The following is a 42,705-nucleotide window of genomic DNA, read 5'->3' as shown; positions in this document are numbered from 1 at the left end:
GGACACTAGGACCTTTTCGGCCGCCCGCGTCAATGGGTGATAGCGGTAGTGGAACGCCTCCATCACCACCCGATCGGAAGCGTTCGCCAGCTCGGCGATCTCGCGCGCCTCGGCGGCATTCGCGGTGAACGGCTTCTCGCACAGCACGTGCTTGCCGACCGCCAGCGCGGCGCGGATCCAGCGCCCGTGCAGGCCGTTGGGCAGCGGGATGTAGACCGCGTCGAGGTCGGGTGCGGCGACCAGTTCCTCGTAGCCGCCGTACACCCGCTCGATGCCGTGCCTGCGGGCGAACTCCTCGGCCCGCGCCCGATCGCGCGCCGCGACCGCGGCCACCACCACCTCCGGACTGCGCCGGGCCGGTCCGATCAGCGCGTTCGGCGCGATATTCGCCGCGCCGAGGATTCCGATCCGAAGCTGTGCGGTGTCACTCATCTTCCGACCCTAACAGCGTCCGGTCGATTCCGAATGCGCTTGCTTCGCAGCGGATTCCGGTTCGGGTGGCGCGCCGTCCGCACGGGCGGCGGGCTGCGTGCTCAGGCGGCCGGGCGGGCGGCCGGGTCCGGGCGGTGGTGGGCGTCGATCAGCTCGAGCAGGCCCTCGATGGCGGCCAGTGAGGACCACTCATTGCGGCACACCAGTCCGGGATATCGGTCGGACCGTGCGATATACGCGGCGTCGGGCAGTGAAAAGTGAACCTCGACGCCGGACAGGGTGTCGTCCCGGTCGGCGGTGCGCATCTGCTGTGCCTCTCTTCACCAGTTCCATTTCGGAATCTCGATTGAACCCGACCGGTCGCGCGGGACCGCCGGTCTTTACGGTCCTCGTACGCGCCGGACGACAGTTCTTACGGGCTCGCCGCTCGCGCGCTGACCGCCGCGGGCGTCGGCGGCAGGTGCTCGGCGAATGCTGTGTTGTACTCGTGGGATCCGACTCGCAAAGGGAGGCCCGACCGGGATGCTCGAACGAACTCTGCCACTACGACTGGCGGTGGCATGCGCCGTCCCGGTGTTCCTGACCGCCGGGTGCGGCGCGGACTCTCCGCCCAAGGCCGAGGGCGAAGTATCGGCGGCCGAGGTCAAGGCCGTCACCGATACCTTCGAGCGATTCTTCGACAGCTCCATCTCCGTCGACCAGAAAACGGCGCTGCTCGAGAACGGCCAGGCCTTCACCGAAACCCTGGAGCATCAGGCGCATTCGGCCGTCGCGGGCGGCGCGACGGCGAGCGTGTCCGCGGTGGCGGGCGACGGCCCCCAGCGCGCGGCCGTCACCTTCACCATCAAGAAGCACGGAATCCCGCTGCTCCCCAACCGCCACGGCACCGCACTCGAGCTCGGCGGCAGCTGGAAGGTGGCCGCCGCAACCTTCTGCGACCTGCTCCGCATCGAGGGCGGCGTCCCGGCGGCCTGCGATGCGGCGGCCGCCACGGCACCGCAGTCCACCGGCTCGCCCCAGCCCACCGGCTAGCCCCCCGCCACGTCACCGCAGTCCGCCACGCGTCCGCAGTCCACCGCGCCACCACACCTCACTGGCTCGCTGTCGCACCGCGATCCGCTGTGGTGCTTCGGTTCGCCGCGTCGCCACGGACAGCCGCCGCCGCGGCTTACCGGGCCGATCCGCGCGTGAGCGGGCGTCGAAGTGTCGTAGCCGCGCTACGGGTGGGGTTGGTTATCGTGGTCGGATGCTTACGGGGGCTGATGGGGTTGCCGTTCGTGAAGATACGGCCCAGTTGGACGGTCGCGCGGTCGAACCGCGCGTGACCGATCGCATGCTGTTCGTGGGTGGGCTGCTCGCGGTCGTGGCGCTGGGTGGCGCTGGTGTGGCACGTGTATGCGATACCCGTGGGGAATCCGTACTACGGACTGTTCAGCAATGGACTCGACCTCGAGGTCTATCGCGCGGGCGGGCAGGCCGTGCGCGGTGGGACCGGTCTCGACGAGGGGCCGGTCGTGTTCGGGATGGAATTCACCTACACGCCGTTCGCGGCCCTCCTCTTCCTGCCGCTGACGGTGCTCTCCCTGGTCAAGGCCAAAGCGCTGTGGGGGCTGGCGACCATGCTGGCGCTGGTCGCGCTCACCGGGCGCTGCCTGCTCGTCCTGAAATACCGGAACACGGTGCGCACGTGGCTGTTCGCCGCGCTGTTGGCGGTGCTGTGCAGTGTCCTCGAACCGGTCCGCACCACCATCTGGCTCGGGCAGATCAATGTGTTCCTGGTCCTGCTCATCGTCTGGGATCTCACCCGCCCGCCGAGCGCGCGACTGCGCGGGGTGGGAGTCGGCATCGCCGCGGGCATCAAGCTGACGCCCGCGTTCTTTCTCCTCTATCTCGCCTGCACCCGGCAGTGGCGCAGCCTGGGGATCGCGACCGGGGCTTTCGCGGCGACCATCGCGGCCGGTTTCGCGATCGGCCCGCACAATGCCTACTCGTATTGGCGTGGACAGGTCACCGCGGCGGGCCGGGTCGGGGCGGTCGATTCCCCGGGCAATCAGTCCGTCAACGGCTTCCTCGCGCAGCTGCTGCGCTTCCTCGACATCCGCCGCTTCAGCTCGGATGCCTCCGGTATGACCGTCTTCGCGCCGCCGACCTGGATGTGGCTGGCCGTGTTGCTGCCGATCGTCGCGCTCGGCCTGACCGCCGCGACCCTGGCCCACCGGACCGGCCGCGAGTTGCTGGCCATCACCGTGACCGGCATGACCGCCGCGTGCACGTCCCCGTTCTCCTGGGGTCATCATTGGGTGTGGTTCGTGCCCTTGGTGATTCTGGCCTGGCAGCACGCTCGCACCGCCGCGACCCGGTGGGCGTGGCCGGCCCCGGCGGCCGTCGCCCTGATCGCCTTCAGCTGGTGGTGGACCTTCTCCGACCGCCCGCCCATGGAGGGTTCGCCGCACCCGATCGGCATCGGGCTGGTCATGATGCCGCGCCCCGACAACTCGGTGTGGTTCGCCTACTTCACGGTCCCGGCCTACGCGGGCTGCTTCATCGCGGTGCAGGTGGCCACGAGTTGCTACGCGATCCGCCGGTACGGACGCGGACCGGGTACCGCATGAGGGGGCCGCGGGTGTCGCCGGGATACATTTGCCCGGTACGAACTCCTCCTCGAAAGGCTCACCACCATGTCGATTGCCGCTGACAAGGTCGTTTCCATCGAATACACCTTGACCGACGACGACGGCGAGGTCCTGGACACGTCGGTCGGCGACGAGCCGCTCATCTACCTGCACGGGGCGGAGAACATCGTCGACGGCCTGGAACGGGCCCTCGAGGGCAAGAACCCCGGCGACGAGCTCACCGTCGTGGTCGAACCCGAGGACGGCTACGGCGAATACCTGGCCGAGCTGGTCCAGACCGTCGACCGCGACGCCTTCGAGGGCGTCGACGAGCTCGAGGTCGGCATGGAGTTCGAGGCCGAGGCTCCGGACGGCGAATCCCAGATCGTCGTGGTCCGCGACGTCGACGGCGACGCGGTCACCATCGACGCCAACCACCCCCTGGCCGGGCTGCGGCTGACCTTCCAGGTCAAGGTCATCGACATCCGCGACGCCACCGAGGACGAACTGGCCCACGGCCACCCGCACGGCGACGACGACCACGAACACTGAGCCGACCGATCGGGTCTACCCCGAGTAGGCCCAGCCCCGGATCGACTCGACCTCGATCCGGATCAGTGGTCCGGTCGGGGGCGTCGCTCGGTATTGCGGGTACTTCTCGCTCAGCCATGCCAGCGGAGCGTCGAGTTCGGCAGGGGCGGTCAGGATTTCGGCGACGCCGTCCAGGCGCGCCCACCACAGCCGCGTCCAGTCCTCGTCGTAGTGGTCGGCGAGCAGTGAAACCCGGGGATTGGCCGCGATATTGCGCAGGCGGCGCAGGTCCGTCGTCGACTTGGGTTTGTGATCGATGGCGATGACTACGAAAAGCGGTGTGGCGGAGGGGGATACGGCGAAGGTGACGGGCACCAGGTGCGGTTGCCCGGTGGCGTCGGCGGTGGCCAGGCGGGCCACCCGCGCGGCACGGAACCTGGACAGGGCGGTGTCTGCGTCCGATCGCACCGGATAAACGCTAGACCGCCGGTGGCGTGCGGCCACCGGCGGTCCGATCAGCGGGGGTTTCAGCGACGGGTTGCGAATTCCTGCTGCACCTTGCCCGGGTCGGTGATGCCGTTGGCCAGCAAGAGCTGCACCAGCACTCGCGACTTGGCCGGGTTCAGGAAGAGTGACGACGAGGTGCCCAGGTCGTCATCGTTGAGCTCGGCATTGCGGACCGTCTCGCCCGAACCGACGCGGCTGGAACGGACCACGACCACACCGCTCTTGGCCGCCTTCGACAGCGCGTCGACCACCGGCTTGGCGGTATTGCCGTCGCCCACACCCGCGAGCACGATGCCCTTCGCGCCGTGGCCGAGGGCGTCGTTCACCTGATCGGCATTCATCCCGGCGTGCGAGTAGACGATGTCGACGCGGGGGAGCGGGGCGCTGCCGGGCACCGGGAAGTGCGAATGCCGCTGCGGCGCAGCGGGTTGCGCGAAGGTGACCGCCGCCGCGTCCACATAGCCGACAGGGCCGGTATTGGGCGACTTGAAGGTCTGCACGCTGGTGGTATTGGTCTTGGTGACATCCCCGGCGCCGTGAATGGTGTCGTTGAGCACGACCATCGCACCACGGCCGCGGGCGTCGGGGGAGGCCGCGACCTGAACCGCCGAGCGCAGGTTCGCCGGGCCGTCGGCGCTCAACGCGGTGGACGGTCGCATGGAACCGACGAGCACGACGGGCTTGTCGCTGGAGATGACATTGTCGAGGAAGAACGCGGTCTCCTCGATGGTGTCGGTGCCGTGGGTGACCACCGCACCGTCGATCTCGTTCTTGGCGAACAGGTCGTTGATTCGGTTGGCCAGCTTCACCCAGACCTCGTCGTTCATGTCCTGGCTGCCGATATTGGAGATCTGCTCGGCGCTCAGCTTCGCGATCTTGTCGATGCCGGGGACCGCGTCGATCAGATCCCGCGCGGTGGCCTCACCGGCGGTGTAGCCGACCGCGGAATTGGCATTGGCCTTGCCCGCGATGGTGCCGCCGGTGGCCAGAATCGCGATGCGCGGCTGGGTTCCGGGAGCCGGGGCCGGGGCATCGTCGGTCTTGCCGGTGGCGGCCTGCGAGGTGGCGTCCATAGTGGATTCGGCGGAATCGCCGGAGGTACTGCCGCAGCCGGTGACCACGACCGCCGCGCCGACGATCAGACCGGCGAAACGGAGAAGGGATTTTCGCGCCATTGCGATGTCCTTTCGGGTCCTGTCGCGGGCGCGCAGGAGCCTCCCTGATGGATGTTTCCGCCAACCGATGGTTCCCGAAAAGCCATCTAGCAACCCAGAGGCAAATGTCCTGCTATCAAGATCGTAAGGGGCGGTTCAGGGGCGGGCGGCGAGGCCGTCCAGCAGTATCCGAAGGTTGCGCTGCCACTGGTCCGCGGCGGCGGTCAGGCCGATGGTGTGATCGTCGGTGGTCACCCCGGCCAATAGAAAAGCCACGTCCTGCCAGGTGGTGTCGGACCGCATCGAGCCGTTTTCCTGTGCCCGGCCGACCAATTCGCGCAGCCGCTCGCGGATATCGCCGAGGCAGCGCTCGAGATCGCAGCTGCCCGCGCCGCCCAGGGCCTCGTTCACACCGCAGCTTTCTTTTCGCAAACCCACGTAGGCGGAAGCGAATTCGGTGAATCCCCGCCACGGATCCGGATTCCCGAGCGTGCGATCGGCGGCGGCCACGCCTTCGTCGAGCACCTCCTCCAGGACCGCCTGCAACAACGTCTCGAGCGAGGGCACCCGCCGGTAGAAGGTGCCCTTGCCGACGCCCGCGCGCTGCGCGACCTCCTGCGCGGTGACGCGCACCCCCACCTCCGCGACAGCCGAGCGCGCGGCGGTGACCAGCCGTTCGAGATTGCGCCGCGCGTCGGCGCGCGGGGTCGGCTCGGAGTCCCGGGTGAGCAGGCGATCGACGGCGGTCATGCCCAGCACTCTAGCAAAAGTGGACTTTCTGAGTCCGCTTAGCTAGCGTCGAAAACGGACCGCATGGGTCCGCTTAGTGAAGGAGAAGTCATGTCCGACACCATCCGCGTGGGCATCATCGGTGCGAGCCCGGACCGCGGCTGGGCCTCCCGCGCCCACATCCCCGCCCTGCGCGCGCTGCCCGGCTTCGAACTGACCGCGGTCGGCACCAGCCGCCGCGAGAGCGCCGACGAGGCGGCCCGCATCTTCGGCGCGGCGCACGCCTTCACCAGCGCCAGCGAACTCGCCGAGCACCCCGACGTCGACCTGGTCGCCATCACCGTCAAGGTCCCCGCCCACGCCGAACTCATCAGCGCCGCCTTGGCCGCGGGCAAACACGTCTACTCCGAATGGCCGCTCACCCGAACCACTTCCGAGGCCGAGGCCATCGTCGCCGCGGCCGCTTCCGCCCCCGGCCACCACGCTGTCGGCCTCCAGGCCCGCTTCGCCCCGGCGGTGCTTCGCGCCCGCGAGTTGCTTGCCGAAGGCTTTGTGGGCGAACCGGTTTCGGCCACCGTCTACTCTTCGCGCGGCAAGGGAGCGGGCGGTGCGATCCCGCAGTGGGCGGCCTACACCCTCGATCGTGAGAATGCCGCCGGACTACTCGAGGTCGCGGGCGGCCACACCCTCGACCCGCTCCAATTCCTCCTCGGCGAACTCACCGAGCTGTCGGCGGACCTCGCGATCCGCAACACCTTCAACACCGTGGTCGAAACGGGTGAGCGGGTACGCATCACCAGCCCCGACCATCTGCTGCTGACCGCCCGCGCGGCCGGGAACGTCGTGGTGTCGGCCCATCTGCACGACGCCAAACTCACCAATGCCCACACCCGCATCGAAATCTCCGGCACCGACGGCGACCTGGTGCTGGCCAACGACACCGCCTCGGGCGCGCCCGGCCTGCACGCGGGCGGCATCCAGATGAGCGACCTGAACCTGCTCGCCTCCCGAGGTGCGGGCGGCACCTGGCAGGACCTCACCCCCGCCGACCCGGAGCCGATCGCCGGCCTCCCGGTCGAATCCCGCAATGTGGCAAGGCTTTACACCCGCCTGGCCGAAGACATCCGCACCGGCGAGCACACCGTCCCGTCCTTCGAAACCGGCCTGCGCATGCACCGCCTCCTCGACGCCATCCACCGCAGCGCCGAATCCGGCCTCCGTCAACCCATCCCGGCCTGACCGGGATATGCGAAAGCCCCACCCGCCCAGCCGGATGGGGCTTCGATAGCCGCGTAGCTCAGGACACGAACGCGCCCATGGTCGGCAGCCACTCCGCGATGCTCTTGTCCTCGAGCAGGCCCTCGCGGTTGAACGGGTCGTCCTCGAACAGCTTGGTCACCGACTCCAGGTCCTCGGACTTGACCAGGATCAGCGCGCCCGAGCCGTCGGCGTAGGGGCCGCTGGTGAGCACGGTGCCCTCGTCGACGAGGGCGTTCAGCCACGCGCGGTGGGCGGGGCGGTGGATGTCCCGGGCGGGGACGGTGGCGTCGGAGTAGACGTAGTGCACGGCGAAGACGGCCATGGGCGGTTGCTCCCTGATCGAATGTGTTTGTACGGAAGTGTCAGAGCGTCAACAGCATTCGGGTATTCCCGAGCGTGTTGGGCTTGACGTAGGACAGATCCAGGAATTCGGCGACACCGGTGTCGTAGGACCGGCACATCTCGGCGTAGACCTCGGCGGTCACCGGCGTGCCCTCGATCTCCACGAAGCCGTGCCGGGCGAAGAAATCCACCTCGAAGGTCAGCACGAACAGCCGCCGCAGTTCCAGCTCCCGCGCCTCGGCGATGAGCTGCTCGACCAGCAGCCGCCCCGCGCCCGTGCCCTTGATATCCGGATGCACCGCGACCGTGCGCACCTCGCCGAGGTCGGCCCACAGCACGTGCAGCGCGCCGCAGCCCAGAATGACCCCGTCGCGTTCGGCCACCCAGAATTCCTGCACCGCCTCGTACAGCGTCACCAGGTTCTTCGCGAGCAGGATCCGCCCGGCGTAGATGTCGATGAGTCGTTTGATCTCGGGCACATCAGAGGTTCGCGCTCGACGGACGACCGGCGCGATCGCCGCCTGCCCGTCGAGGGAACCACTGTCACTTGCCCGTGTTGTCATGGGGTGCACAGTAGTCGGCCCACCTACCGATAGGCTTGTCGGTGTGTCGCACATCCAGTCCCCCCGCATACCGGCATGGTCCGGAAACCATGGCCGCGTCGACGGCCGGTGGGGGCGCTGGTGACCGTGCAGCCTGACGAGATCGAAGGTCGCTGGGCCGATGCCGGTCCCGCGGCGAGCCCGGGGTTCGTTTCCGCCCCGCGCCCGGAGCCGGTGGTGGAGCCCGCGGCCGTGCCGCTGATGAACATCGCCAATGTGCTGACCGTGCTGCGCATCCTGATCGTGCCGATCTTCCTGCTGGCGTTGTTCGCCGCCGGCGGGCACGAGACCACCTGGCGCTGGATCGCGGCCGCGCTGTTCGGCGTCGCCGCCATCACCGACCGCATCGACGGGCAGCTGGCCCGCAAATACGGCCTGGTCACCGACTTCGGCAAGCTCGCCGACCCGATCGCGGACAAGGCGCTCATCGGTTCCGCGCTGATCGGGCTGTCGATGCTGCACGATCTGCCGTGGTGGATCACCCTGGTCATCGTGGCCCGCGAGCTCGGCATCACCCTGCTGCGGCTGGCCGTGGTCCGGCGCGGCGTGATCCCCGCGGGCCGCGGCGGCAAGCTCAAGACGCTGGTCCAGTCCGTCGCCATTGCCGTGTTGTTGCTGCCGCTTTCCGGCGGATTCGCTTCGGCCGGAATGGACTTGATGTACGTGGCGGTGGTGCTGACGGTGGTCACCGGATTGGATTACGTCGTGCAAGCGGCCCGCCTGTGGTTCGGTTCGCCGGGCGGCAGCCGTGCCGCGTAGGGTCCGGCCCGATATCGAGGCCGCGCTCTCGCGCGTGGCGACCGCGCCGCCCGTCCCGGCCGACCTCGCCACCGAGGTGCCCGCCGCCGAACTGGTCGCGGCCCTGATCGCGGCCGGGCAGACCGTGGCCACCGCGGAATCGCTGACCGCCGGACTGCTCAGCGCCACCATCGCGGGAATTCCGGGCGCGAGCGCGGTGTTGCGGGGTGGACTGATCGTCTACGCCACCGACCTCAAACACTCGCTCGCGGGTGTGAGTGCGGACACGCTGGCCACCGATGGTCCCGTGGCCGCGAGCACCGCCGAACAGCTCGCCGTCGGGGCCCGCCGCCGCTGCGAATCGGACTGGGGCATCGGGCTCACCGGCGTCGCCGGGCCCGAACCGCAGGACGGCCGCCCGGTCGGCACGGTATTCATTGGTATAGCGGGTCCACGGTCCACCGAGGTACTGCGGTTGAAGTTGTCGGGGGACCGGTGGACGATCAGGGTGGGCGCGGTCCGCGCCGCGGTCACCGAACTCGTCCGCTCGGTCAGGGGCGAGTGAGGGAGCCGGGAACGCGCGGCCGACGCCGGACGTTGTCCAGTCAAACGCTGGGTCCGGCGAGACGAGTGTGAGGAGAACGAGATGACGCTGCTGCGAGAAGCGATCGGGGAAAGCCTGCGGCGTGCTCGGGTCGCCCAGAGCCGGACACTGCGTGAGGTCTCCACCTCCGCGCGCGTGAGCCTGGGGTACCTGTCCGAGGTGGAACGGGGTCGCAAGGAGGCCTCCAGCGAACTGCTGGCCGCCATCTGCCAGGCCCTGGATGTGCCGCTGTCGCAGGTGCTTTTCGATGTGAGCGCGGCCATGGCCGACGCCGACAAGGCCACCGCGCTGGCCAACGAGAAGGCCACCGCGAAGCTGGGCACCGGCAAGGTCGCCGCCAAGACCAGGCTTGCGAAGGGCGGCGACGGCGAGATGGTGATGGCCGCCGACGGTACCTTCGGCCCCCGCATTGTGATTCCGGCCCCGAAGTCGGACCGTCTGGTGCTGGTGGCCGCCAAGTGATCAGCTCGGCCGCGCAGAGAGAAGACTGTGCTCTGGGGCCGAAAGGGATAAATTCTCTGTAGGCTTCGTGCCGGAGGCATCGTGCTGTGGACGGAATCTCCGGAACGACCGTTGCACAGTGGAGATAGGGACAACAGGGGTGCGCGACGGTCGCGCACTACTGTCGCGCTAAGGGGCGCGGCACGTCATATGGAGGCGGGATCAATCGATGGCTAATCCGTTCGTGAAGGCCTGGAAGTACCTGATGGCCCTCTTCGACTCGAAGATCGAGGAGCATGCGGATCCGAAGGTTCAGATCCAGCAGGCCATCGAGGAAGCCCAGCGCCAGCATCAGGCCCTGTCGCAGCAGGCCGCGTCGGTGATCGGCAACCAGCGCCAGCTGGAGATGAAGCTGAACCGCCAGCTGGACGAGGTCGAGAAGCTCAATGCCAATGCGCGCCAGGCGGTTATGCTCGCCGACCAGGCCAGCGGCGCGGGTGACACCGAGAAGGCGATCCAGTACACCAATGCCGCAGAGGCTTTCGCCGCGCAGCTGGTGACCGCCGAGCAGTCCGTCGAGGATCTGAAGGTGCTGCACGACCAGTCGCTGCAGGCCGCCGCGCAGGCCAAGAAGGCCGTCGAGCAGAACGCCATGCTGCTGCAGCAGAAGGTCGCCGAGCGCACCAAGCTGCTTTCCCAGCTGGAGCAGGCCAAGATGCAGGAGCAGGTCTCGGCCTCGCTGCAGCAGATGGATTCCACGCTGTCCGCGCCCGGTGCGGTCCCCAGCCTGGACGCGGTACGCGAGAAGATCGAGCGCCGCTACGCCAACGCCCTGGGTGCCGCCGAGCTGGCGGGCAACTCGGTGCAGGGCCGCATGCTCGAGGTCCAGCAGGCCAGCGTCCAGATGGCCGGCCACAACCGCCTCGAGCAGATCCGCGCCTCCATGCGCGGCGACGCCCTCCCCGCCGGTGGCGCCGCCCAGCCGCAGATCCAGCAGGGCCAGCCCGCCCAGCCCGCCGCCCAGCCCAACTTCAACAAGGGCCAGGCCGCCCAGCAGTAACTGCTGCGCGAAAGGTAGTACGACGATGGGGAGATCGCGGGCCGACCACAGTCCCGCCACCTCCCCTGCCCGTTTCCTGCGCAGAACCCGCACCGAAACCCCCGACCACCTCCCGGGCTTCCCTTCCCCCTTCGGCCCGCCCGCTAACCCCCAGCCGCCGGCGCCGATCCCCGAATCAGCCCCGCCTCCAGCATCTTCCGCACCCGCCGACCAGGTGCTTCCGCACGGATACACCGTGCCGACCGCGCCACCTCCGCCGTCATCGGCCTTCGATGTGCAGCACGGGGCACACCAGAGTCTCGGCAACCCTGGATACTCAGGGCCGCAATCGGCCTGTTCCGGTCCGCAATCAGCGCAGCCGTGGACGACGGCGAGTCGGGCTTCCGGTGCCGAGGTGCCTTCCCGGCCGATGGCAGACCCGGGTAACGGGTTGTTTGTCGGTGGCTCGCCGTACGGTGCGGGTATGCAACCTCCGCAGTCGGCGCGGCCCGATCCTCGGGGCGGTGGCGAGACCGCCACATCGAAGGGGCGCGGGAAACGTAAGCGGGGGAAGCGGGAGCGGGCTGCCGAGGCGGTGCGAGAGGTGTTGGCTCCCACCGGGTTCGAGCCCGAGAAGTTGGCGCAGCGACTGCCGGATACCTTGCGCGGGGTGGGGGAGCAGGCGTTGGTGGCCGTGCGGAAGTGGGCCGACCCCCGCGAGCGGGAGTTGCGGAAGCGGCGGCGCGCCAGGCGGCGTAGTTTCCGGCTGGGCACGGCTTCCGGTTTGACGACGGCGGGAACCGTTGGGTTGGTGCTGATTTCGGCGCCGGCGTGGGCGGTGGTCGTGGTCGGCGGCGGCGCGGTAGCCCTGGTCACCGGGACCGCGGTGACAGCCAAGCGCTATTTGGAGATGCGCAGGGAGCCGTTGCCACAAGCGGCGTTCGTGCCGCGCAAGCTGCCGCCGATCCGTTCGGCGGCACGGGCATCCATTGCCCGGCTGGTCCGTGCGGAGCGGGCGCTGCACGGGCTGCACTCGCAGATCGCGCGCTCGGGCAGACTCCCCGAGGACGATCTCAACGACACCCTCGAAACCGCCGCCTCGGGCGCGGCCGCCCTGCACGCGCTGGCACAGGATGTGGTCGCGATGGAGCGGGCCTCGGGTGCGCTGGGCGTGAATTCGCCACTGGGCGAGCACGTCCGAGCCGTTTCGGTTCGCCTGGACGGCGGTGTGATCGAGTACGAGGGCATGGTGGCGGCGGCCGCGCGCGTGCTCGCCGTGCCCGAGTCCGCCGCCGTGGCCGATGACCTCGGCTGGGCCATGGTCAGCCTCCGCGACGCCGCCGACCGCCTCGACGGCTGGGCGCAGGCCCTCACCGATCTCGCCGACCAGCGTTTTCGCGCGAACCCCTGAGCGATCGGGCCGGCGGTCCGGTCCGGGACTCGGGGTGAACCCTGATTCTGTCCCGGATATCGGTGTTGACCTGGTGATTTTCTCAGGCCGACGACGCAGTATGGATGGTGACGGATCGCGTCGACGGCGGTTCGGAGTCTAGGGAGGCATGGAATGTTTTGGAAGATCCTCGGCGTCGTCGTCCTGGTTTGGATCGCGTTCGCGATTCTGGGCGCGCTCATCAAGGCGCTGTTCCCGATCCTGATGGTGACCGCGGTCATCTTCGGCCTGTACGTGCTGTACAAGGCGTTGTCGGGTTCGAAGAACAAGTCGCCGCTCGGCAAGTTCTGACGGCGCGCAAGGCGAGGACCGTTCATCCCGGATAGCCGGGGCGGACGGTCCTTTTCCGTATCATCGCGACATGGCTACTGCTGTCGTTGCCGCCGCATACGGTGGACCGGAAGTTTTGTCGCTCATCGAGATCGAGGTGCCCGAGCCGGGGCCTGGAGAGGTCACCGTCGCGGTGCGCGCGGCCGGGGTGAATCCCTTCGACTACAAGGTTTACAGCGGTGCGTTCGGCACCGATCCGGGCAAGCTGCCGATGCGGCTGGGTCTTGAGGTGTCGGGTGTGGTCACCGCGGTCGGGTCCGATGCGGTGGGCCCCGCCGGCCCGATCGCCGTCGGCGACGAGGTGATCGCGCCGGTGAGCGGGGGTTACGCGACGGCCGTGAACGCGCGGGCCGCGGTGGTCGTGCCCAAACCGGCCGATGTGGAGTGGAAGCAGGCCGCGGGTGTGCTCTCGGTCGGTGGCACCGCGGTGCACCTGCTGACCGCGACCGGCGTCGGCCCGGGGGACACGGTGCTCGTGCACGGGGCCGCGGGCAGTGTGGGCGCGCTGGCCGCGCAACTGGCGGTCGCACGGGGTGCGCGGGTGATCGGTACCGCGTCGGCGAGCCGCCACGAGCGGTTGCGCGCCTACGGGGTGGAGCCGGTCGAATACGGGCCGGGGTTGGCGGATCGCGTGAAGGCCTTGGCGCCCAACGGTATCGATGCCGCCCTCGACACGGTCGGCACCGACGAGGCGGTGGACGTCTCGCTGGAGCTGGTGGCCGACCGCAGCCGGATCGCGTCCATCGTGGCGTTCGGGCGGGCGGCCGCGGACGGGTTCAAGGTGCTCGGCATGGGCCCCGGCGCGGATCCGGGCACCGAGATTCGCGGCAATACCTGGCGGGAGCTGTTGCCGCTGCTGTCGGCGGGCAAGCTGGATCTGGCCATTGCCAAGACGTTTCCGCTAGCCGAGGTTGCTGCCGCGCACGACTTCGTGCGGGACGGGCACGCGGGCGGGAAGGTGATCCTGCTGCCCTGAACCGGGGGCGATCGATTTGGCGAAACGTCCCATATGAGTGACCCGCACGGCATATGTTGTTGCCCACAACATATGCCGTGTGTGCGCGGTCACACCCAGTGACCGCCGCTTACGGTGTCCTTGGAAAGAAGGTCACCCTGATGAGGACGAAAAGCGCGCTCCCGCCGAAGAAGTCCGGACGCCGACGGGGATACGCCGCTGCCGCGCTGGCACTATCCGGTCTGTTGACCCTCACCGCCTGCGGATCCAACTCCAGCAGCGGTTCCTCCTCCTCGAGCGCGCCGTCGGGCGGCGGCGCCAATGGCACGGTCGGGGTCATCCTCCCCGAGACCGCCACCTCGGCCCGCTGGGAAGCCTTCGACAAGCCGCTGCTGAAGAAGGCGCTGAGCGAGGCCGGTTTCGACGCCGACGTGCAGAACGCGCAGGGCGACGTCCAGAAGTTCTCCACCCTCGCCGACGGCATGATCGCCAAGGGCGTGAAGGTGCTGCTCATCGCCTCCATCAACGGCGAGGTCGGCGGCGCGGTCGCGGCCAAGGCCAAGAAGGCCGACATCCCGACCATCGACTACGACCGGCTCAATCTCGGCGGATCCTCGGACTACTACGTGTCTTTCGACAATGTGAAGGTCGGCGCGCTGCAGGGCCAGGGCCTGGCCACCGCGCTCAAGGACAAGCCGGGCGCGCAGGTCGTCGAGATCGAGGGCGCGCCGACCGACAACAACGCGACGCTGTTCCACCAGGGCCAGGAGTCGGTGCTGCAACCCCTCTATGACTCGGGCGCTTTGAAATTGGTGCGCAGCCAGCCCATCGACGACTGGAACAACCAGAAGGGCGGCACCACCTTCGAGCAGATCCTCACCGGCAACGGCGGCAAGGTCGACGGCGTGGTCGCGGCCAACGACGGCCTGGCCGGCGCGGTGATCACGGTGCTGAAGAAGAACGGCCTCAATGGCAAGGTGCCGGTGACCGGTCAGGACGCCACCGTGGACGGGCTCAAGGCGGTGCTGCGCGGCGACCAGTACATGACCGTGTTCAAGCCCATCAAGGACGAGGCCGAGAGCGCCGCGAAACTCGCTGTGGCACTGGCCAAGGGCGACAAGGCCGCCGCGGATGCGCTGGCGGTGGGCGTGAGTCAGGACCCCAAGGGCAAGCGCGACGTGAAATCGGTGCTGCTGCAACCGCAGTTGATCACCAAGTCCGAGGTCAAGCAGGTGGTGGATGCCGGTTTCGTGAAGGCCGCCGACGTCTGCTCCGGTGACGTGAAGTCCGCCTGCGCCGAACTCGGCATTGCCTGAGGAAACAGACATGAGCGAGCCGCTGCTCCAGATAACCGGACTGAACAAGAGTTTCGGGCCGGTGCACGTGCTGCACGACGTGGACCTCACCGTGCCGGCGGGAGAGGTCACCGCACTCGTCGGCGACAATGGCGCGGGCAAATCCACGCTGGTGAAATGTGTTGCCGGAATCCACGCCGCCGACTCCGGCGAAGTGCGCTTCCGGCGTGAACCCGTGCACCTGCGTGGCCCCAAGGACGCGGCGGCGCTCGGCATCGAGGTCGTCTACCAGGACCTGGCCCTGGCCGACAATCTCGACATCGTGGCCAACATGTTCCTCGGCCGGGAGCGCGGCAAGCCGTGGCTGCTGGACGAGGCGAGCATGGAGGAGGCGGCGCGGCGCACCCTGGCCTCGTTGGGGGTGCGCACCGTGAAGTCGGTGCGCACCCCGGTCGCAGCCCTGTCCGGTGGGCAGCGCCAGACCGTGGCGATCGCGAAAGCGGTGCTGTGGAACAGCAATCTGGTGCTGTTGGACGAGCCGACCGCGGCGCTGGGCGTGGCGCAGACCCGGCAGGTGCTGGATCTGGTGCGGTGGCTGGCCGAAAAGGGACTCGGGGTGGTGCTGATCAGCCACAACCTGGCCGATGTGTTCGAGGTCGCGGACCGGATCGCGGTGCTGTACCTGGGCCGGATGGCGGCGCAGGTGCGGACCGCGGATGTCACCACCGGCCAGGTGGTGGAGTTGATCACCGCGGGACGCTCGGGTGATCTCGGGTTGGCGCGGCCCGAAGCGGTGGCGCTGTGAACGAGAGTGGTGGGGCTGTCAACGAGAAAGCCGCTGAGATGACCAATGTTTCGGAATCGGCGGACACCGAGACCGTCATCACCGATTTCGAGATCGACACCACGACGCTGTCCACCCGGGAAGCCCTGCGCGACTACGTGTCCCGGCTCCGGGGCGGTGAAATCGGTTCACTACCGGCGATTCTCGGGTTGATCGCCTTGGTCGTGCTGTTCTCGCTGATGTCGGATGTGTTCTTCTCGCTCAACAACATCGCGAACCTGCTGGCGCAGGGCGCGGGCCAGACCATCATCGCCATCGGAATCGTGTTCGTGCTGCTGATCGGCGAGATCGATCTGTCGGCGGGCACCGCCTCCGGTGTCGCGGCCGCGGTGCTGGCCATGCACTACGTGGACAACGGAAACCTGTTGACCGGCATGGGATCCACGGTGTTCTTCGTGTTCAACGCCATGCTGCTGCTGGCGGCGATCCTCGCGGGACTGCTGCGGATCTGGCCGGGCGTGGCGTTCTCGCTGCTCGGCATGCTGCTGACGGTCCTCGGCCTGCAGGCGAATCCGTGGATCGAGATGCTGCTCGCGGTGTGCGTGGGCGCGGCCATCGGCTCCATCGCCGGGTTCCTGATCGCCAAGATCGGCATGCCGTCGTTCGTGGTGACGCTGGCTCTGTTCCTGGCGTGGCAGGGCGTGATCCTGCAGCTCATCGGCGAGGGCGGGGTGCTGGGGATCAGCTCCTTGCACGTGCTCAACGAGGTGGCCAACGGGAATCTGTCGACGGCGGGCAGTTGGGTGCTGTGTGTGGTGGCGGCGGGCGGGTACGCCGGTGTCACGCTCGGCGGGCACTTCCTGCGCAGGCGAAGGGGATTGGTGACCTCGCCGACTCCGCTGGTGGCGGCGAAGGTTTCGGCGCTGGTCGGGTTCGCGATCGCGGTGACGGCGCTGCTCACCGTCAACCGCTCGCCCAGCAAGCTGATCGTCATCTCCGGTGTGCCGTACGTGGTTCCGATCGTGCTGGTGCTGCTGGTGGCGGGCACCTACGCGCTCACCCGCACCACCTACGGCCGCCACATCTACGCGGTCGGCGGCAATGTCGAGGCCGCGCGGCGCGCGGGCATCAATGTGACCCAGTTGCGGGCAAGCGTTTTCGTCATCAGTTCCTCGTGCGCGGCGGTCGGGGCGATCGTCTACTCGTCGAAGGTCGGCTCGGTCGATCCGCAGGCGGGCGGGCTCAATACCCTGCTGTTCGCGGTGGGCGCGGCGGTGATCGGCGGCACCTCGCTGTTCGGCGGCAGGGGCCGGGTGGCCGACGCGGTGATCGGCGGCGCGGTGCTGGCGGTGGTGTCGAACGGTCTCGGCCTGCTGCGGCAGCCGGCGGCGGTGGTGTCCATCGTGACCGGGCTGGTGCTGCTGCTCGCCGCGACCGTGGACGCGTTGTCGCGCCGCCGCGCGGCGACCGCGGGCCGGTGAGGCCCGGCGGACACCGGCCGGTGCGGCGTGGCGGACACCGGCCGGTGCGGCGTGGCGGGCACCGGCTTTCGGGCCGTGGTGATATCGGATCATCGGGCCGCGCAATGGTAGAAACCGGTCCATGACCGTCGCCCGACCGGACGAGGTGCGCCGGTTCAACCGGTCCAGCCTCCTGCGGCTCCTGCACACCGGAGGCCCCGCCACCCGTGCGGCGCTGGCGACCGCGCTCGGGCTCAATCGTTCCACCATCAAGATGCTCGTCGACGGCCTGACCGAGGACGGGGTGGTGGAGGAGAAGGTGCCGCGTATGGCGCGCGGGGCCGGGCGGCCCTCGCTGCTGGTGCTGCCGCAACCGCAGGCGGCGGTGGTGCTCGCGGTGGACGTGCAGGTCGAGCACGCGGGGATCGCACTGGTGGGTTTCGGCGGGCAGATCCTGGGGCGCAACAGCTGGAATCTGCGTGGGCGGCAACGGGAACCGGACGAGGTGATCACCCACGTCGCGGAGTCGGCCGCCATGCTGGCCCAGGACCTGGGGTTACGGCCGGTGGCGGCGGGGGTGTGCGTGCCCGGGGTGGTGCGGCGCGCCGACGGGCTGGTGCACACCGCGGCCAACCTGTGCTGGGGCGAGGTGGCGCTGGGGCAGCGGCTGCGCACGGTGCTCGACCTGCCCGTCGTGGTCGGCAACGACGCCGAATTCGGTGCGCTCGCAGAGCATGTCAGGGGTGCGGGGCGCGGGGCGGCCGACGCGGTGTTCGTCTCCGCCGATGTCGGCGTGGGCGGCGGGCTGATCGCGCAGGGCGCGCTGCTGCGCGGCTCCGCCGGATATCTCGGCGAGATCGGCCACATGACCGTGCGCCCCGGCGGCCGAATCTGCCACTGCGGCAACGAGGGCTGCTGGGAGACCGAGGTCGGCGAGGCCGCGCTGTGCCGCGCTCTCGGTATGCCCGAGCACGGCCCGCGCGGCGCGATCGTCGCCGAACTGCTTGAGCTGCACGGCGATTGGGAAACCCACCTGCGCGAATATCTGGACTGGCTGACCCTCGGCCTGGTCAATGTGGTGAACATCCTCGGCCCCGAACTCGTCGTGCTGGGCGATCTCTTCACCGCGCTGCCCGACGGCGCCGTCGCCCGCGTGGGCGAGCAGGTGCGCCGCCGCAGCATGGTCAGCCGCGCCCTGGGCGGTGTCCGTATCGAAAAGTCCAGGCTGGGAGCCGATCTGAAGCTGCTGGGCGCGGCCGAGGCCGCGTTCGAGGGCGTGCTCGCGATGTTGTGAACGCCCGCGCCCGGGCGGTGGGCCGGACGGCGTGCGGGCCGTGCGGCTGAGGTTGAATGGGGGCATGGAACAGCTTCCCGAGGACTGGCAGCGCGGGATCGTCATCGTCGCGCATCCCGATGACATCGAGTACGGTGCGGCGTCGGCCGTCGCGCGATGGACGCGGCAGGGCAAGGACATTCGGTACGTGCTGGTCAGCAGCGGCGAGGCCGGGATCGCGGGGTTGCCGCCCGCCGAGTCGGGCCCGCTGCGCGAGGACGAGGAGCGCGCCTCCGCCAAGGTCGTCGGCGTCTCCGAGGTGGAATTCCTCGGCCACCCCGACGGCCGTATCGAGGAATCCCTGACCCTGCGTCGCGATCTCGCCGCCGCCATCCGCCGCCACCGCCCGGAAATGGTGGTGCTGTTCAACTTCGGCGGCACCTGGGCCCGCGGCTACGCCAACTCCGCCGACCATCGCGCCGTCGGCCGCGCCGCCCTCGACGCCGTCTCCGACGCCGGCAACGAATGGATCCACCCCGACCTCGCCGACCTCCCGGCCTGGTCTCCCCGCTGGGCCGCCGTCTGCGGTGTCACCGACGGCAGCCACGCCGTGGACGTCACCGAAACCTTCGAGGTCGGCGTGGAATCCCTCATCGCCCATCGCCGCTACCTCGAGGCCCTGAGCCCCGACCCCGTCGAAACCCAGGCCCGCGCCGTCCTGGAGATGACCACCGGCCCCAAGGAAGGCTTCCCCGCCGCCCGCGCTGTCGCGTTCGAGCTCTACAACTTCGCGGGCTGAACCCGACCACCTCCACTCGCCACCCCGTGTGCAGATTCCGTCGCCCAACGAGCCGGATCTCGACCGGCCGGTGAGCCGAATCGTGGTCGGCCGGTGGGCCGAGTCCCATTCGATCGGCCGACGAGCTGGTTTTCCGGCGGCGGGCGAGTCTCGGTCTGCCAGTGGGATGGATCGCTGTCGTCTCGGCGTGTGGTCCGTGCTGATGGCGACATCACGGTTGGCAGGTGCGGGCGGCGTCGGTGGGGTGTGGCAGTCTGTCGGCGTGCGAGTAGCGGTGGTGGCCGGGCCGGATCCGGGGCATGCGTTTCCGGCGATTGCGTTGTGTGAGCGATTGCTGGCGGCGGGGGATGAGCCGGTGTTGTTCACCAGTCCGCGGTGGTTCGATGCGGCGCGGGACGCGGGGATCGGGGTGCGGCGGCTGAAAGGGCTGGCACCGCGCGCCGAGGATGACGATGACGACGCGGGCTCGAAGATTCATCAACGGGCCGCGCATATTTCGACGGAGATCCTGCCGGATCTGAGCGCCATGCTGCCGGAACTGGTGGTGTCGGATGTGCTGACCGCCGGGGGCGGAATGGCCGCCGAGCGGTTGAGGCTGCCGTGGGTGGAGCTGTCGCCGCATCCGCTGTATCTGCCGTCGAAGGGCTTGCCGCCCATCGGAAGTGGGCTCGCGGTGGGGGAGGGCGTGCGCGGGCGCGCCCGGGACTCGGTGCTGCGCGGCCTGACCTCGCGGGCGATCCGCCGAGGGGAGTCGCAGCGTGAGCAGGCGCGCGCGAGTATCGGCCTGCCGCCACAGGACCCGGGCCCCACCGCGCGGCTCGTCGCCACCTTGCCCGCCCTCGAGGTCCCCCGCCCGGATTGGCCCGACAACGCCCACCTGGTCGGCCCCCTGCTGTGGGAGCCCACCGATCACATTCTCGACCTTCCGCCCGGCGACGAGCCGCTGGTCATGGTCGCCCCCTCGACCGCCCAGACCGGCACCGCGGGCCTGGCGGAACTCGCCCTGGAAGCCCTCGAGGGCGCGGGCGTCCGAGTGGCCGTCTCCATGCTCGACACCCCGCCCGCCGACCTGCCCGCCTGGGCCACAGCCGGTTTGGGCCGCCAGGACGCCCTGCTGCGCCACGCCTCGGTGGTGATCGGCGGCGGCGGTCACGGCCTGCTCGCCAAAACCCTCCTCGCGGGTGTCCCCATCGTCACCGTCCCCGGCGGCGGCGATCAGTGGGAACTGGCCAATCGCGCTGCCCGCCAAGGCAGTTCGATCCTCGTTCGCCCCGCCACCCCCGAATCCCTGCGAGACGCGGTCAAACGCATCCTCGACGACCCCGCCTACACCGCCGCCGCCCACTCCGCCGCCACCGGCATCTCGGTAGTCTCCGACCCCGTCGAAATCTGCCACGCCGCCACCCGATGAGCAGCGGGTGGGGGCGGTGGGGGCGGCGTGTAGGGTTGCGGCCGTGCGATTGACGGAGTTCCAGGAGTTGTTGCATACCGAGTTCGGGACCGCGCGGGGGGACGTGCTGTTGACCGATCATGTGCTGCTGTCCATGGGGCGGACGGGGGCGCAGGCCATCGAGGCGGGGGTCGATCCCCGGGATGTGTGGCGGGCGCTGTGCGCGGAATTCGATGTGCCGAAGTCGCGGTGGTGAATCGCTAGTTCGGCGGGATCTTCTTCGCGTAGTGGCGGGTGGCTTTGGCGCGGTTGCCGCAGGCTGCCATCGAATGCCAGCGGCGGGTGCCGTTTTTCGAGGTGTCCAGGAAATAGAGGACGCAGTTGGGGTGGGCGCATTTCTTGATGCGGTCGGGGGTGGCGGCCAGCAGGTGTAGCAGGTTGTCGGCGGCCAGCCAGGCGGGGAGCCAGGCCGGGTTGGCGACTTCGGGGAGTGCGGCGGGGCCGTCGGGGGTGAGGGCGCGGCGGATGCGGCCGCGGGTCAGGACGGCGTTGAGGTCGTCGGCGGAATCGCCCTTGACGGTGTGCAGGATGGCTTCGCGGGCGGTGAGCAGGGCCTGACGGGTCGGCTCGTCGGCGGGGAGATCGAGGTCGTTGTCGGCCAGCCATTGCGCCACGCCGGGCACATCGGTGAGCAGGTCCTGGTGCCCTTCCGCGTCTATCCAGCGGGTATTGAGCAGGTCCAGGGCGAGTGGTTCACCGAGGTGGGGGCGCGGATTGGGCACGTCTGAGGGTAACCGTCGCGCTGCTGTCATCTGGTCGGCCACACCTTTCTAACCGGTAACACTCACTTCAGGGGTTGACGGTGGGATGGATCGTCGTTTAGTTTCTAACCAGTTATACAACAGACACTGGTTAGATGATCCGAAAGGGTTCCCATGACTTCCCCAGCGCTCGCCACCGGACACATCGGCCTCAATGTCACCGATCTCGACCGGTCGGTTGCCTTCTATCGGCGGGCCCTCGGCTTCGAACAGCTCGGCGCGGGCGGCGCGGGCTCGCAGCGCTTCGCCTTCCTCGGCAGTGACGGCAAGCTCCAGGTGACGCTGTGGCAGCAGAGCGACGGCGAGTTCTCGGTGAGAACGCCCGGCCTGCATCACCTTTCGTTCCAGGTGGACAGCATCGATCAGGTGCGGGAGGTGGAATCGGTGCTGAAGGAGCTGAACGTGGCCTTCGCGCACGAGGGCGTGGTCGCCCACGGTGAGGGCGCGGCCTCGGGCGGCATCTTCTTCATCGACCCCGACGGCATCCGGCTCGAGGTCTACGCGCCCACCGGCGCGCAGGACGCGCCCGCGCCGAGCGGGGCCGCGCCCACCTGCGGCTTCTTCTGATCTGAAAGCACGCTGTTCGCAGCGCAATTCGAGACAGCGAGCCGCCCGGTCGGTGGCCCGCCGACGGGAGGCATCGTGACGACCATCTATCACCCCGGCGAGTTGGCCGTACAGGAACGGATGGGGCAGACCGCCATCGCCGAGCGGGTCGGTCGGATGATCCGGCCCTACATCGTCCCGGCGGCGGCGGAGTTCCTCGCCGACCAGCCGATGGTCGTGGTGGCGGCGACCGATGCGGAGTCCCGGGTGTGGGCGAGCCCGCTGGTCGGCCCGCCGGGGTTCGCCCGTGCCACGGGCGAGCGGACCATCGCCGTGGACGCGCTGCCGGCCGCCGGTGATCCGCTCGCCGAAACCCTGCGCGCGCCGGGTCATCTCGGCATGATCGCGCTGCAACCGCAGCTGCGGCGGCGCATGCGCGTCAACGGCACCTCGGTACCGACCGAGCGGGGACTGCTGATCGCGACCGACCAGGTGTACTCCAACTGCCCGAAGTCCATCTCCCGCCGCGAGCTCGAATACCGGTCGGACCCGGGTGTCACCGCGGTGCGGCGCACCGCCGCGCTCGACCCGGACCAGCGGTCGGCCCTGTCGGCGGCCGACACCTTCTTCGTCGCCTCCGCCGACCTCGACGGCAATGCCGACGCCTCACACCGCGGCGGCAATCCCGGCTTCCTGCAGGTGCTTTCCCCGACCCGCTTGCGCTGGCCCGACTACCGTGGCAACTCCATGTTCATGACCCTGGGCAATATCGCCGCCAACCCCCGCTGCGGACTGCTGGTGCCAGACTGGCGGACCGGCTCGACCTTGCAGCTCACCGGCGCCGCCGGAATAACCTGGGACGAAACGACCTTCACCACCGGTGCGCAGTGTTCGATCGACTTCGAGATCACCGAAGTGGTGCAGATCTCGCAGGCCACGCCGCTGCACTGGGGCGAACCCGAACTCTCCCCGGTCAAACCCTGACAACCCCGAAAGGTTCACCCATGCGTCCACCGCTTCCGCCCTTCGACCTGGAATCGGCGAAGAAGAAGGTCCTCGCCGCCGAGAATGCTTGGAACACGCGCGATCCCGAGACCGTCGCGCAGGCGTACACCGAGGATTCGGTCTGGCGCAATCGCGACGAGTTCCTCACCGGCCGCCCCGAGATCGTCGACTTCCTGAAACGCAAGTGGGCCAAGGAGAACGGCTACGCGCTGCGCAAGGAACTCTGGTCCTACACCGACGACCGCATCGCCGTCCGCTTCCAATACGAGTGGCACGACGACAACGGCCAGTGGCACCGCAGCTACGGCAACGAACTCTGGGAATTCGCCCCCGACGGCCGCATGTCCCGCCGCGAGGCCAGCATCAACGACGTCCCCATCCCCGAGGCCGAGCGCCGCATCTTCGGCCCCCGCACCCCCGAAGAATCCTCCGTCTCGCTTCCCCTGCGTTAGCAACAAGATCAGGGAGCTCTCACCGAGGCTATTCGGACCAAATCCCTCGGTGAGAGCTCCCTGATCTTGGTCAGGTGGTGGAGCCGCGCCAGGTGAGCTCCAGCAGCGCGGGTGGGGGATTGCCAGGTGTGGTCGCCGTCGAAGCTGGAGTACCAGATCTCGTCGCCGGTCGCGGATTTCCATGCCAGGTGCAGTGTTCCCGCGTGGGCGGCGAGAGCGGGGGCCAGGTCGGAGTAGGCGTCGGCGGGGTTGGCGCGTGCGGTCCGGGTGATGGCGTTGGTGGAGCTCCACAGGCGGATCCACTTGTCGTTGTCCAGTGGGGCCTCGGTGCCGCGGTTGGCGAGATAGAGGATGCCGTCGAGGACCGCCACCGCGGGCGTGTCGGACGAGGCGATGCCGGGCAGGACGACCGGGGCGGTCCAGCCGGTATTGGTGCGCGCCGACATGTAGACGCTCTGGTTCGAGGTCAGCAGGGTGTCGGAGCCGCGCCAGAAGATATGCGGCACACCGTGAAACGAGACCATGGCGGGGGCGCACGCGGTTTCCGCGCCGCCCAGCATCTGCTGGTCCTCCCACTTCTGGCCGTCGGCGGAGGTCGACCACCAGATGTTCTGATCGCGGCCCGCGCCCTTCCAGGCCAGGTAGAGGGTCTCGTCGCCGATTCCGGCGGCCGTCAGGGCCGGGTGCTCGGAGGTGCCGACATTCGGGGTGTTCCACGGCCCGGACCAGCTCTGCCCGTCGGGGCTGCTGGACAGCCAGATGGAATCGGAACTGTCCTCGGCGCGCCAGGCCAGATACGGGTTGTCCTGGAATGTCGCCGATCCCGGCCCGCGCGGGGAGGTGGCGTTGGGAACCGGTGTCTGCGTGGTCCATTGACCGCCCTGGGCGGCGGCCGCGGACCGGAGCCGGGTATCGGGGCGAGGGAGTGTCGACATGATATTCACCGCGGCTTTCTGCGCGAGAACGGTGGAATCGCAGGGGAATTGGGGGCGGACCGCACGGTGCGCCGACGGGCCCAGTCCAGTGCGGTCGCCCCGGTGATCATTCGAAAACTGATCTGGCGGAACGTATTTCGATCCCTCTTCGACTTGCCGGTCGGTTCGTGATGGCACGCACCGTCAGCCGACCGGCACGGGAGCGGGGACGGGTTCCGCCGCTCGCTCGTGGGCGCGGAACAACGCGAAGACCACGGCACCGCAGGCGATTCCGACGGCGGCCGCGACCGCGACCGCCGAGTCGAGCCCGGTCGCGAAGTGTGACGGCGTGAGCCGCTCACCGGCGGCGCCGCGGAAGACCGTGCCCAGCACCGCCACTCCGCGTGCGAGCCCCAGCTGCCGCGCGGTGTTGACCGCACCGGCTGCCGTGCCGCTCTGCTGCGGCGGGACCGCGGCCATGCCGACGGCCACCAGCGGCGGGGCCATCACCCCGACACCCGCGCCGATGACCAGCAGCCCGGGAATCGCGGCGGCCCAGGAGGATCCGGCGTCGATCAGGGTCATCAGCCCGCTGCCCGCGCCGATCGTGACCAGGCCACCGCCGATCGTCCACCGCGGGGACAGATCGTGCAGCCGTCGCCCGAACACACCCGACACCAGGAAGGCGCTGATCGACATCGGCAGCAGCGACAGCCCGGCCCGCAACGGGCTCAGGTGCGATTGCCGCTGGAGCCACAGCGAGATCAGCGGGCTGGCCGCGAAGGCCGCGAAACTCATGCCGAGCGCGGCGATCAGGGTCGCGACCAGGCCGGTGTGGCGCAGCAGCGGCAACGGCAGCATCGGTGCGGCGCTGCGTGATTCGATGAAGAGGAACGAAGTCAGCGCCAGCCCGCCGGCGATCAGCGTGGCGACCGCGCGCGAATCGGTCCAGCCGTGTTCGCCGCCGCGGATGATGCCGTAGGTGATCGCGGTCGCGGCGAGCGCGAAGGCGGCCATGCCGGGCGGGTCGATCCCGCGATCGGCGCGCCGCGGGGACGGCCCGAAAGCGATGGCGGTCAAGGGAATCGTGATCGCGGCGATGGGCAGGTTGACGAAGAAGATCCACCGCCACGACAGCAGATCGGTGAGCACGCCGCCGAGCACCACGCCGATCCCGGCGGACGCGCCCGCCACCGCGCCCCACGCGCCGAACGCGACACCACGATCGCGGCCGGTATAGGTGGCGTGCAACAGCGACAGCGTGGTGGCCAGCATGGCCGCGCCGCCGATGCCCTGCGCGGTGCGCGCGGCGATCAGCCACTCCGAGGACCGGGCGAGGCCGCAGGCCAGCGCGGCCGCCGCGAACAGGACCAGGCCGACCAGATAGATGGGTTTCGCGCCGACCCGATCCGCGAGCGAGCCCAGCACCAGCAGCAACGCGGCCAGGGCCAGGGCGTAACCGTCGACGACCCACTGCAATCCGGACAGGCCGGTGCCGAGATCGACGGCGATATCCGGAAGGGCGACGTTCACGATGGTTACGTCGATGAGGAGCATGAGCGTGCCCAGACAGGCCGCGAACAGCGGGAGCCATTTCCGCATTGGAACCTCCAGAAGAGCGAGCGATTTCGTCACTTAGACTCGCGGGGAAGGCTTGTATCCCATAGCTGCACCGCTGATTACGAAGGATTCCTCCCATGGATAGTGAGAAGGCGGACGAATCCTCCGTCTTGGATACCCTCGACAAGCAGATCATTCACGGCCTGGTCATCGATGCGCGCATCCCGTTCGCCCGGCTCGGCGCGGTGCTCGGCGTCTCCGAGCAGACCGTGGCCCGGCGTTACCGGTCGCTGCGGCGGCGCGGCATGATCCACGTCGCGGGCCAGGTGAATACCGTGCCGCTCGGGCGCACCCGGTGGATCCTGCGCATCAAGACCGCGCCGAATCGGGCGGTGCCGCTGGCCGAGGCGCTGGCCCGGCTGCCGGACGTGAGCTGGGTTTCCCTGCTGGCCACCGGATTCGAGGTGACCTGCGTGTGCCGACCGCGGTCGGCGGAGCGGCAGGAGGAGCTGCTGCTGCGCATGATCCCGCGGGCCGCTCAGGTGCTCGAGCTGTCCGTGCACGAGGTGATGCGGCAGTTCCCGTTCGAGGAGGAGTGGCCGCGCTACGGCCATCTGTTCACCCCGGAGCAATTGCGCGAACTCGGTCCGCGCCCGCCCATGTGGGAGCCGCGTGGGCCGGAGCGGCAGGTCGAGCTGTCGCGCGAGGACGAGGCCATGCTGGCGATGCTGGGGCGCGACGGGCGCGCCTCCTACGCGCAGCTCGCGGCCGCCACCGGGTGGAGCGCGAGCCGGGTGACGCGGCGCATGAACGAGCTCGTCGCGTCCGGGGTGCTGTACTTCGATCTCGACTTCGCTTTGGAGCGAATGGGTTACGCGGCGCGGGCCATGCTGTGGATGCGGGTGCGGCCCGGCGATCTGGAGGCGGTGGGGCAGGCCGTCGCCACGCATCCGGAGGTGGCCTATGTCGCGGCGACGACCGGGACGGCGAATCTGACCGCGTCGGTGGTGTGTCACGACACCGCGCACCTGTACCGGTATGTCACCGAGTCGCTGGGCGCGCTGCCGGGGATCAATGACGTCGAGGTGCTGTCGGCGCTGCGGATGTTCAAGCAATCGCAGACGCTGGTCGACGATCGTATGGTCGCGATCGTGCCCTGACCTGGCCCGGACGTGGGCTTGCCGGCCGTTTGCCGCCAGGTCTTTCGCGTGTCGTTCAGCGCGTCGCTTGCATCGAACACCTGTTCGTCTACGCTCGTCGTCGGAACTTGTCGGTGCCTCCCTCTAACGTGGGCGCCAACCCCAGCAAGAGACACACCCGTTGAGAAGGGGAACTGACCATGGCACCACCGGCTTTCGATCGTGACAAGGCCCTCGAACTGGCGTTGGCGCAGGTCGAGAAGAGCTTCGGCAAGGGCGCGGTGATGCGCCTGGGCGAGGAGCAGCGCCAGCCGATCTCGGTGATCCCGACCGGATCGATCTCGCTGGATGTCGCCCTCGGCATCGGCGGCCTGCCGCGCGGGCGCATCGTCGAGGTGTACGGCCCGGAATCCTCGGGTAAGACGACGGTCGCGCTGCACGCGGTCGCCAATGCCCAGGCCGCGGGCGGTGTCGCCGCCTTCATCGACGCCGAGCACGCGCTGGATCCGGACTACGCCCGCAAGCTCGGTGTCGACACCGACGCGCTGCTGGTCTCCCAGCCCGACACCGGTGAGCAGGCGCTCGAAATCGCCGACATGCTGGTGCGTTCCGGCGCCATCGACATCATCGTCATCGACTCCGTGGCCGCCCTGGTGCCGCGCGCCGAGATCGAGGGCGAGATGGGTGACAGCCACGTCGGTCTGCAGGCCCGCCTGATGAGCCAGGCGCTGCGCAAGATGACCTCGGCCCTGAACAATTCGGGCACCACCGCCATCTTCATCAATCAGCTGCGCGAGAAGATCGGCGTCATGTTCGGCTCGCCGGAGACCACCACCGGTGGTAAGGCGCTGAAGTTCTACGCCTCGGTTCGCCTGGACGTGCGCCGCATCGAGACGCTGAAGGACGGCTCCGACGCGGTCGGTAACCGCACCCGCGTGAAGGTCGTCAAGAACAAGGTCGCGCCGCCGTTCAAGCAGGCCGAGTTCGACATCCTCTACGGCGTCGGCATCTCCAAGGAGGGCTCGATCATCGACATGGGTGTCGAGCACGGCTTCATCCGCAAGTCCGGCTCCTGGTACACCTACGAGGGCGACCAGCTCGGCCAGGGCAAGGAGAACGCCCGCAAGTTCCTCCTCGAGAACACCGATGTCCGCGACGAGGTCGAGAAGAAGATCAAGGAAAAGCTCGGCATCGGCGCGGACGTCACCGCCGAAGAGGCCCCCGCCGACTTCTGATCGATGACCCCTCGGGATTCCGAAGGGCCCCGGCCTGACCCGCCGGGGCCCACCCCCCAACTGGAAGCGGTGGAACGCCTCCGCCGCCAACTCGACGCAACCGCCGCCCGCGCGGCCAGACGCGCTTTCCGCCCCACGGCTTCCCGAACCTCCGAGCCGAGCCACGACCTCTTCGGCCGAGACTCCGCCGACCCCTACACCTCCAGCGCCGGCACATGGAACTACGGACCGGCCACCCACAGCGCGGCCGATCACGCTCCCTCCGAAGACAATTCGGCGGCCACCCGCAGCTCCACCTGGCACACCACCGACGGTGCGTCCGACCGGGTTGCCCCGCTCGCTCCGCGCCCACCGGACCCCGCCACCATCGGCCCCGGGGTCGAACCAGCGCACCGCTCACCCGATGTCGAGCCCGCCGCGAACGACCCGCGCTCACCCGATGCGTCCCACCCGCCGAATCCATCCAGCCCCCACCGCCGTTCGCCCACCGGGCGACGCCGCTCGCCGGGGCAGTGGCGAGAGGAAGCGCCCACTGCCCCCGGCGACGGCGGGAACCCGCTCGCGCCCACTCCGTCACCCCGAGCGCCGGAGCCGTTCGCGCCGGAGTCGATCAGCGCAGGCGCCGAGCCGCGTGCCGCTGGGTTCGGCGCCGGGGAAATCACCAACCACCCGTTCGTAGAGCCGATCTCACCGACGACCACCCGCGAAGAGAAGCTGCGCGCCGCGCGAGCCGCCCTCGCCCGGGCAACCGCCGCGGCCGCCGTCCCCGAATCGGAGGGGCGACCTCGCCATGCGGAACGCGAGAATCGCCGGACCAGCGGGCAAGCGCGCGAGGAATCAGAGAATCGCGGCACGAGCAGGGGATCGTCGCGTCGGCACGGTGATGTTGATGCGGCGGCCGAGTCGGGTGCTGCGCCGATCCCGCCCGCTGCTGGCAGCCAGGACAAATTGCGGGCCGCGCGTGCGGCGCTCGCCGAGGCGACCGCTGCGTCGAAAACGTCTGGGGTGTGGGCGGTTTCGGAGGGGAAGGGGCGGCCAGGAGCGCGCGCGAGTGCGGCGGAGCGGCGGCCGGGGGAGGCACCGATCGGTGCGGCTGATGGGAGGGGGGCTCATCGCGGTATGGGGCGGCGCGGGGCTGATCCGGAAGCGCTGGAGGCGTATTCGGACAGCGACGGGGAGGACCGGCGTGCCGGTGCGCGTGGGCGACGGGGGAATCGTCGTCGGGCGGATTCCGGCCCGGCGCGGGTCGGCGGCGACGGGGATGACTCCGAGGTCTCCGCGGCTGCCGGGGGCGGTCGGCGGCGACGTGGGCGCGCGGGTGCGGGACAGGAGTCGGCCGGAGCGGAGGGTATGCCGGGCGGTGGAACCGAGGCGCAGGCGAAGGATGTTTGCCTGCGCTTGCTGACCGATCGGGCTCGGAGCCGGGTGGAGCTGGCGGATCGGTTGGCGGAGAAGGGATTCAGCGCCGCGGTGGCGGGGCGGGTGCTGGATCGGCTGACCGAGGTCGGGCTGATCGACGACGCGGCGTTCGCGCAGCAGTGGGTGCGTTCACGCCACACCTACGCGGGCAAGGGCAAGAAGGTGCTCGCCGAGGAGTTGCGGCGCAAGGGCATCGCACCCGAGCACGCCGAACCCGCCCTCGAATCGGTCACCGCCGAGGACGAAACCGCCCGAGCCGCCGACCTGGTCCGCCGCAAGCTCCCGTCGCTCCCCTCGGACCTCGACCGCGACAAGGCAACCCGCCGCCTGGTCGCCATGCTCGCCCGCCGCGGCTACAACCCCGCCACCGCTTACGGGGTGGTCAAGGCCGAACTTGCCGACAGGTTCGCCCCCGACGACCCGTTCGATGCTCCGCACGGCACCCGTCCGGATACTCCGGCCATCGCCTCGCGCGGCGATCGGATTCGCCCCACGCGAGGGCGCGCGGCGAGTCGTGAGTTCGGCTCCGGCACAGCTGGTTCCGAGGAGAGCGCGGAGCCGGTCGATGACGAGCGGGAGCGCGCGGCGGAACTGGTTCGCGCCAAGATCCGCAGCCTGCCGGGCGGTCTCGATCGCGACAAGGCCACCCGCCGCCTGGTCGGCCTGCTGGCGCGCCGGGGCTTCGGCCAATCCGTCGCCTATGCGGTGGTGCGGGACGAATTGTCGCGTGCCGCTCTCGATTCCGAGTGAGTGTGGTTTGCCGGGCCCAGGGCGGGTGAGGGTCTTTGTGCTGGACCGTTGGCCTCTAGGCGGTGGTGTCGTCGCGGTGTGACGATCCTTCTGTGCGTGCGCTACCAGCGGTGCCGGGTGCGGGGATCGTGGGTCCGGAACAGGTCGGCTCGTTCATTCGAGACGGTTTCGTCCGGGTGGAGGGGATGTTCTCCCGGGAGGTCGCGAGACGGTGCCTCGAGATCATGTGGCCGGATACCGGTTGTGTCGCGGACGATCCGGCCACGTGGGCGAAGCCGCTGGTGCGGCTGCCCGGCTACGATGTCGAGCCGTTCCGCAGCATCATGCGGATGCCGGTGCTGGAGAACGCCTTCGACCGCTTGGTGGGGCCGGGCCGGTGGGGGCGCGGGTCGGATTCCGGGACGATTCAGGTCCGCTTTCCGCATCCGGATCCACCGCACGACGACTATTGGCATTTCGAGGGCAGCTATCTACCCGAGGGCTGGTCGGGCCATTCCTTCACCAACTACCGTTCGCGCGGGCGCGCGCTGTTCCTGTTCGTCCTGTTCACCGACGTGAGTGGGGCCGACGCGCCCACCCGCATCCGCGTCGGCTCCCACTTGGCCGTCTCCGCACGGCTGTTCGCCTACGGCGAGCAGGGTCTCGACGCGACCCGCATCGCTGAAACCGGGATTCTCGAGGCCACCACCACCGCCCCGATCACCTGCGCCACCGGCCACGCCGGTGACATCTACCTGTGCCACCCATTCCTGATCCACGCCGCCCAAGCACACCACGGCAGCACCCCCCGCTTCATGGCCACACCGGCCCTGCAACCCGCGTCCCCCCTGGAGATCGACCGCCCCGACGGCAACTACTCACCCGTCGAAGCAGCCATAAGGCTCGGCCTCGGCCGATGACGATTCGTCCGTTGACAGATGCTCCGGGTAGGAGCCGTGTCAGTCCGCCAGTGCGCGCAGGTAGCGGTGGCGGTAGTAGCGCTGGGCTACGAGCAGGAGTGGAAAGGTTGTGCGCCAGGGGCCGTTCGGGGCGGGGCGGGCAAGGGAGCGGAGAGTCAGGAGTATCCGGTCGTCGGTTGTGCGGTGGAGGATGAAGGCTTCCTCGCCGGAGACGGGGTGGCCGGGGAGGGTGCCGTAGGCGAAGCCCGCGCGGTCGGGGGTGTCGACGACGGCGACCACGCGTACCGGTTCGTGGATCGCTATGGGTCCCCATCCGGCGGTGATCCGGAAATTCGCGCCCGGGGTGACGCGGAGGTCGGGGGTGTCGAGTGGGGTGACGTGGAAGCCGCTGCGGCGCTTCACGCCCCAGCTCAGCAGTTCCTCGCTCGCTCGGTCCCAGAGTTCGGTGCCGTGGCCGAGGGGCACCGTGCGTTCGAAGCGGCGGAAGCCGGGCAGGGTGGTGGTCCAGGTGGGATCGGCGGGGGCCGTGATACCGGCCGGGGCGTAGGTGAGGGGCTCGTTCATCGGCCGGTCGCGCGATCACTCTGGGCTGATTCCATGAATATCAGCCTAGGCGGACCGATTCCGCCTCCGGTCAGTGCGGCACGCCGCCGGGGCGGCGGGTGGAGATCGTGCGGCGGGCGTGGCGTTGGTTGGTGTGGCGGAGGGCGCGGTGGGCGGCCATGTGGGGTGCCAATGGCGCGGTGGACTTCTCGCGGCGGGCGGCGCGCAGGCGTTCGGCGCTCGCGTGGGCGAGATGGAAGCCGAGGACGGCGGTGAAGGCGGTGAGGCCGGCGAGGAGGGGAGCGATCACGGTGGCCAGGAAGAGCCCGAAGACGAATTCTCTTCGAGTGGTGTCGTCTTCGTTCATGAAACCAGTATGCGAGCTGGATGTGGCAGTTGTCCGCAGGTCGGGGCGGCATTCCTGGAATGCCCGGTCCCGGTTCGGGAATCATGGTCCCGAACCGGGAAGCGAATCAGGCGCCGGAGCGCGCGTCGCCGATCACCCCGGCCGCGGGCTGGTCGGCCATGACGACGTCCATGCCCGGGGGCGGTGCGATGTTGCCCGGCGTGAGCACGGTCCGCGAGCCGCGCTTGCGGGTGCGCAGCCACTTCTCCAGCCGGGTGGCGATCACGGTCAGCGTGTAGTTGATGGCGATCATGACGATGCCGACCACCATCAGCGACGGAATCGGATTCTGTTCCGCCGCACCGAGTTGCGCACCCGACCGCACGACCTCGAGATAGGTGATCTGGTACCCCAGCGCGGTGTCCTTGAGCGCCACCACCATCTGCGAGATCAGCGCCGGCAGCATGGCCGTCACCGCCTGCGGCAGCAGAATCGACACCATCACCTGCGTCTTGCGCATGCCCAGCGCGATCGCGGCCTCGGACTGCCCCTTGGGCAGCGAACGAATGCCCGACCGCACGATCTCGGCGATCACCGACCCGTTGTAGATGGTCAGCGCCACCACCACGGCCGCCAGCGCCAGCTGCTCGGGCAGGAAGACATTGTTCTTGGCGAACAGATTGTACAGGAAGATCATCAGGATCAGCACGGGGATGGCCCGCGAGATCTCCACCACCACGCCCGCGATCACCCGCACGACGCGATGATCCGACAATCGCAGAATGCCGAAGACCGTGCCCAGGATCAGCGCGAACACGATCGACAGCGCCGCCGCCTCCAGGGTGCCGCGCAGGCCCGGCAGCAGATAGGTGCGCCAGACGTCGGCCTCCACGAACGGCTTCCACTTCGCGGCCGTGAACTGTCCCTTGTCGGCCAGCCCGCGGTAGACGTACCAGAGCACGGCCGCCGCGACCAGCACCACGATCACCGAGTAGACGCGATACCGCACCCGCGCGCGGGGTCCGGGTGCGTCGTAGAGCACCGAGGCGGTCATCGCTGTACCTCGAATCGTTTGGCCAGCCAGCCGAAGAACAGGCCGGTCGGCAGCGTCAGAATGACGAACCCGAGCGCGAAGATGGCGCCGATGTTCAGCACCGCCGCCTCGTTCTCGTTCATCTCCCACATGAGCAGCGCGGCCTCACCCACACCGATGGCCGAGGCGATGGTCGAGTTCTTGGTCAGCGCGATGAACACGCTGCCCAGCGGCGCGATGACCGACCGGAACGCCTGCGGCAGCACCACATGGCGCAGGTTCTGCACGAAGGTGAACCCGAGCGAGCGCCCCGCCTCCGACTGCCCGAACGGCACCGTATTGATGCCCGACCGCAGCGACTCGCACACGAAAGCCGCGGTGTAGACGCTCAATCCGATAATCGCGAGCCGGAAGTTGTTCTCCGGGATACTGTCCGGGCCCTCGGGCGCGAGCCGGACCCCGAGCGTGTTGTACAGGCCCAGCGAGGTGAACACGATGATCAGCGTCAACGGCGTATTGCGAATGATGTTGACGTACAGCGATCCGATCCAGCGCGCGATCGGAATCGGCGACACCCGCATGGCCGCCACCACGGTCCCGAGAATCAGCGCGAAGAACGCCGAATACAGCGTCAGTTTGATGGTCACCCAGAACGCGTCGAGCAGTTTGGTGTGATAGTTGGAGATCAGGTCGAACACGACTGCCCCATTCCTCCGATCGGAAAACGAAGCGCGCCGGGTGATTTCATGAATAACTCCACCGTGAAATCATCCGGCGCGCGTCCGTGCCTCAGTACCGGTCGACCTTGGGCGGCTCCGGGATCTGGAAGCCGGTGGATCCGAAGTTCTTCTCCAGGGCGGCCTTCCACGCGCCGGAGGTGATCATGGCGTCGATGGCGTCATTGATCTTGCCGCGGGTGTCGGCGTCGCCCTTCTTCACGCCGATGCCGTACTTCTCGGTGCTGAAGGTGGCACCGACCACCTTGATCGCGCCCGGCGACTGCGCCGCGTAACCGCGCAGGATGATGTCGTCGGTGGTGACCGCGTCGACCGCGCCGGACTTGAGCGCCTCCACGCACAGCGAGTACGTGTCGTACTCCTGCAACTGGACTTCCTTGGCGCTGACGTACTTGTCCTTGATCTTCTGTGCCGGGGTCGAGCCCTTGACCGAGCACAGCTTCTTGTTGCCGTTCAACGATTCCGGCCCGGTGATGTCGGTGTTGTCCGACCGCACCAGCAGAGACTGCCCGGTCTGGAAGTAGGGGCCCGCGAAGTCGACCTTCTCCTTGCGCGCGTCGGTGATCGAGTAGGTGGCCACGATGAAGTCGACCTGCCCGTTCTGGATCAGCGTCTCGCGCTGCGCCGACGGCGACTCCTTGAAGGTGATGTTCTCCGGCTTCACACCCAGCTTGTCGCCGACAAACTTGGCGACATCGACGTCGAAGCCGCTGTAGCTGCCGTCCTTGTTCAGCAGCCCCAGGCCCGGCTGGTCGTACTTGATGCCGACGGTGAGCTTGCCGCTGGCGGCGTGCTCACCGGCGGACTTGTTGCTGCCGCCACCGCAGGCGGTGACGGTCAGCGCCAGGGCAGCCACTCCGGCGGCGATCCGGATTGCGTGGTTGATCCTCATCGAACGTCCTGTTCTCTCGTGGAGTGCGGGGTCTTCCCCCATGGAACGAAGTCGGTAACGGAGTGGGTCAGTGCGAGAGGATCTTGCCCAGGAAGTCCTTGGCGCGATCCGATTTCGGTGCGGTGAAGAAGGATTCGGGCTCGGTGTCCTCGACGATCTGCCCGTCGGCCATGAACAGCACCCGATTGCCGGCCCGGCGCGCGAAGCCCATCTCGTGCGTGACGACCAGCATGGTCATCCCGTCGCGGGCCAGCCCGACCATCACCTCGAGCACCTCGGACACCATTTCCGGGTCGAGTGCGGAGGTCGGCTCGTCGAACAGCATCACCTTCGGGTCCATGGCCAGCGCACGGGCGATGGCCACGCGCTGCTGCTGCCCGCCGGAGAGCTGTGCGGGGTACTTGTCGGCCTGGTTGGCGATGCCGACCCGGTCGAGCAGCTCCAGCGCCCGCTTGCGGGCGGCCGCCTTGTCGATGCGGCGCACTTTCACCGGCGCGAGCATCACATTGTCGAGAATCGTCTTGTGCGCGAACAGGTTGAACTGCTGGAACACCATGCCCACATCGGCGCGCAGCTTTGCGAGGGCCTTGCCCTCGTCGGGCAGTTTCACGCCGTCGACGGCGATGTCACCGGAGTCGATGGTTTCGAGCCGGTTGATGGTTCGGCACAGGGTCGACTTGCCGGAGCCCGAGGGTCCCACCACGATCACGACCTGCCCCTTGGGCACCTCGAGATTGATGTCACGCAGTACGTGCAGCGAGCCGAAGTGCTTGTCCACATTCCGCATCGAGATCATCGGCGCGGAGGTGCTGACGGAATCGGCCACGTCGGTCATGACCAGTGACCCTAACCACCTCGCGCCCGAAATGCTCGTCTTTGCCTTTGCGGTTCGAACTGTGCCGAGTCTCGACACCCGCGCGTAACCAGCGATTGACACCGCCGAGACCGCGAATGCCCGGTGGCACGATGATTCGGCGACAATCGCCCGACCATCGATGCGACCGCCGCGAGACCCCGGTCACCCGGCGGGGACGGCGTTTATGGCCTGCGCCGGGCAGCTATTACCCTGGTTGGGTGAATTCCCCGGCCCGGACCTACGAGGTACGCACCTACGGCTGCCAGATGAACGTGCACGACTCCGAGCGCCTCTCGGGTCTGCTCGAGGACGCCGGATACGTCAAGGCCGTGGCGGGCGACACCGCTGACCTGGTCGTATTCAATACCTGCGCGGTGCGCGAGAATGCCGACAACAAGCTCTACGGCACCCTCGGCCACCTCGCCCCGATCAAGGCCGACCGCCCGGGCATGCAGATCGCCGTCGGCGGCTGCCTGGCGCAGAAGGACCGCGACACAGTAGTCAAGAAGGCCCCCTGGGTGGATGTGGTGTTCGGCACCCACAACATCGGCTCGCTGCCGGTGCTGCTGGAGCGGGCCCGCCACAATGAAGCGGCCCAGGTCGAGATCATCGAAGCGCTGGAAGCGTTTCCGTCGACGCTGCCCGCCAAGCGCGAGTCCGCCTACGCGGGCTGGGTGTCGATCTCGGTGGGCTGCAACAACACCTGCACGTTCTGCATCGTCCCGTCGCTGCGCGGCAAGGAGGTCGACCGGCGGCCCGGCGACGTGCTCGCCGAGGTGCAGGCGCTGGTCGATCAGGGCGTGCTCGAGGTGACGCTGCTGGGTCAGAACGTGAACTCCTACGGTGTCTCCTTCGCCGACCCGACCGAGGAGCGCGACCGCGGCGCGTTCGCGAAGCTGCTGCGCGCCACCGGAACTATCGAGGGCCTCGAGCGGGTGCGCTTCACCTCCCCGCACCCGGCCGAGTTCACCGACGACGTCATCGAGGCCATGGCGGAGACGCCGAACGTGTGCCCGCAGCTGCACATGCCGTTGCAGTCGGGCTCGGATCGGGTTTTGAAGGCCATGCGCCGCTCCTACCGCAGCGCCAAGTTCCTCGGGATCATCGAGAAGGTGCGTGCGGCCATGCCGCACGCGGCCATCACCACCGACATCATCGTCGGCTTCCCCGGCGAGACCGAGGAGGACTTCCAGGCCACCCTGGATGTGGTGGCGCAGGCGCGTTTCACCAGTGCCTTCACCTTCCAGTACTCGATCCGCCCCGGAACTCCCGCCGCGACCATGCCCGATCAGCTGCCCAAGGAGGTCGTGCAGGAACGCTATGACCGCCTCATCGCGCTACAGGAGCGGATCTCCCTCGAAGGCAACCAGGCCCTGCTCGGCACCACCGTCGAACTGCTGGTCGCCGAGGGCGCGGGCAAGAAGAACGACAAGACCGCCCGCATGTCCGGCCGCGCCCGCGACGGCCGCCTCGTCCACTTCCGCCCGCCGGTGAACCCGGCCCCCGGCACCGAGATCCGCCCCGGCGACATCATCACCATCGATGTCACCGGCGCGGCCCCGCACTACCTCATCGCCGACGGCGAAGTGCTGACCCACCGCCGCACCGCGGCCGGTGACGCCCACGCACGCGGCATCACCCCCAAGACCGCCCCCATCGGCGTCGGCCTGGGCCTGCCCGGCATCGGCGCTCCGATCGTGGTCGAGACCGCCGCCGCGGGCTGCGGTTCCGCCTGCGGCGACTGAGGTTCCGGCCGCGCCTTCCGTGTCATTCCGGCGCTTCCTCGTCTGCGTGGTTTGCCGGAATGGCGGGGTCGCTGTCAACTACGCAGCGTCATAGGGCAGGATGCGTTGGGTACGTGCGGGTGGATTCGCCCGTGGCGGGAACTCCGGACCGCCCGCCGCCGACCAATCAGTACGCGCCAGGCGTGAGCGAGGATCGCGAGCGGTATGACCGAGCAGCAGCCCACCGGCCCCGATGCGGGCGGTGACCGACCGGAGAACCCGGAAGAGCAAGCAGCACAGGCGGAACCGGTGTCAGATCGGGCACCCGAGGCGAACGAGGAGAGCATGAAGGCGGCCGAGAACAGTCAGGACTTCGAGCAGTTCCGTTCGGATCTCGAGGCCGTCGAGCGCAAGATCGCGGGGGAGATCGACCCGGGCGTGCGGGCCATGGTGGTCGCGGGTTCGGTGTTCGTGCTGCTGGCCTCGCTGGTGCTGCCGCACGCGGGCAAGACGCGCGGTTTCGATGTGCTGCTGTACGACACGGTCGCGCAGGCCGATCACATCGGACTGCCCTCGCGGCTGTTCGTGTGGTTCGTGGTCGTGTTCGGCATCGGGTTCTCCGTGCTGGCGTTGATCACCCGCCGCTGGCTGCTGGCCTGGATCGCGGTCGCGGGCTCGGCCATCGGCAGCGTGTTCGGCGTGCTGTCCATCTGGCACCGGCAGACCCCGGGTCTGGGCAACTACCACGGCGCGGGCCCGGGCATCGGGTTGATCGTGGCGACCATCGCGATCATCGTGCTGACCTTCCACTGGGTCCGGGTGGTGTGGGCCCGCACCTCGGTGCAGCTCGCGGCCGAGGAACAGCGCCGCCTGGCCGCAGCCCAGGCCGAAGAACAGCAACGCCGCCGCTTGTTCGGCGACAACTGAGCCTGCGCACTCGGCGAGGGACTGAGCCTTCGAGCAGGGCCCGGCGGCAACCCGATCCGGTTGCCGCCGGGCCTTTTTCGCATCCGGATCACGCCCGGGCCGGGCTGCGGTCGGGCCGATAGGCGAGTCCGGCGACCATGGCGGCGAGCCCAGCGACCACCATGTAGAGCCAGCCCGCCCGGAACTCCGCCATGGTCCGGCCCGCCGCCTCGCCCATGATGGCGGTCAGGATGGCGACGCCCAGCGCCGAGCCGGTCTGCCGCGCCATCATCAAAGTGCCGGAGCCCAGCGAGATCTGATCGGTGGGCAGCAGGGTCGAGGCCCCGAACAGCGGCGGCTGCAACAGCGCGGTGCTGGCCCCGGCCAGAATCGCGCCCGGAAGCATCACCACCGCATAGGAATCCGAGAACCCGCTGCCCAGCACCCACCAGACGCAGCCGAGCGCAACGGTCGCGCCGCCCAGCGCCGCCGAGGCGCGGGCCCCGACCAGGGCGACGAAGCGGCCCGAGAACGGCGACAGCAGCAGGCAGCTGATCGGCATGGCGGCGACGCCGAGGGCCGCACGCAAGGTCGAGTAGTGCCATTGCTCGGTCATGAACGGCGTCGCCTCCAGAATCAGGGCGGCGAAGGCCAGGTAATAGGAGAAGACGCCGAGGGTGGCGGTGCGGAACAACCGGTGCCGCAAGACGATCGGGCTCACCACGGGGTCGGGGTGGTGACGCACGTGCCGGACGAACAAGGCGGTCAGGGCGAGCGCCGCGAGCAGACAGCCCACGGTGGCGGGCGCGGTGTAACCCCAAGCGGTGGCCTGCACGAACACGGTGGTGAAGGCGGCGGTGGCACCGAGAATCAGTGCCGCCCCGAGCAGATCCAGCCGCCGATCGGCGCGCTGCTGGATATCGGGCAGCACCTTCAGTCCGAAGGCGAATGCCACCACCGTGAACGGCGCGTTCAGCCAGAAGATCCAGCGCCAGTCGGCTTGCAGCAGTAGCCCGCCGATCACCGGTCCGCTCGCGCCGCCCGCTGAGGCGACGGCGGTCCAGACGCCCATGACGGTGGCGTGCTCGCGTTTCGGGAACACCGGTAGCACCAGGCCCAACCCGGTCGGGACGAGCAGCGCGGCGGCGGCCGCCTGCCACACCCGCGCCACGATCAGGACCGTCAGGTTCGGGGCCAGGCCGCAGGCGATCGACGCCAGCCCGAAAAGCGCTATGCCGAGCAGGAATCCGCGTTTGCGACCGGTGTCGTCGGCGAAGCGACCGGCGGGGACCAGCAGGGCGGCCATCACGATGGTGTACGCGTTGAGCGTCCACGAGACCGCGCCGGTCGAGGCGTTCCCGAAGGACTGCTGCAATGCCGGGAACGCGACGATGACCGCGAAAAGATCCAGAATCGCGAGGTATTGCGCGATCCCCGCGATGGCCAGCACCCGCCACCGGTGCGGGTCGGGCGTCGTATTCGGCTGGGGGACAGGGGTTGTGCGCTCGCTCGTCGTGGTCATGTCTTCGACTATGCGAAGCCGCAACCCGATCCACGAGTGGCAGGAATGCCACACTGCGCTAGATTTCTGACAGCCCGCGGCGCTACATTCGAGCCATGGAGCCGAACGGTCATCCCGGAACGCTGGCGGTCGCCGTCTCACCCGGCATGCCGATCTTCGAAATGGCCATCCCGTACCAGATCTTCTATCAGCCGCCCCTCGGCTTCACCTCGGACACCTGGTACGACTTCCGGCTGTGCGGCCCGCGCGGCGCTCGCCACGCCACCCTGCGAGATCCCTTCGTAGCGTTGACCGATCACGACTACGACGACCTCGTGCGCGCCGACACCGTGATCGTCCCGTCCACCCCGAACGTCCGCGAGGACCCGCCCGCCGACCTGGTGGATGCCGTGCGCGCGGCCTACGAACGCGGTGCGCGCATCGCCTCACTCTGTAGCGGTGCCTTCGTGCTCGCCGCCGCCGGTCTGCTCGACGGCCGCCGCGCGACCACCCACTGGCGTCATCTGGCCGCCCTGCGCGAGCGCTGTCCCAGCCTCGACATCGACCCCGGCGTCCTCTACATCGACGACGGCCGCATCCTCACCAGCGCGGGCACCACGGCCGGGCTGGATCTGTGCATCCACCTCATCCGCAAGGATCTGGGCTCCCGGGCCGCCAATGCCGCCGCCCGCTATCTCGTCGTCTCCCCGCACCGCGCGGGCGGCCAGGCCCAGGACATCCAATCCCCGGTTCCCGCCCGGCCCGCCGACCCCGGCCTGGCCGCGACCCTCGAATGGGCCCTCGCCAATCTCGAACGCCCCCTCACGGTTTCGGACCTGGCCGCCCACGCCAACCTCTCCGACCGCACCCTGGCCCGCCGCTTCCACGCCGAACTCGGCAGCACCCCACTGCAATGGCTGCTCACCCAGCGTCTCATCCGAGCCCGCGAACTCCTCGAACTCACCGACCTCCCCGTGGACGCGGTAGCCGACCGCTGCGGCCTCGGCAGCCCCGCCAACCTCCGTGCCCACTTCAACCGCGAGGTCGGCGTTTCCCCGACCGAATACCGCCGCTCCCACCGCCCCACCCGCCACGAGTTCGTCACCCAGCCCGCCCCGGCCCAACTCAACTGAGCCGAACCGCGGTGTGATTTCTGCGATCATCGATAGCGTCGATTGCATGAGCACCGGGAAGAAGCGGCCCGCCTCGCTCACGATTCGCAACCTGGACCCGAAGGTTGAAGGAACGCCTTCGGAAAAGGGCCGCCCAAAACGGCCATTCGATGGAGGCCGAGGTGCCGCCCTCATCGAGCGTCTGGCCAACCTGAGGCGGGAGCTGGACGCCGCGGACGTGGAGTTGGTGATCCCCGACCGGCACGAGTCGTGATCATCCTCGACACGAACGTCATATCGGACGCGCTCATGGCGCCGAAGAAGGCTCCGAGCCTGATCACCACCGATCCCCGCGCCGAGATGTTCTCGAGCCGTAGCCGAATTCACCGGTCGGCGTATCGCATCGATGCGGGGCCGCGCGTCATGGACTTGGCGCGCCCGCGGTGTCGCAGCCTCGCGCCGATGGAGTTGCCGACTCGCGTCGCCCGTGGAGACGGAGGCTCGCGCCGAGGGGCCCTACGTTTCGGTTCGCGGGATTCCGCCGGAGAGCATTCGATCCGGCGGCTTTCGGGGCCGCCGGATCGAATCGGGTTGTGCCGGTTCAGCGCTGGCTGACTGCGCCTTCGGCGGCTTCGGCCCATTCGCGCCACTGCTTGGCCTGTTCGAGGGCCTTTTCGGCGTCTCGGGTCTTGCCTGCGGCCTGGGCCTTGGCGGCCTGTTCCTCGTATTGGGCTACACGCTCGCGGAATTGGGCGGCGCGGGCCATGGCCTCGGGGTCGGTGCGGCGCCACTGGGCGTCGACGGCCTCGCGGACCTTCTTCTCGATGGTGCGCAGGCGGGATTCCAGGTCGTGCATGCGCTCGCGTGGGACCTTGCCGATGGCGTCCCACTTCTCCTGGAGTTCGCGCAGGGCGTTGCGGGCGGCGTCGAGGTTGGATTCGGGGTTGATGTCCTCGTAGGTGTGCAGGAGTTCTTCCTTGGCGGCCGCGTTCTGCTCGAATTCGTGGTCGCGCTCATTGGCCGCGGCATTGCGGTCGGCGAAGAAGACATCCTGGGCGGCCTTGAAGCGACGCCACAACTGCTCGTCGGCCTCGCGGGGGGCACGCCCGGCGGCCTTCCAGTCGGTGAGCAGATCGCGGAAGACGGCCGCGGTGCCGGACCAATCGGTCGACCCGGACAGTTCCTCGGCGCGCACGCAGAGTTCTTCCTTGCGGGTCTTGGCGGCGGCGCGTTCGCGGTCGAGTTCGGCGAAGTGCGCCCCGCGGCGGCGGTTGAACGCCTCGCGGGCCTTGGAGAAACGCCGCCACAGCGCGTCGTCGACCTTGCGGTCCACACCGCGAATGGTCTTCCACTCGTCCAGGATCTCGCGCAGCCGATCCCCGGCGACCTTCCACTGGGTGGAGTCGGTGGCGATCTGCTCGGCCTCGGCGGCGAGGGCCTCTTTGCGCTCGGTTTGCTCGTGCCGGGTGCGGTCCTTCTCCTCCTTGGCATGCGCGGCCGCCTCGTCGGAGTGTTCGATGATGGCCCGCAGCCGACCGGTCAGGCCGTCGATATCACCGATGACCGAGGCCGTCGGCAATGTTTCGGC

General features: G+C 69.0%; 47 protein-coding genes and 1 pseudogene (1 of these 48 cut by a window edge). 30 read left to right on the top strand and 18 right to left on the bottom strand.

Annotation, left to right across the window (positions count from 1 at the left end; translation table 11 throughout):
* Both NS2_RS06300 and NS2_RS06295 read right to left on the bottom strand, forming a co-directional pair.
* Positions 1–432: Gfo/Idh/MocA family protein (locus tag NS2_RS06300; RefSeq protein ID WP_083608335.1), on the bottom strand; the 432-nt coding region annotated here is incomplete at its 3' end.
* Positions 433–533: 101 nt separating this feature from the next.
* Positions 534–737, bottom strand: coding sequence for a hypothetical protein (locus NS2_RS06295; RefSeq protein WP_033086384.1), 204 nt, complete (start codon positions 735–737; stop codon positions 534–536).
* A gap of 217 nt (positions 738–954) precedes the next feature.
* Here NS2_RS06295 and NS2_RS06290 point away from each other — a divergent pair, with 217 nt between their 5' ends.
* The 3 genes from NS2_RS06290 to NS2_RS06280 all read left to right on the top strand — a co-directional run bounded on the left by NS2_RS06290 (position 955) and on the right by NS2_RS06280 (position 3,596).
* Complete coding sequence (locus NS2_RS06290) at positions 955–1,464, top strand: MTB12 C-terminal domain-containing protein (RefSeq protein WP_052086086.1); 510 nt, start codon at positions 955–957, stop codon at positions 1,462–1,464.
* Between the two features lie 314 nt (positions 1,465–1,778).
* Positions 1,779–3,044, top strand: coding sequence for a glycosyltransferase 87 family protein (locus NS2_RS06285; protein ID WP_121556046.1), 1,266 nt, complete (start codon positions 1,779–1,781; stop codon positions 3,042–3,044).
* Positions 3,045–3,110: 66 nt separating this feature from the next.
* Positions 3,111–3,596, top strand: a complete 486-nt coding sequence (locus tag NS2_RS06280; RefSeq protein ID WP_033086383.1) for an FKBP-type peptidyl-prolyl cis-trans isomerase — start codon at positions 3,111–3,113, stop codon at positions 3,594–3,596.
* Positions 3,597–3,611: 15 nt separating this feature from the next.
* Here the strand turns inward: NS2_RS06280 and NS2_RS06275 are convergent, their stop codons facing one another.
* The 3 genes from NS2_RS06275 to NS2_RS06265 form a co-directional block, all read right to left on the bottom strand.
* Entirely contained in the window at positions 3,612–4,043 is a 432-nt protein-coding gene (locus NS2_RS06275) for a TIGR03668 family PPOX class F420-dependent oxidoreductase (protein WP_033086382.1), read from the bottom strand.
* A gap of 59 nt (positions 4,044–4,102) precedes the next feature.
* Positions 4,103–5,257: an asparaginase gene (locus NS2_RS06270; protein ID WP_033086381.1), complete on the bottom strand. Its 1,155-nt coding sequence runs from the start codon at positions 5,255–5,257 to the stop codon at positions 4,103–4,105.
* Between the two features lie 135 nt (positions 5,258–5,392).
* Entirely contained in the window at positions 5,393–5,986 is a 594-nt protein-coding gene (locus tag NS2_RS06265; RefSeq protein ID WP_222594863.1) for a TetR/AcrR family transcriptional regulator, read from the bottom strand.
* 90 nt (positions 5,987–6,076) lie between these two features.
* Here NS2_RS06265 and NS2_RS06260 point away from each other — a divergent pair, with 90 nt between their 5' ends.
* Positions 6,077–7,204, top strand: coding sequence for a Gfo/Idh/MocA family protein (locus NS2_RS06260; protein ID WP_033086380.1), 1,128 nt, complete (start codon positions 6,077–6,079; stop codon positions 7,202–7,204).
* Positions 7,205–7,262: 58 nt separating this feature from the next.
* Here NS2_RS06260 and NS2_RS06255 read toward each other — a convergent pair whose 3' ends face one another.
* A complete protein-coding gene (locus NS2_RS06255; protein ID WP_033086379.1) occupies positions 7,263–7,547 on the bottom strand; it encodes a YciI family protein in 285 nt (94 codons plus the stop codon).
* Between the two features lie 40 nt (positions 7,548–7,587).
* A complete protein-coding gene (locus NS2_RS06250; protein ID WP_045436389.1) occupies positions 7,588–8,130 on the bottom strand; it encodes an amino-acid N-acetyltransferase in 543 nt (180 codons plus the stop codon).
* A 120-nt stretch (positions 8,131–8,250) separates the two neighbouring features.
* Here NS2_RS06250 and pgsA point away from each other — a divergent pair, with 120 nt between their 5' ends.
* The 14 genes from pgsA to NS2_RS06185 all read left to right on the top strand — a co-directional run bounded on the left by pgsA (position 8,251) and on the right by NS2_RS06185 (position 20,983).
* Complete coding sequence (gene pgsA, locus NS2_RS06245; RefSeq protein WP_373456069.1) at positions 8,251–8,928, top strand: CDP-diacylglycerol--glycerol-3-phosphate 3-phosphatidyltransferase; 678 nt, start codon at positions 8,251–8,253, stop codon at positions 8,926–8,928.
* A gap of 34 nt (positions 8,929–8,962) precedes the next feature.
* Entirely contained in the window at positions 8,963–9,472 is a 510-nt protein-coding gene (locus NS2_RS06240) for a CinA family protein (protein ID WP_172416795.1), read from the top strand.
* 81 nt (positions 9,473–9,553) lie between these two features.
* Entirely contained in the window at positions 9,554–9,973 is a 420-nt protein-coding gene (locus NS2_RS06235) for a helix-turn-helix domain-containing protein (RefSeq protein ID WP_033086378.1), read from the top strand.
* Positions 9,974–10,181: 208 nt separating this feature from the next.
* Positions 10,182–11,012 carry a phage shock protein PspA gene (gene pspA / locus NS2_RS06230; protein ID WP_033086377.1) on the top strand — a complete coding sequence of 277 codons (831 nt, stop codon included), beginning with the start codon at positions 10,182–10,184 and terminating at the stop codon, positions 11,010–11,012.
* Between the two features lie 583 nt (positions 11,013–11,595).
* Positions 11,596–12,402 (top strand): phage shock envelope stress response protein PspM, encoded by an 807-nt coding sequence (gene pspM / locus NS2_RS06225; protein WP_231992917.1) that lies wholly within the window; start codon positions 11,596–11,598, stop codon positions 12,400–12,402.
* 153 nt (positions 12,403–12,555) lie between these two features.
* Complete coding sequence (locus NS2_RS35845) at positions 12,556–12,732, top strand: hypothetical protein (protein ID WP_033086376.1); 177 nt, start codon at positions 12,556–12,558, stop codon at positions 12,730–12,732.
* Between the two features lie 70 nt (positions 12,733–12,802).
* Positions 12,803–13,747: an NADP-dependent oxidoreductase gene (locus tag NS2_RS06220; RefSeq protein WP_033086375.1), complete on the top strand. Its 945-nt coding sequence runs from the start codon at positions 12,803–12,805 to the stop codon at positions 13,745–13,747.
* A gap of 140 nt (positions 13,748–13,887) precedes the next feature.
* Positions 13,888–15,042 carry a sugar ABC transporter substrate-binding protein gene (locus NS2_RS06215; protein ID WP_045436433.1) on the top strand — a complete coding sequence of 385 codons (1,155 nt, stop codon included), beginning with the start codon at positions 13,888–13,890 and terminating at the stop codon, positions 15,040–15,042.
* 10 nt (positions 15,043–15,052) lie between these two features.
* Positions 15,053–15,826, top strand: coding sequence for an ATP-binding cassette domain-containing protein (locus NS2_RS06210; RefSeq protein ID WP_033086374.1), 774 nt, complete (start codon positions 15,053–15,055; stop codon positions 15,824–15,826).
* A 38-nt stretch (positions 15,827–15,864) separates the two neighbouring features.
* Positions 15,865–17,286, top strand: coding sequence for a sugar ABC transporter permease (locus NS2_RS06205; protein ID WP_033086373.1), 1,422 nt, complete (start codon positions 15,865–15,867; stop codon positions 17,284–17,286).
* Between the two features lie 121 nt (positions 17,287–17,407).
* Positions 17,408–18,559, top strand: coding sequence for an ROK family protein (locus tag NS2_RS06200; protein WP_096490642.1), 1,152 nt, complete (start codon positions 17,408–17,410; stop codon positions 18,557–18,559).
* Positions 18,560–18,623: 64 nt separating this feature from the next.
* Positions 18,624–19,337: a PIG-L deacetylase family protein gene (locus NS2_RS06195; protein ID WP_033086372.1), complete on the top strand. Its 714-nt coding sequence runs from the start codon at positions 18,624–18,626 to the stop codon at positions 19,335–19,337.
* Between the two features lie 262 nt (positions 19,338–19,599).
* Positions 19,600–20,748 carry a glycosyltransferase gene (locus NS2_RS06190; RefSeq protein WP_033086371.1) on the top strand — a complete coding sequence of 383 codons (1,149 nt, stop codon included), beginning with the start codon at positions 19,600–19,602 and terminating at the stop codon, positions 20,746–20,748.
* A 43-nt stretch (positions 20,749–20,791) separates the two neighbouring features.
* Entirely contained in the window at positions 20,792–20,983 is a 192-nt protein-coding gene (locus NS2_RS06185) for a DUF3046 domain-containing protein (protein WP_033086408.1), read from the top strand.
* Positions 20,984–20,987: 4 nt separating this feature from the next.
* Here NS2_RS06185 and NS2_RS06180 read toward each other — a convergent pair whose 3' ends face one another.
* Positions 20,988–21,509 carry a CGNR zinc finger domain-containing protein gene (locus NS2_RS06180; protein ID WP_033086370.1) on the bottom strand — a complete coding sequence of 174 codons (522 nt, stop codon included), beginning with the start codon at positions 21,507–21,509 and terminating at the stop codon, positions 20,988–20,990.
* A gap of 153 nt (positions 21,510–21,662) precedes the next feature.
* On the opposite strand from NS2_RS06180, the gene NS2_RS06175 reads away from it, so the two are divergent.
* From NS2_RS06175 to NS2_RS06165, 3 genes are all read left to right on the top strand, one after another.
* Entirely contained in the window at positions 21,663–22,115 is a 453-nt protein-coding gene (locus tag NS2_RS06175) for a VOC family protein (RefSeq protein WP_033086369.1), read from the top strand.
* Positions 22,116–22,235: 120 nt separating this feature from the next.
* A complete protein-coding gene (locus tag NS2_RS06170; RefSeq protein WP_147207104.1) occupies positions 22,236–23,078 on the top strand; it encodes a pyridoxamine 5'-phosphate oxidase family protein in 843 nt (280 codons plus the stop codon).
* Positions 23,079–23,098: 20 nt separating this feature from the next.
* A complete protein-coding gene (locus tag NS2_RS06165; RefSeq protein WP_033086368.1) occupies positions 23,099–23,551 on the top strand; it encodes a nuclear transport factor 2 family protein in 453 nt (150 codons plus the stop codon).
* A gap of 8 nt (positions 23,552–23,559) precedes the next feature.
* Here the strand turns inward: NS2_RS06165 and NS2_RS06160 are convergent, their stop codons facing one another.
* Both NS2_RS06160 and NS2_RS06155 read right to left on the bottom strand, forming a co-directional pair.
* Positions 23,560–24,486, bottom strand: coding sequence for a hypothetical protein (locus NS2_RS06160; protein ID WP_143161265.1), 927 nt, complete (start codon positions 24,484–24,486; stop codon positions 23,560–23,562).
* Between the two features lie 183 nt (positions 24,487–24,669).
* Positions 24,670–26,067, bottom strand: a complete 1,398-nt coding sequence (locus NS2_RS06155; protein WP_147207102.1) for an MFS transporter — start codon at positions 26,065–26,067, stop codon at positions 24,670–24,672.
* Between the two features lie 95 nt (positions 26,068–26,162).
* Between NS2_RS06155 and NS2_RS06150 the strand changes: the two genes are divergently transcribed.
* The 5 genes and pseudogenes from NS2_RS06150 (at position 26,163) to NS2_RS06135 (ending at position 31,467) form a co-directional block, all read left to right on the top strand.
* A complete protein-coding gene (locus tag NS2_RS06150; protein WP_033086365.1) occupies positions 26,163–27,185 on the top strand; it encodes an Lrp/AsnC family transcriptional regulator in 1,023 nt (340 codons plus the stop codon).
* Between the two features lie 179 nt (positions 27,186–27,364).
* The gene (gene recA, locus NS2_RS06145) at positions 27,365–28,399 is read left to right on the top strand and encodes a recombinase RecA (protein ID WP_033086364.1); all 1,035 of its coding nucleotides are present in this window, start codon (positions 27,365–27,367) and stop codon (positions 28,397–28,399) included.
* A 1,302-nt stretch (positions 28,400–29,701) separates the two neighbouring features.
* Positions 29,702–30,217 (top strand): annotated as a pseudogene (gene recX / locus NS2_RS38350) (recombination regulator RecX); the annotation flags it as partial.
* A complete protein-coding gene (locus tag NS2_RS38345) occupies positions 30,197–30,568 on the top strand; it encodes a hypothetical protein (protein ID WP_370737280.1) in 372 nt (123 codons plus the stop codon). The pseudogene recX and the gene NS2_RS38345, both read left to right, overlap by 21 nt.
* 92 nt (positions 30,569–30,660) lie before the next feature.
* Positions 30,661–31,467 (top strand): phytanoyl-CoA dioxygenase family protein, encoded by an 807-nt coding sequence (locus NS2_RS06135; protein WP_222594862.1) that lies wholly within the window; start codon positions 30,661–30,663, stop codon positions 31,465–31,467.
* Positions 31,468–31,506: 39 nt separating this feature from the next.
* Here NS2_RS06135 and NS2_RS06130 read toward each other — a convergent pair whose 3' ends face one another.
* From NS2_RS06130 to NS2_RS06105, 6 genes are all read right to left on the bottom strand, one after another.
* Entirely contained in the window at positions 31,507–32,031 is a 525-nt protein-coding gene (locus tag NS2_RS06130; RefSeq protein ID WP_033086363.1) for a DUF1990 domain-containing protein, read from the bottom strand.
* A 70-nt stretch (positions 32,032–32,101) separates the two neighbouring features.
* Positions 32,102–32,377, bottom strand: coding sequence for a hypothetical protein (locus NS2_RS06125; RefSeq protein ID WP_033086362.1), 276 nt, complete (start codon positions 32,375–32,377; stop codon positions 32,102–32,104).
* 106 nt (positions 32,378–32,483) lie between these two features.
* A complete protein-coding gene (locus tag NS2_RS06120; protein ID WP_045436396.1) occupies positions 32,484–33,410 on the bottom strand; it encodes an amino acid ABC transporter permease in 927 nt (308 codons plus the stop codon).
* A complete protein-coding gene (locus NS2_RS06115; RefSeq protein WP_033086361.1) occupies positions 33,407–34,087 on the bottom strand; it encodes an amino acid ABC transporter permease in 681 nt (226 codons plus the stop codon). The genes NS2_RS06120 and NS2_RS06115 overlap by 4 nt, the downstream gene beginning before the upstream one ends.
* Before the next feature lie 91 nt (positions 34,088–34,178).
* Positions 34,179–35,018 (bottom strand): glutamate ABC transporter substrate-binding protein, encoded by an 840-nt coding sequence (locus NS2_RS06110; protein WP_033086360.1) that lies wholly within the window; start codon positions 35,016–35,018, stop codon positions 34,179–34,181.
* Between the two features lie 67 nt (positions 35,019–35,085).
* Positions 35,086–35,814 carry an amino acid ABC transporter ATP-binding protein gene (locus tag NS2_RS06105; protein ID WP_033086402.1) on the bottom strand — a complete coding sequence of 243 codons (729 nt, stop codon included), beginning with the start codon at positions 35,812–35,814 and terminating at the stop codon, positions 35,086–35,088.
* Positions 35,815–35,984: 170 nt separating this feature from the next.
* Between NS2_RS06105 and miaB the strand changes: the two genes are divergently transcribed.
* On the top strand, positions 35,985–37,619 hold the full coding sequence (gene miaB, locus NS2_RS06100; protein WP_081985712.1) for a tRNA (N6-isopentenyl adenosine(37)-C2)-methylthiotransferase MiaB: 1,635 nt from the start codon (positions 35,985–35,987) through the stop codon (positions 37,617–37,619).
* A gap of 324 nt (positions 37,620–37,943) precedes the next feature.
* The gene (locus NS2_RS06095; protein WP_033086401.1) at positions 37,944–38,525 is read left to right on the top strand and encodes an Rv2732c family membrane protein; all 582 of its coding nucleotides are present in this window, start codon (positions 37,944–37,946) and stop codon (positions 38,523–38,525) included.
* 88 nt (positions 38,526–38,613) lie between these two features.
* Here NS2_RS06095 and NS2_RS06090 read toward each other — a convergent pair whose 3' ends face one another.
* Complete coding sequence (locus tag NS2_RS06090) at positions 38,614–40,026, bottom strand: MFS transporter (protein ID WP_045436399.1); 1,413 nt, start codon at positions 40,024–40,026, stop codon at positions 38,614–38,616.
* Between the two features lie 95 nt (positions 40,027–40,121).
* On the opposite strand from NS2_RS06090, the gene NS2_RS06085 reads away from it, so the two are divergent.
* Complete coding sequence (locus NS2_RS06085) at positions 40,122–41,138, top strand: GlxA family transcriptional regulator (RefSeq protein ID WP_045436402.1); 1,017 nt, start codon at positions 40,122–40,124, stop codon at positions 41,136–41,138.
* A 46-nt stretch (positions 41,139–41,184) separates the two neighbouring features.
* Complete coding sequence (locus tag NS2_RS38710) at positions 41,185–41,391, top strand: hypothetical protein (RefSeq protein ID WP_096490641.1); 207 nt, start codon at positions 41,185–41,187, stop codon at positions 41,389–41,391.
* Between the two features lie 327 nt (positions 41,392–41,718).
* Here the strand turns inward: NS2_RS38710 and NS2_RS06075 are convergent, their stop codons facing one another.
* Positions 41,719–42,705, bottom strand: the 3' portion of a protein-coding gene (locus NS2_RS06075; RefSeq protein WP_081985711.1) for a DUF349 domain-containing protein. It continues 486 nt past the right edge of the window; 987 of the gene's 1,473 nt are visible here — the last part of the coding sequence; its start codon lies off the right edge, out of view; the stop codon is at positions 41,719–41,721.

It is taken from the genome of Nocardia seriolae NBRC 15557 (genome assembly GCF_007990715.1).
GTDB lineage: Bacteria > Actinomycetota > Actinomycetes > Mycobacteriales > Mycobacteriaceae > Nocardia > Nocardia seriolae.
Note: the sequence above shows the minus strand (reverse complement) of the source record. Positions and strands in the feature narration are given on the sequence as shown.

Coding starts and splice junctions, on each gene's coding strand:
- NS2_RS06220 (WP_033086375.1), top strand. CDS start 12,803: ATGGCTACTGCTGTCGTTGCCGCCGCATACGGTGGACCGGAAGTTTTG.
- recA (WP_033086364.1), top strand. CDS start 27,365: ATGGCACCACCGGCTTTCGATCGTGACAAGGCCCTCGAACTGGCGTTG.
- NS2_RS06160 (WP_143161265.1), bottom strand. CDS start 24,486: ATGTCGACACTCCCTCGCCCCGATACCCGGCTCCGGTCCGCGGCCGCC.
- NS2_RS06170 (WP_147207104.1), top strand. CDS start 22,236: ATGGGGCAGACCGCCATCGCCGAGCGGGTCGGTCGGATGATCCGGCCC.
- NS2_RS06260 (WP_033086380.1), top strand. CDS start 6,077: ATGTCCGACACCATCCGCGTGGGCATCATCGGTGCGAGCCCGGACCGC.
- NS2_RS06270 (WP_033086381.1), bottom strand. CDS start 5,257: ATGGCGCGAAAATCCCTTCTCCGTTTCGCCGGTCTGATCGTCGGCGCG.
- NS2_RS06250 (WP_045436389.1), bottom strand. CDS start 8,130: ATGACAACACGGGCAAGTGACAGTGGTTCCCTCGACGGGCAGGCGGCG.
- NS2_RS06265 (WP_222594863.1), bottom strand. CDS start 5,986: ATGACCGCCGTCGATCGCCTGCTCACCCGGGACTCCGAGCCGACCCCG.
- miaB (WP_081985712.1), top strand. CDS start 35,985: ATGATTCGGCGACAATCGCCCGACCATCGATGCGACCGCCGCGAGACC.
- NS2_RS06085 (WP_045436402.1), top strand. CDS start 40,122: ATGGAGCCGAACGGTCATCCCGGAACGCTGGCGGTCGCCGTCTCACCC.
- NS2_RS06210 (WP_033086374.1), top strand. CDS start 15,053: ATGAGCGAGCCGCTGCTCCAGATAACCGGACTGAACAAGAGTTTCGGG.
- NS2_RS06165 (WP_033086368.1), top strand. CDS start 23,099: ATGCGTCCACCGCTTCCGCCCTTCGACCTGGAATCGGCGAAGAAGAAG.
- NS2_RS06130 (WP_033086363.1), bottom strand. CDS start 32,031: ATGAACGAGCCCCTCACCTACGCCCCGGCCGGTATCACGGCCCCCGCC.
- NS2_RS06255 (WP_033086379.1), bottom strand. CDS start 7,547: ATGGCCGTCTTCGCCGTGCACTACGTCTACTCCGACGCCACCGTCCCC.
- NS2_RS06095 (WP_033086401.1), top strand. CDS start 37,944: ATGAAGGCGGCCGAGAACAGTCAGGACTTCGAGCAGTTCCGTTCGGAT.
- NS2_RS06120 (WP_045436396.1), bottom strand. CDS start 33,410: ATGACCGCCTCGGTGCTCTACGACGCACCCGGACCCCGCGCGCGGGTG.
- NS2_RS06290 (WP_052086086.1), top strand. CDS start 955: ATGCTCGAACGAACTCTGCCACTACGACTGGCGGTGGCATGCGCCGTC.
- NS2_RS06105 (WP_033086402.1), bottom strand. CDS start 35,814: ATGATCTCGATGCGGAATGTGGACAAGCACTTCGGCTCGCTGCACGTA.
- NS2_RS06235 (WP_033086378.1), top strand. CDS start 9,554: ATGACGCTGCTGCGAGAAGCGATCGGGGAAAGCCTGCGGCGTGCTCGG.
- NS2_RS06110 (WP_033086360.1), bottom strand. CDS start 35,018: ATGAGGATCAACCACGCAATCCGGATCGCCGCCGGAGTGGCTGCCCTG.
- NS2_RS06200 (WP_096490642.1), top strand. CDS start 17,408: ATGACCGTCGCCCGACCGGACGAGGTGCGCCGGTTCAACCGGTCCAGC.
- NS2_RS06280 (WP_033086383.1), top strand. CDS start 3,111: ATGTCGATTGCCGCTGACAAGGTCGTTTCCATCGAATACACCTTGACC.
- pspA (WP_033086377.1), top strand. CDS start 10,182: ATGGCTAATCCGTTCGTGAAGGCCTGGAAGTACCTGATGGCCCTCTTC.
- NS2_RS06125 (WP_033086362.1), bottom strand. CDS start 32,377: ATGAACGAAGACGACACCACTCGAAGAGAATTCGTCTTCGGGCTCTTC.
- NS2_RS06175 (WP_033086369.1), top strand. CDS start 21,663: ATGACTTCCCCAGCGCTCGCCACCGGACACATCGGCCTCAATGTCACC.
- NS2_RS06090 (WP_045436399.1), bottom strand. CDS start 40,026: ATGACCACGACGAGCGAGCGCACAACCCCTGTCCCCCAGCCGAATACG.
- NS2_RS38710 (WP_096490641.1), top strand. CDS start 41,185: ATGAGCACCGGGAAGAAGCGGCCCGCCTCGCTCACGATTCGCAACCTG.
- NS2_RS06155 (WP_147207102.1), bottom strand. CDS start 26,067: ATGCGGAAATGGCTCCCGCTGTTCGCGGCCTGTCTGGGCACGCTCATG.
- NS2_RS06215 (WP_045436433.1), top strand. CDS start 13,888: ATGAGGACGAAAAGCGCGCTCCCGCCGAAGAAGTCCGGACGCCGACGG.
- NS2_RS06295 (WP_033086384.1), bottom strand. CDS start 737: ATGCGCACCGCCGACCGGGACGACACCCTGTCCGGCGTCGAGGTTCAC.
- NS2_RS06150 (WP_033086365.1), top strand. CDS start 26,163: ATGGATAGTGAGAAGGCGGACGAATCCTCCGTCTTGGATACCCTCGAC.
- NS2_RS06195 (WP_033086372.1), top strand. CDS start 18,624: ATGGAACAGCTTCCCGAGGACTGGCAGCGCGGGATCGTCATCGTCGCG.
- NS2_RS06205 (WP_033086373.1), top strand. CDS start 15,865: ATGACCAATGTTTCGGAATCGGCGGACACCGAGACCGTCATCACCGAT.
- NS2_RS35845 (WP_033086376.1), top strand. CDS start 12,556: ATGTTTTGGAAGATCCTCGGCGTCGTCGTCCTGGTTTGGATCGCGTTC.